We start from the raw sequence: 57,671 nt of genomic DNA on the forward strand, positions 1-57,671 counted from the left end.
AGAAAAAAAGACAAACCTTAAGTTATCAAGGTTTGCCTTTATCAGTATGCCAGCTGCAGGAATCGAACCTGTGACCTACGCGTTACGAGTGCGTTGCTCTACCGACTGAGCTAAGCTGGCGTTTAGTACAAAAGAAATTATAAGGAACTTTAGTAAAAAAGTAAAGTAAGATTATTCTTAAAATGCGATTACATGAAAAAAACTTGAAAATATGCTAAAATAAAGGAAGTAAGACAAGAGGATGACCGCTCTGTTTTTCATAATTCTCTGCTAACAGAATTTATGAGCTTAAGTTGAGCAAAATTCTCAAATACTAGTAAAACGGTATGCGGCTTGAAATAGGCCTCATTTTTCTCAGGAAAAATGACTACCAATGACTACTTTAGTATAAAAAAGGAGGCGTTTAAAACAGATGGCTACATTTGGCAAAATAGAGACGCACATTGATCCTTCCGAAGCAGGGAAAGATTTTCCCGTCAAGACACACGTAATGTTCACGATTCGTGGTAAATCCCAAACTGGGATCATCACTAAACAATTGAAAAACGCAGCTGTCGTTGAAATTGATGAGAAACAAGATAATGAACACTTGATGATTCATTCCAATGGCGTTGTCGTCATCAATTATAAGCAAATGAAAAAGATTTAATTTCAAACAAAGCAGGTATGTCAAAATGACATACCTGCTTTTACTTTATTATTTTGTTCCGAATAACCGGTCGCCAGCATCTCCTAGACCAGGGACGATGTAACCATCTTCGTTTAATCGTTCGTCTAAAGCTGCCGTGTAGATATCCACATCTGGGTGTGCTTCTTGCAACGCTTTGACGCCTTCAGGGGCTGCAACTAAACAAACAAATTTCATGTTCGATGCGCCACGTTTTTTCAATGAATCGATCGCCATGATCGCTGAACCGCCAGTTGCCAACATTGGGTCAACGATAAATAATTGACGACTGTCGATATCTTCTGGCATTTTGAAGAAATATTCATGTGGTTCCAATGTTTCTTCATCTCGGAACATTCCGATGTGTCCGACTTTTGCGGCTGGGATTAATTCTAAGATCCCATCTACCATTCCGATCCCCGCACGTAAAATTGGTACGATCGCTACTTTTTTCCCTGATAAGGTTTTTTGTGTAGATGTTTGGATCGGTGTTTCAATCTCGACATCTTCTAACGGCATATCACGAGAGACCTCATAAGCCATTAACATCGCGATTTCATTTACTACTTCGCGAAAAACCTTTGTCCCACAGTTTTTATCACGAATAATCGTTAATTTGTGTTGAATCAATGGATGATCAATTACTTGAAACTTGCCCATAATAAATTGCTCCTTTATTCTGCATTTCTCCTAATTATATGACAATTTCACGAAGAAAACTAGTCTAATGTTGTGCTTGAATTGGATGAGCTTCCGTTAATTCTAGAACCGCTTGACGAACTTCTGCCAATTTGGCTTCATCTCCATTAGAACGCAACGTTTCAATAATTAATTCAGCTACTCGTGCCGCATCCTGCTCTTTAAAATCACGACTAGTAATAGCCGCCGTTCCGATTCGGATTCCACTGGTTTCTTTAAAACTTTTTGATTCAAACGGAATCGAATTTTTATTGACAGTAATATGCACCGTATCTAACAACTCTTCTGCTTCACGTCCAGTGATGTCAAAACCAGTTACCTCTAGTAAAAGTAAATGATTGTCACTGCCGCCAGAGATGACCCGTGTTTCCGCTGTTTGATTAAAGACTTTCACCATCGCCTGAATGTTTTTCAAAACTTGTTCACTGTAGCCTTTAAATTCCGGTGCCAAAGCTTCTTTAAAAGCAACTGCTTTGGCCGCAATCACGTGTTCTAAAGGGCCGCCCTGTAGGCCAGGGAAAACAGCACTGTTGATTTTCTTCGCCAGCTCGGCATCATTGGTCAAAATTAAGCCCCCGCGAGGTCCGCGTAATGTTTTATGAGTCGTTGATGTCACCACGTCTGCATAAGGAACTGGATTCGGATGTAAACCGGTCGCGACTAAACCTGCGATATGTGCCATATCGACCATTAATTTTGCGCCAACTTCATCCGCGATTTCCCGAAAGCGCGCAAAATCGATAATTCGACTATAAGCACTGGCCCCAGCTACGATTAATTTAGGCTGATGTTTCCGCGCTAAAATACGAACTACTTCATAATCCAACGTTTCGGTGTGAGGATCCACCCCATAGCTGACAAAATTATATAATTTACCACTGACATTCACCGGTGAACCATGGGTTAAGTGTCCCCCAGCAGATAGATCCATTCCTAATACCGTATCACCCGGCTGAATCAATGAGAAATAAGCCGCTTGATTGGCTTGCGAACCTGAGTGTGCCTGAACATTTGCGTATTTTGCATCAAATAATACTTTTGCCCGATCGATTGCTAAATTTTCTACAACATCAATAAATTCACAACCACCATAATAACGACGACCAGGATAGCCTTCCGCATATTTATTTGTTAAGACACTCCCTTGAGCCATTCGTACCGCTTCTGACACAATATTCTCAGAAGCAATCAATTCAATATTTTGCTCCTGACGCTCCGCCTCATTCTCAATTGCTCCCCATAGTTCGGGATCTAGTGCTTTATAATCCATCCAAACGCCACCTTTCAACTTTATGTTTCTAGTATACGGAAGATTAACCAGATAATCGAATCTTTTGTTTACTTTTTTTCAAAAAAGTAAAAGACTCAGTTGAACAATCGAAAAAAGTTAACCCTCGTTCGTTTGGCTCTTACTGAAATAATTTTGCGCTGCGGCTTTTTTCAAACGATTCATATAAGCTAAGCCTAAATGATCCTCAGGAAAGACTTCCGCAAAAATGATATCAACTGTTTTGGCTTCATCCAACGCCCGCAAGCCACTGAATAATCCATGGGTGGCCGCTTCGATCGAATCATCCGCAAAAACAAAACGATCAGCCGAAGAATAACTCTTAGCGATTTTCGGACTTGCCAGTAGACCGACTTTTTTATTGTTTGTATCAGCCCAAGTCAAAGCAGCTTTCCAATCAGCAGGTTTGATCATTAAAACCGGTGTATCTGGTGAATAATGTTTGTACTTCATCCCCGGCGCTTTCGGTGTCTCGCTTTCCTTAACTAAATGTTTATCTAACGGAACTTCAATGCCTAAAACCGCTTCTAATGTTTCCTTAGTCACAGCGCCTGGCCGTAAAATCGTCGGTACTTCACTGCTTAAGTCTAAAACAGTTGATTCAACACCAATTTGCGTAGCACCGTCATCTAAAATCCCAGCTATTTTGTTTTTTAAATCATGATAAACATGCAGTGCTGTCGTTGGACTGGGTTTTCCCGATGTGTTGGCACTCGGCCCAACTAACGGCGCTCCGGTTTCTTCAATTAAAGATAATGTTTTTTTATTATCTGGCATTCGAAAAGCTGCTGTGGATAAGCCCCCTGTCACAACCGGGCTTAAACTGCCAGATTTGATCGAAAAAATCAAAGTTAGCGGTCCCGGCCAAAAATTTTTGATGATTTTTTCAGTCAGTGGATGGTAGCTTTCCACATAGTCTTTGGTCATCGAAAAATCTGCTACATGAACGATTAACGGATTGTCGCTAGGACGCCCCTTGACCGCAAAGACTTGTTTGACCGATTCCGGTAAAAGCGCATTAGCACCTAATCCGTAGACGGTCTCCGTTGGAAAGGCCACCAATTCCCCTTGGCGTAATAATTTCGCCGCTTGTTCAATTTCATCAGATTGAAAAATTTTTGTTTCCACAGCTTCTCCACAGCTCCTTTTCTATTTTTTCCTAGTTTAAAAACCTTTATCGACGACTTATCCTCAAATAGTGGACAACTCAATTGTCAAGTGTGTATAACCATGTTGATAACTTTTAGCTTTTTTAAATCCCGCCAATTCGCTGTTCTTTTATTACTTTCCTGATTAAAAATAATTTTTAGCGCACAACGACCATTCGATCATTTTTGGCCATATCTTGTTGAACTGTTACACGCTTTTCAGGAAAGGCCGTTTGAAAAATTTCCTGCACCGCTACTCCTTGCTGAAAACCAATTTCCAGTAGAATCATTCCCGTTGACTCCAGTAGTCTTTGACTTTGTTCGGCAATTTTTTGATAGATTGCTAAACCATGATTTTCGGCAAACAATGCTGTTTTCGGTTCATAGGTCCGTACACTTTCATCCATTAAATCCCATTCGTCTTCACTAATATAAGGGGGATTACTGATGATGATGTCTTGCTTTTCAGTAATTGCTGCCAGAACGTCGCTTTCTTTAAAGACGATCTCAGCGCCTAACATCTTTGCATTTTCTTGGGCAACATTCAATGCTGCATCAGAAATATCAACCGCTGTCACCTGCCATGCTGGTCGCGCCAACTTTAAACTGACTGCGATTGCACCAGTCCCGGTCCCGATATCGATTACTTTTTTGGGCTTGTAATCATTCAATTCTAAACATAGTGCCACTAACTCTTCTGTTTCTGGCCGGGGGATCAATGTCGCTTCGGTTACCTTGAAACGATGATCAAAAAAAGATTCATAGCCTAATAAATACTGCGGTGGAATGTTTTTCATTAGAGCTACTAAATCTTTCTCAATAATCGCTTGATCTGCCGATGGAATTTCTTCCCGCATCTTTAAGAGCCAGTGCGTCTTATCCCAACCCTTGCGAGCAAGGAAAAGATATTCAATCGCATACCCTTCTTTTCCAGCAGCTTCTAAAAAAGAAGAAGCCCCTGACAGGACTTCGACATAAGTTTTAGCCATTTTGCATTTCTTCCAATTTCTTGGTTTGATCGTACATAATCAAGGCATCAATGATCTCGTCTAGCTTACCCGCTAAGATTTGATCCAACTTTTGAATCGTAAGACCAATTCGATGATCCGTGACCCGATTTTGCGGAAAGTTATACGTCCGGATCCGTTCAGAACGATCCCCTGTACCAACGGCTGATTTACGGCTAGCGTCATATTCGCTTTGGGCCTCTTGTTGGATCTTATCATAAACCCGTGCACGTAAAATTTTCATCGCTTTTTCCCGGTTTTTAATCTGTGAACGTTCATCCTGCATCGCTACCACAATACCGGTTGGGATGTGGGTCAAACGTACTGCCGAGGCCGTCTTATTGACGTGCTGTCCACCCGCACCAGAGGCATGATAAATATCCGTCCGAATGTCTTTGTCTGCGAGATCGATTTCAACTTCTTCCGCTTCAGGCATCACGACCACGGTTGCAGTCGAAGTATGAATCCGTCCTTGTGATTCCGTTGATGGAACCCGTTGAACACGATGAGCGCCGCTTTCGTATTTTAATTTAGAATAAACATTGTCTCCCGTGATCATCATAATCACTTCTTTATAGCCACCGATACCAGTCACGTTGGCTTCCATCACTTCTGTTTTCCAGCCTTGACTCTCAGCATATTTTTGATACATATTGAAAAGATCACCGGCAAATAATGCCGCTTCATCGCCACCTGCGGCTCCGCGAATTTCCATGATGATGTTTTTATCATCATTTGGGTCTTTAGGTAGTAATAAGATTTTGATCTCATCTTCTAAAACATCTTTTTCTTTTTTTAAATCAGCTAATTCTTCTTTAGCCATCTCAGCCATTTCAGCATCTAAGTTTTCCCCTAATAATTCTTCGGTATCACTGATGCCCTCCACTACCTTTTTATAGCGGCGATAAGTCGCTACGGTCTCGCGCGTGTTGGCCTCTTCTTTTGATAACTGCATGAAACGCTGAGTATCACTGATGACTTCTGGGTCACTCAGCAGTTCCCCAAGCTCTTCATAACGATCTTCAATCGCTTGTAATTGATCGTACATGGATAAAATCTCCTCCTAGTTGATTAGTCATTATTAAAAAAATTACTCACTAATAGCTATTTTGTTAATTAGCAGAATGATCAATTTCCGGATGCAAATAATGTTTGCGACAGACTGGATAATAAGCCTCATTTCCGCCAATCTGAACTTGGTCCCCTTCATAGACCGGATGACCATCTATATAATGCAGATTCATCGTCGCTTTCTTATGACAGAACCAGCAAATCGTTTTTAATTCTTCTAATTTGTCCGCATAAAGCAGTAAATATTTTGAGCCTTCAAACATTTCATTGCGAAAATCATTTTTCAAACCAAACGCCATCACAGGAATGTCCAACTCATCAACGACTTGCGCCAATTGAACAACGTGTTCTTTGGTCAAAAACTGTGATTCATCAATCAACACACAGTAAGGTTTGTAATCGAGCTGTTTGATGAACGCAAAAATATTTGTCTCAGGAAAAATTGGTACGGCCGGTCGGCTCAAACCAATTCGGCTGGAGATCGTTCCCACGCCATCCCGCGTATCTATTCCGCTAGTCATTAAGACTACTGGTTTATTTTGTTCTTCATAATTATGGGCAACTTTCAGAATCTCAATTGTCTTTCCACTATTCATTGCACCGTATTTAAAAAAAAGCTGGGCCATTCTTGTCACCTTTCCCTTTTGTTCCTATCGTATTATAGCGGAAAAGTCCAATTATTTACAGTAATAATTTTCATTACATGCTCACCTTAGACGAATCATTTACTATTTTTGTCAAAGTCATAGGTTATCTTTTTAAGAATTTATCTCTTCAGTGCTATACTTTTAACAGTAATCATTTTATAAATTCTTATTTAGGAGGCGTTCTCATGGAACAACCGGCAACAAAGAAACGGCGGAGTTTTCCGTCGGCCTACACGGTCATTATTATCGTCCTGATTATGGTTCAAGCATTAACTTTTTTTATCCCTTCAGGTAAGTACAGTACCTTGAGCTATGACAGTGACAAAGATCAATTTGCCATCACCGATGCTCGTGATAAAACCGTCATGGCACCAGCGACACAACAGACTTTAGATAAGTATGATATCAATATCAAAGTCGAAAAATTTCGTGACGGAACGATCTATCGTCCTGCTGCGATCCCCAATTCATATCAACAGATCAAAAAGCCTGCTCGTGGTGTAACTGGAACAATTACGCAGTTTTTACGTTCACAGGTCCAAGGGATCACTGAGAGCGTCGATATCATGATCTTTATCTTGATCTTGGGCGGTGTGATTGGCATCGTCAATGCCACCGGAGCGATGGACGCCGGAATGATGCGCCTGTCAGAAAAACTCAAAGGTAAGCAAAAATGGCTGATCGTGATTGTAACCACTTTAATTGCTATCGGCGGAACCACCTTTGGATTGGCTGAAGAAACCATTGCGTTTTATCCTATCTTGATCCCAATCTTCTTATTGGCCGGTTATGATACCTTGACGGCGGTCGCCACGATTTATTTAGGAACTGCGATTGGGACCATGAGTTCTACAATCAATCCCTTTTCTACGGTTATTGCCTCAAATGCGGCTGGGATCAGTTTTACCGATGGGATGCCTTTACGGATTTTAATGTGGATTGCAGCCGTCGGTATCTCGATTCTCTACACCATTCGCTATGCCGAGAAAGTTCGCTTAAACCCTGCCGCTTCACTGGTAGCAGATCAAGCTGAAAGTGATCGGAAACGTTTCTTAGGTGGACAAGATCGGGAGAAAACGACTGAATTTACTAAGCGCCAAAAGTTTTCTTTGATCGTTTTTGCTTTAGGTTTTGTAGTTATGATCTACGGCGTACAACAACTGGGCTGGTATTTTACTGAAATTGCCGTCGTCTTTCTCGCCGTCACCTATGTATTAGCCGTCGTTTCTGGTTTAGGCGAAAAGAAATTTATCGACAGCTTTGTGACCGGTGCAGCAGATCTTTTAGGCGTCGCCTTAATCGTCGGGCTGGCCCGTTCCGTCGGGATCGTAATGGAGAACAGCTTTATCAGCGACACAATCATGAATTTCTTTAGTAATGCCATCAGCGGTATGAACAATGTCATCTTTATTTGGTTTATGTTCTTAGTCTATGTAATCTTAGGCTTTTTCATCCAATCATCGTCTGGATTAGCGGTATTATCCATGCCGATTATGGCGCCTTTAGCTGATGTCGTCGGCATCGACCGTGCATTGATCGTTGATGCCTACAACTGGGGTCAAGGTTTGATCGGTTTAGTCGCACCAACAGGTTTGATTTTAGTTTCATTATCAGTAGTAAATGTTGGGTTTGATAAGTGGATCAAGTTTGTCACCAAACTACTGATTACTATCATCATTTTAATCCTTGCATTCTTGGCAATTGGTGTCTTGCTCTCTTAAAAAGAAAAGCCTGAGTCTTAAACGGATTCAGGCTTTTTTGAGGATAAATACTTTTGATGCCATTTCGCATCGACTTGACGTGTGCCTAGCTTGAAGAAAATTTCCTCCGTGCCGGCTTCATTAGCGGTTTGATAATACCATTTTTTCCAACGTAGAAAATCTAGTTGAGCTTGCAGTTCAAGAATTTTCCGTTCCAACGCAGCTTCTTGTTCAATCATAAAGGTATAACGTTGCGGCAATGTTTGATCGCCCACCACACACCAGTCCATAAATTTGGCAATTTCTTTTACGGCAATTCCTGATTTTTTTAAACAATCGATCACTTCAATATACCCGAGATCATCCTCAGTGAACTCTCTGCGCCCCGCCTGATTCTTTTTTACAAAAGGCAGCAAGCCCGCCTTATCATAATACCTTAACGTATCTTGTGAGATTCCATATTTTTCAGAAATCTCGCCTATCAAAAATTTTTTCATTTTTTTCAACTTCCTTCTTGACCTAGAGTTAACTCCAAGTAGTAGAGTTAGTCTATCATAATTTTGAAAGCAGGCAATTCAAATGGAAAAATCTTTAGTTGTAATCACCGGTGCAAGTTCTGGCTTTGGAGCAGAGATTGCCAAAATCTTCAATCAAGCAGGCTTTCCCCTACTTTTATTGGGCCGCCGGATCGAAAAAATCAACGCTCTACCCTTGAATTTTGAGCGCGTCATGGTCGAAGCAGTCGACGTAACTGACTACAAAACGTTTGAAGCGAGTATCAAAAAAGCTGAGGCGGTGTATGGTCCTGTCGATTTATTAGTTAACAATGCTGGTGTCATGCTCTTGGGAAATGTTTTGGAGCAAGATCCGCTAGAGTGGCAAACGATGCTAAATACCAATATCATGGGTGTTCTAAACGGCATGCAAATCGTTTTACCCGGTATGAAGGAACGCAATCATGGAACTGTCATCAATATGTCATCTTTGGCCGGCAAGAAAACTTTCACCAATCACGCAGCCTATGTCGCTTCAAAATTCGGTGTCCACGGCTTAAGTGAAACGATTCGGGAGGAATTATCCGGCTCTAATGTCCGAATCTCTTTAGTCGCACCCGGTGCTGCGGAGACTGAATTATTGACCCACGTCACCGATCAAAATGCCTTAACGGATTATCAAGCTTGGAAGGAAAGTATGGGGGGCATCACACTAGATCCTGTCCACGTCGCTGAAAGTGTAAAATTCATTTATGACATGCCTCAAGCAGTCACTATTCGCGAAATCGATATTGCCGCCACTGCTCAAGATGCTTAAACCCCAAGCTTTCCTACTCCTACCAAAACGGTGGGAGTTTTTTTGCTAGAAGCATGCTATACTATTTCTATTGTTAAGAAATTTGAGCACATTATTTAAGGAGTTTCCCATGAATTTTGATCGACGGATAAATTTTTTTAGAAAAAGCTGGCGCAAAATCAATAATCGATTTTCTTCGATTCAGATTATCGTCTTTTATTATTTAGCCATGACAATCTTATCATTGGTTTTATTTTATCTACCGCTTTTTCGTGAACCGGGGTCCCACGTTCCTTTTCTCGATATGGTCTTTATGGCAATTTCCACGATTTCAGTTACGGGCTTGACGACCTTTGATATCAATTCCGTTTTCAATGATACTGGTGTCTTGATGTTGGAAGTTTTATTTCATATCGGTGGTTTAGGGATCATGATGATCACCACCTTCTTCTTTATCGTATCTAAACGGCGGATCACGTTAAAGCAACGGCAATTGATCATGACCGACATGAATCAGCCCCGGTTGAGCGGGATCGTTAACTTGATTCGTATTACCTTTACGATGCTATTAGCAATCGAAGTTGTTTTTGGTACGATCTTTTCCATCTACTTCTATTTAGCTGGCTATTACCATAAAGTTTCCGACGCCATTTTTTATGGCTTTTATCAAGCGATTTCAGCGGTAACCAATTCAGGCTTCGATGTGACGGGAGAATCAATTATTCCTTTTTCTCACGATGTCTTTTTCATCCTTACAATTATGCTGCTGATTTTTATCGGCGGAATTGGTTTTCCTGTGTTGATGGATTTCCATGGCTGGGTGCTCCATAAAAAAGCCAAAATCCGCTTGCCTTTTCGCTTTAGTTTATTTTCAAAGATCGCCTTGCTAGCGTTCTTCGTTCTCTTTATTGGTGGTGCGTTAGCCATTTGGTTATTAGAAAAGGATCATATTTTTGCTAAAATGAATTTCTTCGATCAGTGGTTGAATTCGACTTTTTATTCCATGACGACTCGTAATGCTGGTCTACAAATTCATGATTTAAATCTATTTCAAAATACGACCCTGATCATTTTCTCCTTGTTGATGTTTATCGGCAGCTCACCAAGCTCCGTCGGTGGTGGGATTCGAACCACGACGATTGCGATTATTGGCTTGTATTTATACTCTTTCTTGAAAAACGAGGATGACATCAATATTTTTGGTCGGAAAATCGCCCAAGAAGATGTTCGGAAATCAGTCGTTGTTTTCATGTTATCGGCGGGGATGTGTCTGTTCAGTATTCTATTCCTAACCGCTACCGAAGATCATTCCTTGATCGCAATCATTGTCGAAGTGACCTCGGCCTTTGGAACGACCGGGCTTTCATTGGGGATTACCCCTGACCTTTCCAGCACTGGAAAAATCATGATCGCCATATTAATGTTTATCGGTCGCGTTGGCATGCTATATACCTTGATGCTGTTCGTACCGAAGGAAACCCGTGACTTAGGCTATGAATTTCCTGAAGAAAAGATTATTATTGGCTAGGAGCAAAAGACTGCCCTAGCCTTTTGTGTGCTTTTAGTTGTACCGAGCGCATTAATCTTGTGAGCAAAGACACTTTTTTCCGACTTCCGGTAAAAGTGACTGGCGGGCTATCAACTAACTGTCCTGTTAAGCATTGGATTTTTTTAAGCAGTGAAACCTGAAACCTTAAGAAAAAGGAAAGCTGTTTAAACTTTTTTTTCAAATATGATAAGATGAATTAAATTTGTTTTTTAGACATGGAGGATGTGTAATGGGGTTACGAAGTCAACTGGCAATTACTGCCGGCAAGACCGCCCAATGGGTATTAAAAACGTTCTTTAAAGGTGGTTCCAGTTATCCTGGTCAACTGGCTTTGAAGTTAGATCCAAAAATTTTGGATACATTAGTGAAAGATTATCAAGTGGTCGTTGTGACTGGAACGAATGGCAAAACATTGACTACGGCGTTAACCGTCAATATTTTAAAACAAGAATTTGATTACGTATTGACGAATCCAACGGGGGCCAACATGGCACAAGGAATCGTTTCGACTTTTTTAAATGCCAAAGGAAAAAAAGGCGACAAAAAAATCGCCGTTTTAGAAATCGACGAAGCCAGCTTAAGTAAAGTAACGGAATACATCAAGCCGGAACTTTTCTTGTTCACTAATATTTTCCGCGACCAGATGGATCGTTACGGCGAAATCTACACAACTTATAAATTAATCGTTGACGGTGCGGCAAAATCACCAAGTGCTCCGATTTTGTGTAATGGGGACTCACCGATTTTCAATTCATTGGAGACGGTTAATCCAAGAAAGTATTATGGCTTTGATCATTTACCTGATCAAGACCAAGAGGCTCATTACAACACCGATGGCTTGCTTTGTCCAAAATGTCAGCACATTTTAAAATACAAAATGATCACGTATGCCAACCTTGGGAAATACTATTGTCCGAACTGTGGCTTCCACCGGCCTGAGCTGGATTATAAATTGACAGAAATGAAAGCTATGGACAATCAATCTTCAGAGTTTGTCATCGACGGGCAAGACTACAAGATCGAAGTCGGCGGTCTTTACAATGTTTATAATGCATTGGCGGCAACCGCTGTGGCGGAATATTACAATGTTTCAAAAGACAAAATCAAACGTGGTTTAGGCTATGATGAAAAAGTCTTCGGACGCCAAGAAGAGTTTGTCATCGATGGCAAGAAATGTACATTAGTCTTAGTCAAAAATCCCGTTGGCTTAAACCAAGTCATCGACATGATCGGTTTGGCACCTTATCCTTTCTCCTTAGTTTCCTTATTAAATGCGAACTATGCCGATGGAATCGACATCAGTTGGATCTGGGATGGCAATCATGAAGCCTTCGCACAAATGGCTATTCCGGCGGTGATTGCCGGTGGTGATCGTCATGAGGATATGGCTCTACGATTACGTGTGGCAGGTATTCCTGAAGATAAGTTAACCGAGACGGAAAGTTTGACGGACGTAATTGAACAGATCAAACTATTGCCGACAGAACACGTGTATATTTTAGCAACGTACACAGCTGTCCTGCAACTACGCAAAGAATTGGCCCAAAAAGGCTACATTAACGGAGGTATGGATCGTGGCTAAATACGAACTAAACTTAGCACATTTATACGGAAATTTATTAAACACTTACGGCGATAACGGCAATCTTCTAACCTTGAACTACTATGCCAAACAAATGGACATCGAAATTCATTCAGAGATCGTCAGTATCTATCAAGACTTTGATCCTGATAAATACGATTTTGTCTTTATTGGCGGCGGACAAGATTATGAACAAGTCATTGTCTCAAAAGATATCCAAACAAAAAAAGAAGCTCTAACCGAATACATCGAAAATGATGGTGTGATCCTATCGATCTGTGGCGGCTATCAATTATTAGGTCACTATTACATTGGAGCTAACGGCGAAAAAATCGAAGGTATTGGTGCTTTGGATCATTATACTTTGAGCCAAGACAACCATCGCTTTATCGGTGACATTGAGATCCACAATGAAGAATTTGGTGAAACCTATTACGGCTTTGAAAATCACAACGGTCGGACGTTCTTAGGGAAAGGCGAACGACCATTAGGTACAATCGTTAAAGGCAACGGCAATAACGGGGAAGATCATGGCGAAGGCGTGATTTACAAAAACGTCTATGGCTCTTACTTCCACGGTCCGATCTTAGCCCGTAATAAATCCTTGGCTATTCGTTTATTGCACACCGCTCTAAAAAATAAATATGGTGAAGATGTGGAATTGCCGCAGCTACCATAAAAAAATGACCGCCAACATTCAGTTGGTGGTCATTTTTTTGCATAGAGAAAAGTGGCCAGCTTAGTAAACTGACCACTTTAATATTCTTTTATTTTGTTCCTGGAGTGGAAGCGATGATTTTCATTTCACCTTCGACTTTCCATTCAGTAATTTGCGCTGGTAAAATACAGCTGGTGCCAGGTTTCATCTCGTAAGTTTGACCGTCAACGATCAAGTTACCATATCCTTCAACGACTGTTACTAAAGTGTAGTCGCCTTCCTTTTTAAGCGTAAGTTCACCCACAACGTCCCATTCATAAACATTGAAGAAATCTGTTTTCAAGTAAGTAATCACTGAAGACGTACCTTTTTTACTTTCAGAAATCTCAAGCTCAGGACTGATAGCTGGAACAGTCGTCACATCGATCGATTGTTGAATGTGTAATTCACGGGTGTTGCCTTGATCGTCTTTGCGATCATAATCATAGACCCGATAAGTTGTATCGGAACTTTGTTGCGTTTCTAAAATCATAATGCCTTTGCCAATCGCGTGAATCGTTCCACTTGGTACATAGAAGAAGTCGCCTTTTTTGACAGGAACACGCCGTAATAAATCATCCCAACGTTCGTCTTTGATCATTTCTGCCAACTCTTCACGCGTTTCAGCGTTGTGACCATAAACAATTTCTGAACCAGGTTTCGCATTGATGATATACCAACATTCCGTCTTTCCTAATTCCCCTTCATGTTTCAAGCCATAGCTATCATCTGGGTGAACTTGGACCGATAGATCATCTTCGGCATCTAAAATTTTCGTCAACAATGGGAAAACATCCCCTTCTGCGTTGCCAAATAATTCCCGATGTTCATTCCAAAGATCACTGACTTTCCAGCCTTTGTAAGGGCCATTTTCAACGATACTGACCCCATGAGGATGTCCACTGATCGCCCAGTCTTCCCCAATTTTATTGTTGGGAATATCAAACCCAAAAACGGTATGTAACTGATCGCCACCCCAAATTTTTTCTTGAAAAACTGGTTGTAAAAATAATGGTTCCATGCTTCTTGCTCCTTTTTTAATAGACTTATTCTTCAGTTGAAATGATAAGAGCCCCACCTGTTACTGACACGTTAAGCTCAAACATTCAACTACTCGCTATTTTTGATAATTCTTCACTCGCTCCTGTAAATAGCAGGCTAGAATTTCATCGCGATGAGCCACATAACTGGCCCGATGATCTTCTGGATGAACACGATTTGACAAAAAGATGAAAGCCGATTGCTTCACGACGTCCAACAGTAAAAAGGTCCCTGTATAGCCAGTATGAAAAAGCAAGGGTGCTTGATCAAGCGGGCTAAACTTCAGATCCCAACCAAGCGAGCGCTTCCCTTTGCCGGTAGGCGTCTGGTCATTCAACAATCTAAGAATTGTCTTGTCATGTAAATAAATAATATCGCGAACCCGCCCAAGATTCAAATACATTTTCGAAAATTTACTTAAATCTTTCAGATTCGTAAAAAGTCCGGCATTCCCTGCATGAGCAGCTAAAACTCGTGCTTTAGGATCATGGGTAACCCCCTGCAAAATCGTTCCATCAGACAGCTTTTGGGTAGGCACGATTTTATCATAAGGTGGTTGCGGTAAAAACAAACTATCCGTCATTGCTAGTGGCTGTAAAACTTCCTGTTTAAAAACATCAATCAAGTCTTTTTGATATAATTTTTCAATCAAAAAGCCTAGTAAAATCGTTCCCGCATCTGTATATTGCACTTTTTCTCCCAGAAAATCGCCGGGCTGCAAAGTTAGATAAGCGGCACGTAATTCCGCCGCATTCAACTGATCGCGTTTTGGGATATACGTTTGAATATCCGATGTATGGGTCAATAAGTGCCGTATAGTAATCCGTTCATTTTGAAACTCAGGTAATAACTCGTGGAGGGACTGATCCCAGTTGACTCTGCCCGCTTCTTGCAGTTTCAACATCACGGTCGTCGTACAGACCACTTTTGTTAAGGATGCTACATCAAAAAGTGCTTCTTCTTGCATCGGAAGTAACGTTGGGACAATCTGCCGGTGTCCTAAAACGTAGAGCTCCTCCTCATCTGCTTCCATAAACCACAGAAGAGCACCAGGAAATACTTCTTTTTGCATCTTTTCTTTTATTAAATGAAGGGTTTCAGGATACATACCCTACCTCCTCAAAGCATAATTTCTAAAAAAGTATAGCATAAAATAGAAGGTAAAAAATTTTTATCGGTTAAAATTTACTGCAACAAAAAAAAGCCGCGATTACTCACGACTTTTATATTACTATTTCAAGACAAACCACCATTCAATCCCTGCAATATCGTATAAAGTAATCAAGGATTGTTTTTTATCACAGAAAAAGGCCAGCTTTTCAGCAGTCAGATGATCAATCAATGCCAACAAATTCTCTTTTGAGACAATAAATTGTAGAAAATCGAGACCCAATACTTGATCGGTTGGTAAATCAATCGTCCCACCAGTAGCACTGGTCAGGCCAACATTAAATTCACCACGATTTAACAACAATTCTTCGCTGCTCTCATCATGTACTTCTAAACCTAAAATATCAGCGAGAAAGGCCTGCTGTTTGACTACATCACTGACGTTCAAATGAATTTTATCAAAATAAGCTTCATGCAATTTTTCCCGTTTGGTCGCTTTTTCAAGCAGGCTGGCAAAATCTAATTCAACTGGTTCAGCTGTCGAACGCTCGTTACTAGGAGCATAGAAAATTTCGATCTCATTTCCTTCAGGGTCTTCAAAAAGTAGCCCTTTTTCATCCTCTGCTTGTAAAGCAGATTTAAGCGGATAATTTTCTTTTTCTGCTCGGTAATAAACATTCGCTAATTCTTCGATATTTGGTACAACCAGCGAGAATCGTTGCATCTTTTTGATCTCACCATAGTGCTCGTCAGCCCGCGGGCTTTCTTCCAGCCAAAGCAACTCCCTTGCTGGGTCTTTGTATCCTAGAATCGCCAATTCATTTTCTTCCCGCAATAAATGCAAGCCAATGATATCGCGATAGAAATGGATCATTCCATCACGGTCACGCACACGAATGGCAATTGTTTTTAAATTAAGCTTCCCTAAATGAAAATTTTCCATCATTTTCTTCCCTCCGTCATTTCTATTTTAACGATGGCTGCTAAATCACGCAAGTAATATCCTTTCCAACTTTCTGAACTATAAAGATGCTTGATGGGGCGAAAATTGATAGTACAATGTTTGGTCAAAATTTTCTAAGTAAAAAAAGATTTTGAATACCTACTGTTTTCTGAAACATTTCTTAATCATTTACAGAAATTCTTTAGATTCAGATTCATAACGCTTGTCAGCAAGTAATAAATATATTAAAGTTGGAATCAATCTTATAAAGAAAAGGCTGTAGAAAAATATGAATGATTCAGTAACAACTAATGAATTTATGACGCTAGCTGAACAAGAACCGGTGAATGTTTTGGATTTAAGAGATCCTGAATTCGTGGATTCTTTCACTTCCTTAGAAGGCTCTAACGTCATCCGAATTCCACTAACACAATTACCTAGTAGTTTAAGTCAACTTGATCGAAGTAAAACGTATTACCTATTTACCCACTTTGGCGTTCGTTCGAAAACCATGGCGCATTTTTTAAGAAAACAAGGCTTTCAGGCCACTAACGTCATCGGTGGTACAGCTGCGTATGAAAAATCGCTCGCTAATCAACAAAATGAGCTTTCACTCATTGAACTGAGCAGATAAATTGTCTGTTTCTATTTTTTTTTGTACGATGCCATTGTAATTAATTTGAAAATTTAAGGAGTGTTAATTTTGGCAAATGTTCTAGTAGTGAACGCTCACCCGTTAGCCGCTGAAGACTCTCAAACTGTAACTGTTTTGGATACTTTTATTGAAGCTCACCAAGCAAGTCACCCTGAAGATGTTTTCACCATGCTTGATTTATATTATACCGATCTTCCTGAAATTGACGGCGATCTGTTATTAGCATGGAAATCGCTGCAAAATGGAACTGAGTTCACCGAATTAAGTGATGTTCAGCAAGAAAAAGTTCGTGTGTTTAATGAATTTACCGACCAATTTTTAGGTAGTGAAAAAATTGTGATCGCTAATGCATTATGGAATTTAAATATTCCAACAAAATTAAAAGCCTGGTTTGATACAATCAACGTTGCTGGTAAAACCTTTAGATATACAGCAGAAGGTCCGGTTGGATTGGTCACTGATAAAAAAGCGATCCATATTCAATCAAGCGGCGGTACATACAACGGTAATGATTATTCAGCACAATATGTCAAAGGAATCTTAAACTTTATCGGGATCACTGATTTTGATTCAATTTACATTGAAGGTGCAGATTATGATCCTGCTAAGGCACCTGAAATCATGGCTGCTGCAAAAGAAAAAGCAAAAATTTTAGCGGCTCAATTTTAATTACTGCTAAAAAGAAGATCCTGTCGATCATTCATCGACAGGATCTTCTTTTTCTTCATCTTGATACAGATTGGATACACCTTTGTACCAGTCAAAAACATGGATTCCAATTACTTTTGCAACGGCGTAAAAGGGAATTCCTAAAATTACGCCGGCAATTCCGAAAATTTTTCCCGCCGTCAATAACACAAACATGATTGTTACGGGATGTATTTCTAATTGATTGCCTAAAACCAACGGTGAAACGATCCGTCCTTCAATCGTCTGCTCGATTGCAAAGACGATGATCACTTTTACTAACATGATTGGACCAGTCACGATGGCAATAAAAACCACCGGTATCATCGCTAAAAAGGAACCTAGATACGGAATCAAGTTTAAAAAGCCCGCCAAAATTCCTAAAGTAATCGCATAATTTAAACCGACCACGGAAAAGCCGATAATAAACATAACTGCGACGGCAAAAGCGACTGTCAACTGTCCGCGAATATACGAGGCCAATTGTGAATTCATTTCCGTCATGACCCGCAACGTGGGTTTCCGAACTTTGGTAGGTAAAAATTTAATAAAATACGGTGCCAGCTGATCGCCATCTTTCAACAAGAAAAAGAGGATAATCGGAGCCGTAACTAACGCAATCACCACTGTCGCTAAAGTGGAAACGACACTTCCTAAGCCTTGCAATGTCACTCGAGAAATATTTTGTGCTGTTTCAGTTAATGATTCTAATAACTTCTGTAAACTATTATCAAGGTGCTGCTGAACTGGTTTGAAGGAAGGATCTTTGAAGATCTCACTGACTTTATCGCTAACCGTATCAAAATAGCTCGGTAAACTGGTAATCAGTGAGCCAACTTGTTCACGAATCTGGGGTATAATAACGACAATCCCCCAAATAATCAGCGCCACTACCGCAATAAAAAGCAATACAATGGCGAACGTTCTTTTCAACCCTTTGCTTTCTAAGAAGTTAACGACCGGATTCATTAAATAGTAAAGAATCCCCGCAATCACTATCGGTAACCCCACGATCGCAAAAAATTGTCCGATTGGTTCAAAAAGATAAGAGACCTTTGTAAAAACCAAAGTGATCAGCAGTAGCAATAATACAATGATTAACGCTACAACCACTTGGCTATTTAGAAACCATTTCCAAAACCAAGAAGTTCTCTGCGTCAATTTCTTTTTATCCATGCACTCACACTCCTACTGAAATCTAATTTCCATACCAACTTCTAATTTGGGAAGCTGCTCGGGAACAACATAGATCGCATTGGGAATCGCACCGACTTCCTTCTGGAAGAAAACGGTCGCATGCCCAATTTCATTCAGCGTTTGATTAACCAGTGGTCCTACACCGACTACTTGATAGTCTTGAGCACCAAAGCTGATTTTCCCACCGACTTTTAAATCGATCGGCTCTTGACTGATTTTTTTCTGAACAATCGAAACATCTAACAAGTCTGGTGTTACCGTTTCACCAAAAAGAACGAAAAGATTTTCATCGTTAATCGCCGCTTTCCCGATTTGGGTTATTTCTGTTACTGTCATAAGTCACGCTCTTTTCTCATTTATTTTTCAATTATATCACAAAGTTTACGCTATCCAAGTATGAATAAACTTGCTAAAATGAGACATACAATGAAGGAGGTTTTTCCATGATCCAAAAAATAATTCTTGGTACCTATACACGTCGGATCAGTCAAGGCATCTATCAAATCGAATTAGATACCGCGACCGAGACTCTGAATAATCTGACTTTACTGACCGAAGAGACTAGCCCGACTTATCTGACAAAAAGCCAGGATGATTTTCTCTACTCAGTCACTAGCCGTGAAGGTCAAGGCGGATTCTCCAGTTACGATCCTCAAAATAATTTTCTGAATGCGGTAACAGAAGAAGGCGCAGCGCCTTGTTACGTGGCTGTCGATGAAGCTCGTCAGTTAGTTTATGGCGCCAATTATCATAAAGGTGAACTAAATACGTATAAAATCCAACCAGACGGCTCGCTTGCAGCTGTGACTTCACTGTTCCATAAAGAACCCACAGGCCCCCACAAGAACCAAGACAAGGCCCATACCCACTATACCGACTTAACTCCTGATCAACGCTTAGTCGTTTGTGATTTAGGAACCGACCGAGTTTACACGTATGATGTAACAACAGCTGGTGAAGTGGAAGAAGTTGCGGTTTATATCGCCGAACCTGAGACTGGCCCTCGTCATTTAGTCTTCCATCCGAATAAAATGATTGCTTATTTATTCGGTGAATTAGATAGTAGCGTCAGTGTTTTAGCTTACGATGAAGCAGACGGCAGCTTTACCCAAAAACAAAAAGTTTCAACTTTACCAAAAGATTTTACTGGTGAAAATGGCGGTGCAGCCATTCGCATATCAAATGACGGCCGTTACCTTTATGCTTCCAATCGTGGACACAATTCGATTGCCGTCTACGCAATTGCAGAAGATGGCCTACAGATCGAGTTGATTCAATCAATCTCAACAGAAGGTGATTTCCCCAGAGACTTTGCTTTAAGTCCTGATAATAACTATGTCGTTGTCGCCAATCAAAACAGTGATAACTTGACTTTGTATCGTCGTGATAATGAAAATGGGCTATTAAGTATGCTTCAAAAAGATGTTTTCGCACCAGAAGCCGTTTGTGTCTACTTTGAATAATCTTGCTTGAATTTTTATGGAGGTTAAAAATAGATGAATAAAGAAGAAGTCATTGAACGCCTAAAAAAAGATTTGGATCTACCAAACTTTAAAGGCCGATTAGAGGAAAAAGAATACAGTGAAGCAGACTATCAAAAAATCAAAAATGATTTAAACGATTATTTTGAAAACTATGTCCGGAACATCGAGAATTAAACAAAAAGCAGCTGAATCAACTCATTCAGCTGCTTTTTGTTTTCCACACTACAGATACTATCAGCAAATACAAAGAAACACCGATCGGCAAATCGGTGCTAAAAGGAGTATTACCTAAATGCAATGAAAAAGAAAAGGTTGTTATTGGTATGAACTAATCATACCCTACCGGTCCACTACAGTATTTAAAATAACGTTATAATACAATTAAAAAACCTTTGTTCTCTTTTTGAAACGGGATTGATCCTTATTTCAATAACAAATTTGTGATTTTTTGAATCGTTTTATAAATCGTATCGGTCGCTTCATCTTGTTTTTGTTCCGCAGCATTGAAGGCTTCTTCATTGATTTGTGGCAGTAAGCTGTCGGTCATCTCTTGACAGCCGGCAACGTATTGAATATAGGCCTTTTCAAAACGTTTATGATTCCCCATAACTTTTGCTGGTGCTTTCAACATTGCAATTTTTTCTAAATTTAAGCGATAGAACTCCGTACCTTCTTTGAATAGTTCATGAATCTCAGATAAGTGTTCTTGGTCAAACTCCGCTAGTTTCTTTTCGTCTAACGCTGAGCGAAGCTCCTCATAACTTGGGTGTAAACGTTCCCCCATTTTTTCTGTATTTTGAACGATCTCATTGATCTCGCGCGCATAAAATCCTGTATTAGGTCGCATGCCTTCATTCCTACTTTCTATCATATGATACTCTCATTTTACCGATTTTCCTTCAATATGCAAAGCACCTCAATAAATATTAAGAAATGCCTTCATTTCTGTTTGAATTGATGATACCCTTTGAACTAATAAATTCTTTTTATGGGGGCTGCTATTTATGGAGACAGTCATTCGAAAATGGCGGTTAGAGGATGCGAAGGATTTAGCGGAATTGTTAAACAACAAAAAAATTCAAGACAACTTACGAGATGGTTTGCCTTTTCCTTATACTGAAGAAGATGGTTCAGCATTTATTCAAGACCTGCTTGCTGCGGACCCAACCAAAACATTTGCTTTTGCAATCGTGAATACTGCCGACCAAGCAATCGGCAGTGTCGGAGCTTTTCGCTGTGAAAATATCCATCAGCAGACTGCTGAGATAGGTTACTATTTGGCCGAGGACTATTGGGGACAAGGTTTCGTTACTAAAGCTGTGAAGCAGCTGACCCATTATCTTTTTGCCGAAACAAATATCATTCGAATTTTCGCTGAGCCTTTCTCAACGAATCAAAGTTCTTGTCGTGTGCTTGAAAAATGCGGTTTCCAACTCGAAGGAACTTTACGGAAAAACGCAGTGAAAAATGGTGAAGTAAAAGATATGCGGATGTATGCTTTGATCAAATAAAAAAACTTCGCATGACGATCAATTTCTGATCGCATGCGAAGTTTTATTTATTTTTTCATTGCTGCCCGTTGGAAGGCTTTAACGATCTCAACGATTGGGATAATCGCAAAGGATGCTCCAATTACGATTCCCCATTGATAAAGATCGAGATGAGCCACTCGGAAGATATCATTCAATCCTGGCACAATGATAATCACCATCATCAAAGCAAAGGACAATAAAATCGCCCAGTTGAAACTCTTATTACGGAACGGTCCAACTTTGAATAATGATTGATGAACAGACTTCACGTTAAAGGCATGGAACAATTGCATCAGACCTAATGTTGCAAAAGCCATCGTCAACGCATCGGAATGGATTTCTGTGTAAGTCGTGTGAACCGGCCATTGGATTGCTGACCAGTAAACAAATAATACTGTGGCAGCTTCTAAGATCCCTTGATAGATAATACTTGAGAAGACACCGCCAGAGAATAAGTTTGAGCTGCGGCCACGCGGCTTATGCTGCATCAAATCTTTTTCAGCTGGTTCCATCCCTAAGGCAATCGCTGGGAAGGTATCCGTTACTAAATTGATCCACAATAAGTGAATCGGTAATAACGTATCCCAACCAAGTAATGTCGCGATAAATAAGGTTAAGACTTCCCCTAGATTCGCAGCTAGTAAATATTGAACTGCTTTTTGAATGTTTGAGAAGACTTTCCGTCCCTCTTCAACCGCCACAACAATTGTCGCAAAATTATCATCAGCAAGCACCATATCAGAAGCTCCCTTAGAAACTTCCGTCCCTGTGATCCCCATACCGATCCCGATATCAGCTTGTTTCAAGGCTGGCGCATCATTAACACCATCGCCGGTCATAGCTACAACTTTTCCTTCTTTTTGCCAAGCTTTGACAATCCGAACTTTATGCTCTGGTGAGACCCGCGCATAAACCGAATAATCTTCAACTTTTTGGGCAAACTCCTCGTCAGACATTTCGTTTAACTGCGCACCCGTCAAAACTGAATCATCGTCGCCTTTTTCAATAATCCCTAAACGAGCAGCAATTGCTTCAGCCGTATCCTTATGGTCACCAGTGATCATGATTGGACGGACACCCGCTTCTTTAGCTACGCGTACAGCTTCGGCAGCTTCAGCTCGTTCGGGATCGATCATTCCGACTAAACCAGCAAAGATCAAATCATTTTCAATCACTTCTGATTCTAATTCTGTTGGCACTTGATCGACATACTTGTAAGCCATTCCCAAGACACGCAACGCCTGCTGCGCCATATCTTTATTATTGGCTAAAATATCTTGTTTTTCTTTTGCAGTCATCGGTAGAACTTGTCCATTTAATAAAATTTGAGAAGCCCGATCAAGTAAAACATCCGGTGCTCCTTTAACCGCAACTAAGATCTTTCCGTCACTTTCCTCGTGAAGCGTACTCATCAATTTACGATCCGAATCAAATGGCAATTCAGCGACCCGTGGTTCTGCTGCAACTTTTTCACGAACATCAAACTGATTGTTCAAGCCAAATTGGACCAATGCTGTTTCGGTTGGATCACCAATCAAGCTACCATCTTGAGCAATCTTTGTGTCATTGGCATAATTCATGACTTTCATCGCCATGCTGTCTACCGGAACTTCGCCGTTTGCATCATATTGATGATTATCAACATATAATTTTTCAACAGTCATTTGGTTTAGGGTTAAGGTACCAGTTTTATCTGATGCAATAATATCAGTTGAACCTAATGTTTCAACGGCTGGTAATTTACGGATTACTGAATTCCGTTTCGCCATGACTTGTGTGCCTAACGCTAAAATAATCGTAACGATCGCTGGCAATCCTTCTGGAATCGCGGCAACTGCCAATGAGATCGAAGTTAGTAACATATCGACCCAAGAGGTGTTGTTGAAGAAGATCCCAACGAAAAACATTACAACTGCAATAATAATAATCGCAAAGGTCAAGAACTTACTTAATTGATTCAAATTAGTTTTTAGCGGAGTTTCCGTTTCATCCGCTTGCGCTAACATTCCGGCAATTTTTCCGACTTCGGTGTTCATCCCAGTGTTAACGACCACACCTTTACCACGACCATAGGTCACATTACTATTTGAATAGGCCATATTGACACGATCACCAATTCCGACTTCGCCTTTGTCAATCACGATCAGTTCTTTTTCAACTGGAACAGATTCACCGGTTAAAGCTGCTTCTTCAATTTTCAATGAAGCAACTTCAATCAAACGCAAGTCGGCCGGTACTACATCGCCGGCTTCTAGCATCACGATATCGCCGGGCACAAGATCGGTCGATTTTACTGAGCTGATATGTCCTTCACGTAAGACATTTGCATTGGGAGTCGACATTTCCCGTAATGCTTCGATCGCTTCTTCCGCCTTCGATTCTTGCACTACCCCCATCACCGCATTGATGATTACGACCGCCAAAATAATAATAGAATCGACGACTTCATGTGAGACAACTGCAGAGATCACAGCCGCAAATAATAACACAATGATCATTAAATCTTTGAACTGTTCGATGAAACGAGCGAACATACTTTTCTTTTCGCCCTCTTCTAACTCATTCAAGCCATACTCAGCCAAACGTTTTTCCGCCTCAGCAGTGGTCAGTCCTTCCTCAGTCGTTTGGACTTCCGCTAAAACTTGTTCTGTTTCCTCTGAATAAAAAGGCTTTATCAGTTGTTGTTTTTTCTCCTCAGACATTTTCTTCCTCCTTCAATTAGTGTTCCTTTTGGAAGTAAAAAAATAGAGACTCCTGTATGCTAAAAAACATACATAAGTCTCACTATTTAAGACAACACCAGAAAAATATCTTTTCTTGCTGGTGGCGTTGCCACAGCTTACGCTGCTAGTTACTCCCTCATGAATACAAAACGAATTATATCATGAGAAAAGCGATAAATACAATCTTTTCTTCTGGGGTCAATTAATTTAAAAGGCTTTCATGCTGGGCTTTTGTCCAAAAGTCTTCGCTGTTGCCCTGTTCCATGCCCATAATGAACTTTTCACGAATATCGGGATAGGTCTGTGCCAAGTTGGTAACTAAATTTTTGATCTCTTCTCGCTTGGTCTTTTTATCCACAGGACAAGGATTAAAAATCACTGGCAGCTCTTCGCGTTTCACAAGTCGTATGATTTGTTTTTCTTCCAGATAAATCAGCGGCCGGATTAGAGTCACGTTTGTCTTGGATAAGTAACTTCTCGGCTCAAAACTGTTCATCCGTCCGTGAAACAAAAAGTTCATGAAATACGTTTCAATCGCATCATCCACATGATGACCTAACGCGACTTTTTGACAGCCAAGCTGACTGGCGTGATTGTATAAGATCCCTCGCCGCAGTTTCGCACAGAGGGAACAAGGAGATTTTTCCGCGCGAATATCAAAGACAACTTTGGCAATATTGGTCGGGACGACTTCTAATTCGTAGCCTAATTCTTCAACAAAATCCTTCATTGGCTGAATATCGCAGCCTTCAAAGCCCATGTCAAGCGTGATCGGTACTAGCTCAAAATCAAAGCCTAACCTTTTCTGCCGGCGAATTTTATCTAATAAATACAGTAGCGTAGTGCTGTCTTTTCCACCACTCATTCCGATGGCCACTTTATCACCCGGTTCAATCATTTGATGGGTCAAAATTGCTCGGCGCAGCGGATTGTAATAATTCTGATTATCTTTCTTTTTAAATGCCATCGTAACTAGCGACTCCTGTCTAATTAAAAAAATTTTCTTTTAAGCTAAATTGCTTGCCGGTGGTAATATCATATTGGATCATTTGATACTCTTGATAAATCTTTGCTTGCTCTTTCGTCAGTTTAGCCTCTTTTGACCACGTACCATTTTGGTAATACATGCCTTTTTCAAAAGCTGGCAAAACTTTTTGCAAGGACATCAATAGGTTTTGAAAACCGGTCATCGGAAGTCGCCCTTGTTGGAATAAATCTGCGGCAAAATAAACTGGACTGGTTACGGTACGCTGATTGTTTAATTGATGTTGATTGTCATACATCAAAAATTCTGTTTCATGCAAGCGATACCCTTGATTTTCCGCTTGGATCGCCTCGGAATAAATCCCTGGCAAATGATCCCCCCAGAAAACAACTAAGGTTCGTTGCGGCAACTTATCCAGTGCTTGCAAGAACTCTTTTAATGCTTCGCTACTATAAGCGATGTCTTGTAAATAACTACGTACTGCTGAACTATTATCGCCCTTAGCTAAATAAGGCAGCTCAGAATACTTGTTCTCATAAGGCATGTGAGTCTGCATGGTCACTAAATGCAAAAACTGCGGCTGGCTATTTTTTTTCAGCTGATCCATAATTTCCTGATAGGCCGCCTGATCCGAGATATACGGATTATTTTCAAGCGTAGCGGTATGCTTCATACTGTCTTCGTCTAAGAATTGATCAAAACCAAAAGTCTGATAAACATCTTTTCTTTTATACATCGACGTGTTGTACGGGTGGATCGCCGTTGTTTGATATCCCCGCTGTTGTAAAGTGGTTACTAATGAAGGAAAGGTCTGAAATTCTGGCACGAGCATCGTGTAGGGAGTCGTCATTTGGGCATTAAATAACTCCATCGAAAAGCCTGTCAATGCTTCAAATTCAATATTAGCCGTACCGCCGCCATAATTTTGCGACAACATTTGACCGCTAGTCGTCTGATCTGCGACTTCACGATAAGCTTGCAGCGGATCGCCCCCTAAAATATCCAAGCCCTTCAACCGACTCGGATCAGAAAAGCTTTCACTCATGACGTAAACAATATCGGGGTGTTCAGTCTCTTTGGGTTCCGTAGTAACTTGATATTTTTCAGTGATTTTCTTAACGTTGGCTGCCGAATACGCTTTAGGCTGTGCCATCGCCTCCACTGGCAAATTGTATAAGAAACCGCCCATAAATCCTGTATTATAGTAATTCATTTTCTGGCTGTAGGGAATCCACAAGGCGGTCTTATCGTAAGCTTTACGTAATAAATTATTCTGTTGGTTAAACCCGCCGATATAGATCAATAAGAGACTGGTTAATATAAAGATAACTCCGCGTAGTCCTTGCTGCCAATTTTTCAAGTGCAAACTTTTTTTCAAACTAAAAATGAGCAAAAGCAGGCCTAGCGCTAATAACGCTAAAAACAATAAAAAGATCCCTGTTCCCACCAAATCGCGGATCATTCCGAATTCGATTACCATTTTTAAATCATCTGGATAAATCGGCTCCATCCGATACTTCATCTTTAGAAAATTTGCAACTCCGACTCCAACGATCACTAAAAGATAAAATAAACTGCCCGATTTCAATGAGCCTAACAAACTACTCAACCAGCCATAAAAAATAAACAAGACGAGACAGCCTAAAAAGAATTTTTCTGTGTGCCAAGAAAAAGCAAACTTAAACGCTAAATCAAATGAAAAAGCATTTTGGGTTAATTGTAAAAAAAGATTTGAAACAATGATCAAACCTAATACGCCAAATCCGATTAACCATTGACGCCAAGGTAATTTATGAAATTTTTGCATAATCCTCTCCCATTCATGAACTCATAACATTTTAGCTAGAAAAGACAGGAATGTAAAGAAGCACAAAAAAGCCTAGCAAGGCGTATTCTCTGCTAGGCAAATATTTATTATTTCCAAAAATCATCGAAGATTGTAATTGGTAAATGACGTTTATGTTGAGTCTTATTCCACCAATTTTCAATCGTGGCTTGAGCTTTGGCATCGATCGGCTTACCTTCCAAGTAATCATCGATATCGTCATAAGTCACACCCAGAGCCACTTCATCGGCAATCAGTGGCTTGCCATCTTCTAAATCAGCCGTCGGAACTTTTAAATAGATCGCTTCTTCAGCCCCTAATTCCTTCAACAACATTTTCCCTTGGCGCTTATTCAAACGGAACAATGGTAAAATGTCGGCTCCCCCGTCCCCAAACTTCGTAAAGAAACCAGTGATATTTTCCGCTGCATGATCCGTCCCAATCACTGCTCCCTGATTATCTCCGGCGACGGCATATTGAGTGATCATTCGTTGGCGGGCTTTGATATTGCCCTTATTGAAATCGCTGATGGTCACCCCGGCTGCTTCTAAAGCGGCGACTTCCGCATCGACGGCTTCTTTAATATTGACACTTAAACTAACATCTGGCTGTATAAACGCTAATGCCTTTTGAGCATCTGATTCATCAGCTTGTGTGCCATACGGTAGGCGGACCGCAATAAATTGATACTGGTCATCACCCGTTTCAGCTCGCATCTCTGTCATCGCTAATTGCGCTAGTCGGCCGGCCAAGGAAGAATCTTGGCCGCCGCTGATTCCTAAGACGAAGGTTTTTAAGAAAGAATATTTTTTAAGGTAGGCCTTTAAAAAATCGATACTCTTTCGAATCTCTGCTTCGGGATCAATTGTTGGTTTGGTTCCTAACGCTTTAATAATTTCTGCTTGTAACGTCATGTCCCATTCACTCCTAATCTTCTTGTTGCAAGTACATCATAGATTCGCGAACTTGTTTCATGATTTTATTTTTGTGATTCCAGCACTCCGTTGACAAGTCGACGGGATATTTTTGTGGATTCAGATCGCGTTTATACTCTTCCCATAAAGAATCCAAGCTGTTTTTAGCCGTCTGTTTGACTGTTTCTAAATCAGGCAAATCATAGACCAACTGGCCATCAACAAAAATATCTTTTAAGATGGGACGCGCTTCAAAGTTCTTCACCGTTTTATTGACATACGTGTAGACCGGATGGAACATAAAAATCTCCGTTTCTTTTCGAGGATCTTCATCCCAAAGGGTCACATAATCGCCTTCTGACTTACCATCAGATTTGCGAGTGATTCGCCAAACTTGCTTTTTACCCGGTGTCGTAACTTTTTCTGCGTTGCTTGAAAGCTTGATCGTATCGACCATTTCACCTTGTTCATTTTCAATCGATACTAATTTAAACACAGCGCCCAATGCAGGCTGATCGTAGGCTGTAATCAATTTAGTTCCCACACCCCAAACATCGATCTTCGCATGCTGCATCTTTAAGTTTTGAATCGTGCCTTCATCTAAATCGTTTGATGCATAGATTTTAGCATCTGGATAACCGGCTTCATCCAATTGTTGACGAACTCGTTTAGAGATATAAGCCATATCCCCGCTGTCGATCCGCACGCCTAAGAAATTGATTTTATCTCCCATTTCTTTGGCTACCTTGATCGCATTTGGCACACCTGATTTGATCGTATCATACGTATCTACTAAGAAGACACAATCGCGGTGAGTCTCAGCGTATGCTTTAAAACCGTCATAATCATTTCCATAAGACTGGATCAAGGAATGGGCATGAGTTCCACTGTCAGGAATCCCAAAAATTTTACCAGCACGAACATTACTCGTGGCATCTGCTCCGCCAATATAGGCAGCTCGTGTCCCCCATAAAGCTGCATCCAATTCTTGTGCACGTCTTGTCCCAAATTCTAATAAAGGATCCGTACCGATAACTGATTTGATACGAGCTGCTTTAGTCGCAATCAGCGTTTGGAAGTTTACGATATTCAACAAGGTAGTTTCCACTAATTGGCACTGTAGTAGTGGGCCTTCTACTTGAATGATTGGTTCATTATTGAAGACCAATTCGCCTTCTTCCGTCGAACGAACCGTACAGGCAAACTTGAAATCACGTAAATAATCAATAAAAGCACTTGGATAATGTTCCACTTCAGCCAAATACGCAAGATCACTTTCGCTAAATTGTAAATTCTCCAAGTATTTTACCAAACGTTCCAAACCGGCAAAAATGGCATAACCATTATCAAATGGCATATTTCGGAAGTAACACTCAAATACTGCATGAAGATCCGCTCGACCCGTTTCCCAATAAGTTTTCATCATATTGATTTGATAAAGATCCGTATGGAGTGTCAAACTGTCATCTTCGTACAACTTTTTCATAATCATGCTCCTCGTTTGTTTTAGTAATTTAAACTATTTCATCCATTATAGCATAAGAACTCCGTAGGAACAGTCTTAGCTTCTCTCCTTCGCCGCTTTTTTTCTGACCAAACGACAAAAAAAGAGAAAGGCAGCGGCCCTTCTCTAATTAGTTATTAGGAACTTTATATTCTACCGAAATAATATCTTTGTAGGATTCTTTCGGTCTGATCCCTGCATCTAGAATCTGTTTTTTATATCCAACATCTACCACAACATCTTTCCGCTCCACTTTCAACAAGCGGTTGATGATTGTATCGACTTCTTTATGACTGATTTTACGATGACGATTCAATAGCAATAAGTTAATTGTATCGAAGCGATCAACATAAATAATTTTTGTGCGGTCATAGGCGTACAGTTTTAGTAACTTTACCGCCTCGCGCTGATCAAAAAAGTATCTGGTTATATTTGGATACAAGGTTTCTAAATTAACGTTGCTATTTAAAGGTGTCTCGATTAATTTCATCAGCAGTCTCCTATCTATTTGAATTTTTTAATTAAATAAAAAATAATCCTTCACTAATATTTTACCACAGAGAAAAAATTTTTAACCAACCTACCAAAAAAATTTAGCAAAATGTGCCATTTTGGAAGAAAAAAGTCATCGAAATCATTTCCGATGACTAATTTAAAGGCATTGATAAGCTTACATCATGCCGCCCATCATTGATGGGTCCATAGCAGGGGCAGCGGCTGCGCCACCTTCTACTGGTTTGTCAGCAACGACTGCTTCAGTTGTTAATAATAACGCTGAGACAGATGCTGCATTTTGTAAAGCAGAACGTGTAACTTTCGTTGGGTCTACGATACCAGCATCGATCATATTGACATATTCACCAGATGCTGCATTAAAACCAGTACCACGATCAGCATTTTTTAGTTTATCAATTACGACTGAACCTTCGAAACCAGCATTTTCCGCGATTTGACGAACTGGTTCTTCTAGAGCGCGAACGACAATCTTGATACCCGTAGCAACATCGCCTTCAGCAGCTAGTTCAGAAACTTTCTTGATAACGTTAACTAACGCAGTTCCACCACCAGAAACGATTCCTTCTTCAACGGCTGCACGAGTTGAGTTCAGAGCGTCTTCAATCCGTAGTTTTAATTCTTTTAATTCCGTTTCAGTTGCTGCACCGACTTTGACAACTGCCACTCCGCCGGCAAGTTTTGCTAAACGTTCTTGTAATTTTTCACGGTCAAAATCAGAGGTTGTTTCACCGATTTGACGTTTGATCATTTCAACGCGGTCTGTTAAAGCGGCTTTGTCGCCAGCTCCTTCAACGATTGTTGTATTGTCTTTATCAACCACAACTTTTCCAGCAGTTCCTAAGTTTTCGATTGTCGCTTCCTTCAAATCTAAACCAAGATCTTCTGTAATCACTGTTGCACCAGTCAAGATTGCAATATCTTCAAGCATCGCTTTGCGGCGATCACCAAAACCAGGAGCTTTTACGGCTACAACGTTGAATGTTCCACGGATTTTGTTCAATACTAAGGTTGGTAATGCTTCACCATCTACATCATCAGCAATGATCAACAATGAACGAGATTGTTGCAAGACTTGTTCTAATAATGGCAAGATGTCTTGAATGTTAGAAATCTTTTTATCCGTGATCAAGATATATGGATTTTCTAATACTGCTTCCATTTTATCGTTATCAGTTACCATATATTGAGAAAGGTAGCCACGATCAAATTGCATCCCTTCAACCACATCTAATTCAGTATCGATCCCTTTTGATTCTTCGATTGTGATAACGCCGTCGTTACCAACTTTTTCCATTGCTTCAGCGATTAATTTACCTACTTCTTCGCTACCTGATGAAACAGCCGCAACTTGTGCAATCGCATCTTTAGAATCAACAACTTTAGAAATGCTGTGTAGTTCTTCAACGGCTGCTTTCGTAGCAGCTTCGATTCCGCGACGGATGCCCATTGGGTTCGCACCAGCAGTAACGTTTTTTAGGCCTTCACGAACGATTGCTTGAGTAAGAACAGTTGCTGTCGTTGTTCCGTCACCAGCAATATCATTGGTTTTTGAAGCTACTTCAGAAACCAATTTTGCTCCCATATTTTCAAAATGATCTTCTAATTCGATATCTTTTGCAATCGTTACACCATCGTTTGTAATCAATGGAGAACCGTAAGATTTCTCTAATACAACATTACGTCCTTTTGGCCCTAATGTTACTTTAACTGTATCTGCTAATTTATCGACACCACGAAGCATTGCTGCACGTGCATCTTCAGAAAATTTAATATCTTTTGCCATGATTCATTCACCTCATTAATTTTTTATTCGACAATTGCCATAATATCTTTAGCTGCGATAATCAAATACTCGCTGCCTTCATACTTCACTTCTGTTCCAGAATATTTTTCAAACATTACCATATCACCAACAGCTACTGGCATTGGACTTTTTTGACCGTTTTCAAGTACATTGCCTTCACCTACAGCTACAACTTTAGCGGTTTGTGGTTTTTCTTTAGCGGCAGAAGCTAAGACTAGACCGCCAACTGTTTTTTCTTCTTCTTGAGTCACTTCAAGAATGACACGATCACCTAATGGTTTTAACACGATAAATCCCTCCAACTAGTAATGATTTCAAATTCATTAGCACTCGATAACCAAGAGTGCTAACCTACATTTCTTATCATACTCATTTTTGTTTCTTTTTGCAAGTCCTTCGTCTGCATTTTTAAATTTCCCTCCCATAAGCTTTGCTAAAATTTATGATATACTAAGGAACAATACCTATTAGAAAGGGAAACAAATGAACGAAAAAAAATATAGTTTCATTACGATCTTTACGTATGGATTTGTGCTATTTTCACCGATCATTTTTCTACAGGTTTTCCATGCAAATCCCTCGCAAATCATTCAACTGACAACACTGGCCTATTTTTTGGGAGCACTGTTGATGATTTTTTATCGTTCCAGATCACAGTTGTTCGGCTTGGAACGACAGCAAAAAAATAGGCTACTGACTATTTTGCTCGGTCTTTTCGGGATTCCCGCCTCTTTACTGCTGCAAATGGTTATTTTACAGATTGAGCAACGTATACTGGGACAATCAGTTGTATCACAAAATACGCAGAATATCGTTCAATTAATCAGAGATAATATGATTTTCATTTTAGCGACGACCATTGCCGGTCCAATCATGGAAGAATTTGTCTTTCGACGTGCAGTCTTCGGTGCCTTAGAAAAACGTTTTGGTTTTTGGTTCCCGGCGCTCTTAAGTTCCATCCTGTTTGCTTTAGCTCATAATGATGGTCACTACCTTTTGTACGCGGGTCTAGGCTTACTTTTTTGTAGTGTGTATCGTTATAGTGGTCGCATTTGGACTTCTATGATTACTCATGTCGGCATGAATCTATTAGTCATTCTCGCACAGTTAGGAATCCAATCCCATTGATTCGACACAAATCCTTTGCCTTTTTATCAAAAGCTCCTTAGACTGTCACTATAGTCTGCGGAGCTTTTTTTTACTAAAACAACACGTTTGACTTGATAATAAATGATTGAGGAGGATTTTTATGAAATTAGCGATTATTGGCGCCACTGGCAATGCTGGTTCTCTAATCTTAAAAGAAGCGCTCGACCGTGATTTGGCTGTCACCGCCATCGTTCGACATCCAGAAAAACTTAAAGTAAAAGTTCCCACGTTAGTTAAAGATTTATTCGACCTAACTAAAGAAGACTTGGCGGATTTCGATGTGCTAATCGATGCCTTTCGTCCACCGTTGGGAAAAGAAGAATTGCACCAAACTTCATTGCAGTACCTAAGCAACCTTTTAATTGGAACGGATACGCGTCTACTAGTTGTTGGTGGAACTTCTTCATTATTCATCAATGAAACACAACGAATGATCGAAGTCTCGGACCCCAAAGCAGATTATTATCCGACTGCTTATAATATGTACCAAGCTTTTTTAGAATTACGAACTACCGAAAAGCTAAACTGGACGTATTTAAGTCCCGCTGCTTATTTTAATCCTGATGGAAAACAGACAGGCCATTATCAAGTCAGTGATGAGCATTTACAAAAAAACGCTGAAGGTAAAAGTGAAATCAGTATGGCTGATTATGCCATCGCAATGATTGATGAGGTTGTCACACCGAAACATTTGAACCAACATTTCAGCGTGTACAGCTAACAAATCTTGCAAAAAAAGACAAGCTCGCATAAAAGCAAGCTTGTCTTTTTAGATTGCAAATAATTCTGTTGCACTGTCTGGATCAGTATCGAAAACTTGGAATTGATAATTCACGCCTAAATCATAACGCGTCAAGGTCTCCTCCATCGTCATGTGTGCTAATTCTTTCATATTGTTTTCTTTACTCAAATGGCCCAAATAAATCCGCTTCGTTCGATCACCCAGGATATCGGTCATAACTAACGCACCATCTTCATTTGACAAATGACCTTGGTCGCCTAGAATCCGCTGCTTCAAACTCCAAGGATACGCACCCATCCGCAGCATCTCTAAATCATGATTGCTTTCTACTAAATAAGCATCCGCATCCCGAATCGTTCCTCTAACCTGTTCGCTGGCATACCCCGTATCTGTCAACATCACAAAAGAATGTCCGTCTTTATAAAAACGATAAAACTGTGGCGCTGCCGCATCATGGGAGACACCAAAACTCTCAATGTCTAAATCCCCAAAAGTTAGAACTTTTCCCATTTCAAAGATATGTTTCTGCTCTACGTCAACTTTTCCAATCAAAGGAGCCATCGCTTCCCAAGTCTTTTCGTTGGCATAAACCGGTAATTTATATTTTCTGGCAAGAACGCCGACACCATGGATATGGTCGCGATGTTCATGGGTAACTAAAATCGCATCTAGATCCTCAGGTTTTCGATCGACCTCTGCTAACAGCGAAGTGATTTTCTTTCCACTCAATCCAGCATCTACCAAGATTCTTTTTTGCGGACTTTCTAAATACAAGGAATTCCCGGTACTACCGCTGGCTAAAATGCTGACATTGAAGGCATTATTCATTTCTAACATGAGCAATTGGTCCCCTCTTTTAAAACTGTTCTCAGTATACAACCCTTTTTAGGGATTTTCCACCTTTGGAACTAAATTATTCGTGATTACTTGATTGTTCAATGCATTGACTTTTTCAATCTGGGTCGTCTTGTCAGAGGCTTTGACCTTAACAAACCAAACCGGCACATAAACATTTTTTTCCCGCACTTCCAACGTTCGGAAATAACCAAGATAAATATTCGTAATCGTCGCTTTACTTGGAATATTATTGTTGATATACAGCGTGTTTAAGATTTCTTTTTCTGAGTAAAGCGTCATTTTTTCTCGTAGCGGTTCAATCTCCTTCAACCGCGTTTGAGTATATTTCGTGACTTTCTCCTGGTCACTATTTTTCTCAATATCTAAAGTGACCCGCGAGGTCTCATCGATAAAAGGAATCCCTTCATAAGACTGCGCACCAACAATTTTACCCAGCTCTTCGTCTTTTTTTGAAATATCCGGCAAATACGTATACTCTGCACCATTCATAATAAATGTTTTATCTTTCATTAAACGATTAAAGCTGCTAGTCGCCTTTTTCAAATTAAACGAGATCTCCCGATTCATGTAACTAGTCAAAATTTTATCTGAAATATTAAAATCATTCGTTAAGGGTTGAGCGCCGCTGTCGTTTACTAAAGCGGCAAAATTATCTTGTTCTGCGCTTAAATAGTACCCTTCACGGTGCTCATCAGAGACAGTATCTTTGACCTTCACCTCGTCATTTTCAAGACGCTGTAAAATATCCTCTCGTTGATTCGAGTTTGTAACCAAGCTCTGCTCATGCTGGTTATTCCAGTAAATACTAAATAAGAAAATATTTAAACCAATGAAGACGAGAAAAAAGATCCATTCGATTTTTCTAAAATCCAATTAGCTCGCCTCCGTTTCAAGATTTCCTTGCATCAACTGATCAGCAGGATACCAAATGTTATCGTATTTAATAAACCATTCTGGAGTCAAAGCAACTAATTTATTTACACCGTCAATATCTTGCCAAGTATAGCCGATGATAAAACTTTGGATTTTATCAAGATCGATTCCGACTGCAGCCAAATTATTTTCAATTTCTAAGGTGCTGGGCAATTCGACTTCCTCATCAGAAGGAATTGGTACCTGGACCGTATCCATACTGGTTTCGATGTGAACTTGTGGCGGCGCTGAATTAGCTGCGTGCTCTATTTTCACAATCATTTTCCCCTTCGATGACTGACTGAAGATTGGATAGCCTTCAACAAATATTCGATAATTGATCTGTCCATCATGATGGTCAAAATAACGCAAATTACCCACCGCGGTCCCTAAGCGACTGACATAATTAAAGCTTTGAGTGTATAAACTTTCTTTTGCCAAGTCTTCGGATAGTTCCCCATTAAAGGCAACCAAACGTTTTTGTTCATCCATCATCAACTCTTCGTGACCGCTGACAAACGAACGCATCCCACTGGCTTCTTCCTCACCTTTGGCTTGGTCTGGATTTTGGAAAAAAGCATTCCGAAAAAGCGAATACGCTTGGGTCGTCAAAATATAACTGTATTTCTTTAAGCAGACCCGATCCTTGGTTACTAACAACTGTGGAACTAAAGGATTCTCATCGGACATTGGTAAGTAGCGTCCTTCGTTTTTTTGATAAATCTCTGCAAGCCCTGTGAAATCTTCTGAAATCGTCGCTTCATAAACAGTCGGTTTCTTGTAATTCAAAAAACGAATTTTTTTCTGAGAAAAATCAACTTGGATCTTTGAAAAGGTAATGTCATTCGCATCCTCCAAAGAGTTCAAATTGATGGGCATATCAAAGACTTTGATGTATTCAGTCAGTGAAAAACCACCTTCATAATTCAATTCGATGCCGTTATCCAAGCTATAATAATCTTTGATTTCAGTTTCGATCTGCTGGTCTTCTAGCAGTTGACCATAGGTACTTTCCGTCAATCGAGCTTGGGTCGTTGCTAATAAATTCTCACTGTTCGTTTGAAACTTTCCCTCAGGCAAATTCCAAATACCGCGAATCGGCAAAAAAGCATCCGTAGCTTTGGCATAGTTTTGATCATTTTTCACTGCTTGTTTACTAGTATTAACATTCGCTGTTTTAGAGGTCGGACTAAGCCAAATGGCATAAGTCAAAATGAGGCTGAGTAAGATCAGAGCGATAAGTGCCATTCGTATGATTTTTTCTGAAATTTTCATTCCCAAATATCCTCCTCATAAGGTTCATAAGGCAAAGAAATATAAAAGGTAGAACCTTTACCTTCAACGCTTTCGACCCAGATCTGACCTTGATGAGCCTTCATGACTTCTTTGGAGATTGCCAGGCCTAGTCCTGTGCCGCCTTGTTTACGCGCCCGCGCCTTATCAACACGATAGAACCGCTCAAAGACTTTTTCCAAATCCTTCTTAGGAATTCCTAACCCTTCATCAGAGATACTCAAGACGACATTGTTATGAGTTTCTATCAAATGAACTTCGATTTTACCGCCATCTGGAGAATACTTGATCGCATTGTTCATGATATTATCAATCACTTGCATGATCTTATCCGTATCGATTTCGACCCATAAATCACGTTCAGTAAATTCGCGAACAATCCGATAATTTTTCTTTTGGCTGTTGACCATCATATCAAAACGATCCAACGCATAACCAACAAGTTCATTGAAATTAACTAACTCAAGTTCCATCTGCTGTACACCTGAGTCCATACGGGAAAGATTTAGTAGGTCATTGATCATTCGGATCATTCGATCAGTCTCACCTAATGTCACATGGATAAATTCCGGTGCAATATTCTTGTCTTGCCACGCGCCCTCTTCCAAGGCCTCTAAATAACTCCGAACACTTGTGAGCGGTGTCCGCAATTCATGGGAAACATTAGAAACGAATTGTCGACGTTCTTCGGCTGTTTTTTCCTGTTCAGTAACATCATGGATAACGACTACCAGACCACTGATAAAGCCAGATTCGCGCCGAATCATTGCAAAATCCGAACGTAAAGTCAGCTGATCTTCCGCGGAATCTGATTTAGAACGCTCAAGCAAAATCTCTTCTGGCGTCTCCAACAATTTTCTTAACGTGTATTCCTCATCCAAATCAAGCAAAGTTAAAATCGATTGACCAATCGCCTGTTCACTGGTGGTATCTAATAAGGACAGGGCCATTTCATTAATCGTAATAACTTTTCCACGACGGTCCGTTGCGATAACCCCATCGGTCATATGAGTCAAAACGCTATCCAAGCGGTTCCGCTCTGCTTCCATTGTATCTTGTGCATCCTCGACCCGATCGGATAATTTGTTGAAGGTCTCAGCCAATTGGCTCAGTTCATCATGGCCTTGAACATCTACTTTTTCGGAATAATCCCCTTGGGCGATTCGAATCGCCTGTTTTTGCATCTCTTTGATCGGTTTAGTAATGGAGCGGGCCACCAATAATGCCACCACGATTGAAATTAAACCAGCAATCAATGAGGCTGAGAAAAAGATCAAGGCGGTATTTCCTATTTCGGTATATTTTTGTTCAATGTCACTTTTAACATAAAGAGCCCCCAGCACAGCCGAATCGCCGGTCGGGGACTGAATAGGTTGGACATTGATATATACCCGTTTATTATTGTCATCGAGTGTTACATATTGTTTTGTTGAAAAATCATCAATATCATTGTACTCATTCTTTTTACCAACAATCGAATCTTTTTGACCCACATCGTTAGTAGCTACGATGATTCCCTTATCATCCACTACCCACATCTCAGTGATGTCGGCAGCAGTGTTGTTCTCAAGAATCCGCTGTAGCTGTTCTGCTTCATTCTCACTATCTTCAGCCATCGTTGCGCCAAGCGTCGTACTTAACAATGAGACACGCTGATTCATATCTTTCGTAAAGCTATCAATCGTTGATTTTTCAAGACCACGAATAAAGTAAGCACCAATAATCTCAATCGAAATCAGTAAAATCAAAATAAATGAAAAAGCAATCTTGAAATTAACCGATCGATAAAAACGGACTTTTTTTTCCATAGCTACTCCAATTACTCCTGTTCAGGGTTGCGCAGATAATATCCGACGCCCCGTCTAGTGACTAAATAAGTTGGATGACTTGGATTATCCTCGATTTTTTCCCGCAAGCGCCGAACCGTCACGTCAACTGTCCGCACATCTCCAAAATAATCATAGCCCCAAACCGTTTGCAGTAAATGTTCCCGAGTCATTACTTGACCGATATGTTTTGCTAAATAATGTAGCAATTCAAATTCACGATGGGTCAATTCGATCGTACTTCCATGCTTAGTTACCATATAAGCATCTGGATGAATCGTTAAATCACCAATCGTCAAATCCGTTTGCGTCGTTGGTTCTTCTTCCTTTGGTGCTTGTCCGCCGCGCCGCAGATTCGCCTTTACCCGAGCAATCAATTCACGATTAGAAAATGGCTTGGTCACATAATCATCTGCACCCAATTCCAACCCTAACACTTTATCGATCTCAGAATCTTTGGCAGTAACCATAATAATCGGCGTTTCATGGGTCTTGCGTACTTCACGAGCCACTTCCAAACCGTCTTTTTTAGGCAACATCAAATCTAATAAAATCAAATCTGGATTGATCTCTTCGACTTTTTCCAAAGCTTCTTCACCATCATACGCGGTAAAGACTTCATAGCCTTCTTTGGTTAAATTGAATTTCACGATGTCCGAAATCGGTTTTTCATCGTCAACTACTAAAATTTTTTTCACTAAGAGTCACCTCATACCTTTATAAGATTGTATGTACGCCTTCCCATTATACAATAATTTCAATAGTGTTTCATCTTTTCAAACAAGTGTCGGTTTAATTACAATAATTACTTAAGAAAAAAATACTATTCAAAATCAACATTTTTCAACCGCTACGAATTTAGCTCACGTTTCAATTACCAACTTTTTACTATCAAAAAAGCCCCTCAAGTCAGCATTCGTCTAACTTGAGGGGTAGATTTTCTAGTCTAGAACTTGGCAAACGACACCTAATGAGCCAGGTCCAGTGTGGACTGCTAAAGCTGGTGAAACTTTACCATAATAAATATTTTCTGCTGTCGGGAATAATTCCTGCAACCGTCGCAAGACCTTTTCAGCAGTTTCTGTTGCATCTGCTTGAGTAACAGCCAGATTAAAGCGACGATGCGTCCCAATCTGCTCTTTTACTAATTGTAGCGTCTTATCTATACTTTTGTTTAATCCTCGGACTTTAGCTACCGTATAATAGATCCCTTCGGAATTACAAGAGATAATTGGCTTTAATTTCAAAGCACTCCCTAATAAAGAAGAAACTAGACCGATGCGGCCGCCTTTTTGCAAATATTCCAACGTATCGACATTGAAAAAGATTTTTGTCTTCGGAATCTTACTCTCAACTTCCGAAATAATTTCCGTGAAAGCTTTTCCTTGTTTCACTAACTCTCCAGCATAAATTGCTAAAATACCCGCGCCGATTCCAACATTTTTAGTATCAATCGAGTAGAAAGTCAGCCCTTCATAATGCTCACCTAGTACGCGCAAGGCATTATAGGTACCGCTCAAACCACTAGAAATCGTCACGATGATTACATGGGTATATCCCTGAGCTTTGATCTCGTCAAATACTTTATGAATCAGTTCGCCGTCAGGTAAAGAAGTTGTCGGCAATTCTTTTTTAATCAATGGAAAAATTGTATCAGAATCAATATCGATCCCGTCCCGATACTCTCGATCACTAAAAATAATCCGCAACGGAACCATAAAAAATGGGCCATTATCTACTACTTCTTTAGGAACATCCGTCCCTGAATCAACTAAAACTGCAATTTTTTCACTCATTCGTTTCGCCTTCTTTCTTCTGATCCAACAGAATAATCTTTTCTGCTAACATTTTTTGCGTAAATGAGGCCACGGCACTCTCCATCGCTAAATAATAAAAATCATTATTGCTACGCATTAAATTTACTTCTTCTCCTAAAATAATTTTAGCAATATGCTTCAGCGCCTCTTCTTGGACTGTACAAAAATTATTGTAGGCATCTTTAGGTTCACTAATCGTCAACTGCATGCGAATTAATTCATTAATATCAGGAATTGAAAAAACTTGTTTTAACAATGTGATCGCAATCAGGTATGCCAGATGATTACGATTATATCTTTTCTTGACTGGTGCAGGAATTAATTTATGTTTAACGTAATTGTTGACCATCGCACTCGATAAAAGTTGAGACTTTCCATCTTCCATTAAGCGGGATAAGTAACGGTCAACCAGTGTGATCACTTGATCCATATACAATTCTAATTCAGGCAGTTCCTCCCACCGTGGTAAGCGGACTTCTTTCAAATCTTCTGCCCATGATTTAAGTGCTGTTTCTTCCATCACGTGCACCCCTTTCAATCATAGTTTATCAAAATTATTATGATTATACAACGTGGTTTTTAAGACTAGATAATTGAAGCTTTTTTCAGTATTTTTTTGCATTTTATTCTTGCTTTTTTATTTTCTCAGTGCTAACATATGAAAGTACTTTGTTTGGGCCGTTAGCTCAGTTGGTAGAGCAGCTGACTCTTAATCAGCGGGTCGCGGGTTCGAGCCCCTCACGGCCCATTGGGTGCCAAACCCACGTCACCAGTGCATTCTTGGCTACTTTGGTAGTTTAGAAAAGAATGTGCGTGGTGACATTTTTTTATACTTTTTTGGCGCTTGCTTAGCAATAGACGGCCCAAGATTGATTTTCCTACTTTTAAACTTTCAATTACAAAATTTAGCTATAAAAAAGTATTTCCCTCAATTGGTTAAAAAAAAATTCTGAGCCGATAATTTATTCCTAACACTTTTTTTCATTATAAAAAAGAGCCCGCACAGAAATAATTTCTGTGCGGGCTCTTTGACTTAAATAAACATCAAACGGCTAGTGCTTTTTCATTTTTTAAATGCTGCAATTTCTTCTTATAATAAGCGACCTCATCTTCAGAAGAATAAATATAGTGTCCTGCCGCGATTTCTCGTAAAGAACGCGCCTTGCCATCATGCGGTTCTGTTTGATATTTGATACGTCGACGTTGACGTTCATGGTCAGGATCAGGCATCGGAATTGCCGATAATAAACTTTCAGTATATGGATGTACGCCATAATTATAAATCTCATCACTGCTTCCGACTTCCAATAAGTGACCATTGTTCATTACACCGATTCGATCACTGATATGTTTCACCATTGAAAGATCGTGGGCAATAAAGAGATAGGTCAAGTTTTGTTTCTTTTGCAAATCCTGTAATAAATTCACTACTTGTGCTTGAATCGATACATCTAAAGCTGAGATAGGTTCATCGCAGATAATAAAGCGTGGACGTACCGCTAGAGCTCGCGCAATTCCGATCCGTTGCCGTTGTCCGCCAGAGAATTCATGGGGATAGCGCGTCCCGTGACTAGGATTTAAGCCGACCGTTTCAAGTAAATCATTAACGATTTTATCTCGTTCTTTTACTGTCGCCGCCAATCCATTGACATCGATTCCTTCAGCAATAATATCTTTAACTTTCATCCGAGGATTTAAAGAGGCATACGGATCTTGAAAAATCATTTGGACATCTCTCCGAAACTCGCTCAATTCCGCCTTTTTTTGAATCTTCGTCACATCTTTTCCATCAAAAAGAATCTCACCGGCTGTAGGTTGATTCAAACGAATGATCGAGCGTCCCGTCGTTGACTTTCCGCTACCAGATTCACCAACTAGACCGAACGTTTCTCCTTCGTTTATATAAAAACTTACATCATTTACGGCCCGGACTTCATTTTTACTATTCGTATTAAAATACTGTTTCAAATTTTTTACTTCTACTAGCTTTCTTTCCATTATAGTCCTCCCGTTTTTTTATGCGTAAGCGGAATATTGTGCTTTTTTTTGGCGGAAAATTTCCCAGCGACGTTGAATTTCAGCTGGCGGATTCACTTCAGGTGCTTGGGGTGCCAATAACCAAGTGGCCGCTTTATGCGTAGCAGAAAGTTCGAAAAATGGTGGTGCCATTTCAGCATCGATCTTCAAAGCAAACTCATTTCGCGGATAAAACGCATCCCCTTTAGGCGGATTCAATAAATCAGGCGGCGAACCCGGAATCGCATAAAGTCGATCGTTTTCGCTGTCCAAGGTGGGCATGGAACCTAACAATCCCCAAGTATAAGGATGCTGCGGATTATAAAAAATCTCCTCGGCCGTTCCGACTTCTACGATTTTCCCGGCATACATCACTGCTACCCGATCGGCGACATTAGCTACCACCCCGAGATCGTGGGTAATAAAAATAATCGAGGTGCCAATCTTTTCTTGGATTTCCTTCAGCAATTCTAGAATTTGGGCTTGAATGGTTACATCCAATGCGGTCGTTGGTTCATCGGCAATCAAAATCTCCGGATTACAGATCAAGGCGATTGCAATCACGATCCGTTGCCGCTGTCCGCCGGAAAATTGATGCGGGTAATTTTTCAAGCGCTTCTCAGCATCAGGAATGCCTACTAGCTTCAACAAATCAAGAGCTGCTTTTAAACTTTCTTTTTTAGAAACTTTTTTGTGTTTCCGCAAAGATTCAGCGACCTGCTTCCCAATCGTCATAGTTGGGTCAAGAGACGTCATCGGATCTTGAAAGATCATGGCAATCTCACGTCCTCTGATTTTTTGCATCTCTTTTTCGGATTTTTCAACAATATTTTGTCCTTTGAACAAAATTTCCCCGTCATCAATCGTGGCATTACTGGATAGTAAGCGCATGATCGTCCGCGTCGTAACCGATTTCCCGCTACCAGACTCACCGACGATTGCTAGTGTTTCGCCTTTATTTAAATCAAAATCGACTCCACGAATGGCCCGCACCTTACCGGCATAGGTGTCGAATGAAATATTTAAATTGTTAACTTCTAAAATTTTTTCCATAAATCGTCACTCTTTCATTTTTGGATCGAATGCGTCCCGCAGACCATCGGCTAACAGATTGAAACAAACCATGATCAGCGAAATCGTCACTGCTGGAATCCATAATAAGTACGGTAAATACAAGAAGGTTTTATAGCCGTCGTTTAATAATGTTCCCAGTGAAGCCGCCGGCGGAGTTAAACCAAGTCCGATAAAGCTTAAGAAAGCTTCAAAGAAAATCGCTGTCGGAATACTGAACATCATTTGGATGATAATCACACTAGAGATATTCGGGATAATGTGCTTAAAGGCGATCTTCCATTTAGGTTCTCCCAAGGTCATTCCCGCTAACACGTACTCTTGGTCCTTCAATTTCAGCGTCTGGGCTCGTACAATCCGCGCCATCGGAATCCAGTTAGTAATCGCCATTGCGGCAACAATCGAAAAGATCCCGGGCTCAAAGACAACGAGCATCAAAATCATGACGACTAAGTTGGGAATACCTGAAAGAATCTCTAAGAAACGCTGCATGGCGTTATCAACTTTGCCCCCGAGCATTCCGGAAATCAACCCATAAGCCACTCCGATCGTAATATCAAATAATGCCGCAATAAAAGCGATCAAAAGTGAGATCCGCGTCCCCATAAAGAGACGACTTAACACATCACGACCCAATCCATCCGTTCCTAATAGATAATTCACATTATTAGGTACCTCTGCTTGGGCATATTTATCGACTAATTCACCCGCTATCATCGTTTTCCCATTGAGTCCATTGATATTTAGACCTGGTACGCGTGGTGGCAAGTTAATATAATCAACGTTTTGTTTACTAGGATCTTGCGGTGAAATAAAAATCGTGACGATCGAAATAACGATGATGATCGCCAACAAGATCATTGAAACCACGGCCGCTTTATTTTTTTTCAAACGACGCCAAGAATCTTGTAAGAAATTTAGCGAAGGCGCCGCAATCTCCTCACGTTCCTCTTCGGTATTTTTTTGTAACGGCTGAAATTCATCTGCGGGAATGTCCACGATTGAAGGATATTTCATTTCCATTAACTTTTGCTCCCTTCTGATAGACGGATCCGAGGATCAACTAACCCATATAACAAGTCAACAACTAAAATAACGAAGACTAGCATGAATGAGTAAAGGATCGTCACTGCCATAATCGTTGGATAATCATTGGTCATGATTGATTTCACGAATTGTTCCCCAATACCAGGAATCGCAAAAATATTTTCAACGACTAATGATCCTGTCATCAAGGCCACCGCCAAGGGGCCTAGTAAAGTCATCAAGGGAATCAAACTATTTCGTAGGCCATGCTTGAAAGCAATCTCCCAACGACTCAGACCTTTTGCGCGGGCTAATTCAACATAGTCACTGTGGAGCACCTCTACCATCTCAGTCCGAATGAAACGAGCCGAATCGGCTAATGGTGACATCGCCAAGGCGATGGTTGGTAGTATCGTGTAGGCGAACCCTTCCCACTTAGCAATTGGCAAAACTTGGAGTTTCATAGCAAAGATATATTGTAGTAAAACTGCAAATACAAAGTTGGGAATCGAACGACCAAGGATCGCCACTAATGTTGAAGCGGTATCGGCCCATGAATTTTGTTTCATGGCAGCGATGGTTCCTAAAACGATTCCGATAAAAGTTCCAAAGATAATCGCCTGTACTCCTAATTGCAGTGAAGGGCCAATTCGTCCGGCCAATAATGCCGCAACGGCTTGATTTTTAAATTGGAAAGAAATTCCAAAATCTCCTTGAACTAGATTTGATAAATAAATTCCATATTGAACAATCACGGGTTTATCTAAACCAACTTGTTTATTCAACATCGCGACCGTTTCAGGACTTAATCGTTCTTGGTTGGTATAAGGTGTCCCTGGTAATAATTGCATCAAGAAGAAAGTAATAGTGGCAATCAACCATAGTGTAATCAACATAAAAAAGACACGCTTTAAAAAATATTTCAAATAACTGCCCATGAGGTGCCTCCTTTGACATCTAGGTTTATTTTGGTTTACAGTGTACGCTAACTAGATGAACATTCGTGTCATCCACAAGCGCTTAATTATTGGAGTGATTAAATGAAAAATAAAATTTTAGCCGTTGCTATCGGCAGTGGTTTACTGGTGCTGATCAGTCTTTATTCGCTGACCCAAGGTTCCTTGACCTCGCTGAACCTTTCAAATCGCTTTTTCTTAGTGGGGCTGCCCTTTCTGATTATCGGGATCTTGTTATGGATTTTTTCTTCAGGCTTTTTCGACCATTTCCACTATTCCATGCAGCAGACTTTTAGCAGAAAAAAAGACGCTAAAACTGCTTCACGTTCCTTAACGCAAGTTGGAACTGGCCGCTCTACTTTTTGGTTAATAATCGCCGCGATTTTGATCGCAGCCGCGGTTCTTTGTGGCATTTTTGCTACGATTTAAAAGGAAGTTGGAACGAGTTACGTTCCAACTTCTTTTTGTTGCTATTTTTCTATATAGGTCCATTTGTAATCCCAAGAAGCGCCGGCTGGGTGATGAACGATCCCTTTGACCTTCTCGTTGACTAAATGTGCTTCAGATAATTGATAAAGCGGTGCGATTCCTGATTCTTTAGACACTAGCTCATTTGCTTTTTGTAGATCCGCCCAGCGAGCTTCTTCATCACTGGCATCTTGGCTGCCAGAAGCTTTGACTGCTTTGTCGTATTCCTCATTACTCCAACGTCCGCGGTTATATGAGTTTCCTGTTACGAACAAATCAGTAAAGCTAGATGGATCCGCATAATCTGCTCCCCAACCACCCAGTAAAACATCAAAGTCGCCAGCATTTGAACGGTCTAAGCGAACAGAGAATGGTACCGGTGTTGGTTTCACGGTAATTCCGGGCAGTGTATCTTCCAAAACACCTTGAATATATTCAATTACCTTTTTCGATGAATCAGTATCAGAAGCCATCAATTCAAATGAAAGTGAGTCGATCTTCAATTCTTGTTTGGCTTTCTCCCAATATTCTTTAGCTTTCTTTTTATCGTATGGTGTTAAGTTTCCGGCTTCTTTTGCGAAATCTTCGTCGGTTTTCGGATTTTTTGACATACCGGATGGTACTAAACCTGTCGAAACAACCGATCCATCACCTAATACTTGATTGACTAAAGATTTGCGATTGATCGCATAAGAAATGGCTTTACGTAAATTTTCATTTTTGAATGGAGAATCTGCTTTGCGTTGATTGAATTCAAGATAGCTGGTCCGCGCTTCTTTAAAGGATTTATATGCTGAATCATTCGCATTTTGTTGCGCTAATTCACCAGATAAGATCACGTCATCTGCTTCGCCATCTTTAAAGAGATTCAATGAAGTTGAGGATTCTTTGACAACGTTGACTTTAACCGCTGATAATTTCACTTCGTCTTTATCCCAGTAAGTGTCATTCTTTTTATATTCCCATTCGGTATCTGTACCCGGTCCATCGAAACCAGCTAACGTGAAGGGACCATTGTAAACAGCCTTGTCACTCTTGGTTGCATATTCTTTTCCGTTTGCTTCTACTACTTTTTGATTTTGTGGGAAGAATGATGGAAAGGCCAATAAGTAATCAAAGTATGGTGTTGGTTTCGCTAGTTTAATTTCTAATTCATGATCATTAACTGCCTTAATTCCTAATTCTTCTGGAGCTTTTTTGCCCGCTGAAATATCAGCAGCATTTTCTACTGGTTCAAAAAGATAAGCATATTCTGAGGCGGTCTCTGGTTTGACTGTCCGCTGCCAGCCAAAGACATAATCTTTTGCTGTGACCGGATCACCATTTGACCATTTAGCATCTTCTCTTAATTTCACTGTATACGTTTTGCCGTCATCACTGACTTTCACTTTTTCACTGGCGCCAGCTGGTTGCGGCTTGTTGTCTTTATCCAGACGATAGATTCCTTCATACACATTATTTAGTGCCGTAAAACTGATTGTGTCAGTTGCTACAGACAAATCGGCGGTAGGCATTTCTTGCTGAACTACTAAATTGAAGGTGCCATTGTCTTTTGCGGATTTACTCGAACTACTCTCATTCGTCGAGGCCTTTCCGCCACCGTAACAACCTGCTAGCACCAGACCGCATACAGCGATGATTCCATAAGCTAATTTGTTCCTCATATCTTTTTCCCCTTTTTGATTCAATTTTCAGAATAATTATGAAACTCTGAAGATGTAGAGAAGTTTAATTATTTTTCTCTAAGAAATCAACTCATAAGCTCTAATAATTTTGGCGTTTTACAAGAAAATTCTAAGAAAACTTGTAAAATAGGCATTTTTGCTTAATGTTTTTTCTAAATTAAGAAAATTATCCGAATTTTTAGTTTTCTTTGTTAGTATTAACGCCTTCATGATAGATAATAAGACATCTCAACTAACCGATAATTCGTTTTCATTTTGTAAAGTAGAAACTCTCATTTGATTTTATAAAACCAAGATCCCTTTTAATTTAAAAATTTACTCATCTTTTTTTCATAAATCTATTGACAACGACAGTCATTTTTTATACGATAAGTACAACAATTTTTAAAAAATTCTGACAATAAACGGGTGGTTGCCATGATGAAATCAAATACAGCTTTCAACGCAACTTTATTATTATAGCTGGGACTTTCTGAAATTTATTTCATGAAGTCCCTATTCGCATTGCATCGGAGAAGAAAATGGTTCTTTTCCGATGGAGTGCTTTTTTTATACCCGCTTTTTGTATGAAGGAGGATGAAAAATGAGAAGAATTCAATTTTTAGATACAACATTAAGGGATGGTGAACAAACTCCCGGTGTAAATTTTAATACGAAAGAAAAAGTTCAAATTGCACTTCAATTAGAAAAATGGGGCATTGATGTCATCGAGGCAGGCTTTCCCATCGCTTCACCCGGTGATTTCGAAGCTGTTCAACAAATCGCTCAAAAAGTTGAAAAAATGACCGTGACTGGACTGGCTCGTTGCCAGAAAAAAGACATCGATCGAGCTTATGAAGCTTTGAAAGATGCCGTCGATCCACAAATCCATGTTTTCCTCGCAACTAGCGATGTCCATATGCAATATAAATTGAAAATGAATCGTGAAGAAGTTCTTGCTTCTATTAAAGAACATGTCAGTTATGCCCGTACACTATTTGAAAAAGTTCAGTTCTCACCAGAAGATGCTTCCCGTACAGAAAAAGCCTTCCTATTAGAAGCAGTCCAAACGGCGATCGATGCTGGAGCAACAATTATTAATGTCCCTGATACAGTCGGTTATTCGAATCCGACAGAATATGGTGCCATTTTCAAATCATTGATTGCAAACATTCAAAGTGAACAAGAAATCACTTTTTCTTCTCATTGTCATGATGATTTAGGAATGGCGACTGCCAATGCCTTAGCCGCCATCGAAAATGGTGCTAACCGCGTAGAAGGTGCCATAAATGGCATCGGGGAACGGGCTGGGAATACCGCTTTGGAGGAAGTTGCACTGGCCTTAGCGATTCGAAAAGACTTTTATCAATGCGAAGCCAACATTGTATTGAATGAAACGAAACGAACTAGTGAATTAGTTTCACGGCTGTCCGGTATTCCTGTCCCTAAAAATAAGGCCATCGTCGGGGATAATGCCTACGCCCATGAATCGGGAATTCATCAAGATGGTGTGTTAAAAAATCCAGAAACCTATGAAATCATTACGCCACAATTAGTGGGTGTCCAACAAAATTCTCTGCCACTAGGCAAATTATCTGGTCGTCATGCCTTCACTGCCAAACTAGAAGAGTTAGGCTATCAGCTTAATGATGCTGACAGCAAGGAAGCTTTCAAGCGTTTCAAAGCATTGGCAGATAAGAAAAAACAGATTACCGATAAAGACTTGGTCGCTTTGCTGGCTGATCAATATCGTGAAGAAACAGAGCAATACAAACTAGTCGATGTGCAAGTTCAATACAGTTCCAACGGTTATCAAGGGGCAATCGTCTCCATCATTAATGAGGAAAACAAAACAAAAGTTGCTTCGCGAATTGGCTCAGGTAGTATCCAGGCAATCTATAATACGATCGATGAATTGTTCCAACAAAAGCCCGCATTAAAGGAATACGAGATTCAAGCCTTAACCGGCGGCGAGGATGCTCAAGCTGAAGTTCGCGTCACACTCTATGATGAAACAAGCCAAACCGAGGTTCGTGGAATCGGTGTTGACTTTGACGTATTACAAGCGTCAGCAAAAGCTTATGTGCAGGCGAGTAATCATCTCGTCCAAAAAGATTAATAACTTACCTTTGAAAAAAAATACTCTACTATGAGATAGGAGCAGATTCATGAATAGTAAAATTGTTGTTTTAGCTGGTGATGGAATTGGACCAGAAATTATGGCGAGTGGCTTAAACGTTTTAGCTGCAGTAGAAAAACAATGTACACATACCTTTGAATTAGCGGAATTGCCTTTTGGGGGAGCGGGGATCGATGCGACCGGTGCTTCTTTACCAGAAAAAACCTTAGCTGCTTGTCAAGAAGCAGATGCGATCTTATTGGGAGCTATCGGCGGTCCTAAATGGGAAAAAATGTCGGACACGCCGGAAAAAGGACTATTGGCCTTACGGAAATCGTTAAATCTATTTGCAAATATTCGACCGGTATCTGTTTCATCTGCTTTGTTGCATCTATCACCACTAAAGCCCGAAATTCTTGAAGGAACCGATTTAATCATTGTTCGAGAATTAAGTAGCGGAATCTATTTTGGTGAGCCGCGGGAATTGCATGAAACAATGGCCTTCGACACGGCTCGTTATCAAAAGTCAGAAATCGAACGGATCCTCCACTCCGCTTTTAAAATCGCTCAAGGAAGAAGCAAGAAAGTCACTTCTGTTGATAAAGCGAACGTCTTGGCTTCCAGTAAATTATGGCGAGGGACTGCAGAAGAAATCGCCAAAGAATACCCTGATTGTCAGTTGGAACATCAATACGTTGATTCTGCAGCTATGAAACTGATTCAAAATCCTAAAGCTTTTGATGTCATCGTAACTGAAAATCTTTTTGGCGATATTTTAAGCGATGAGGCTTCAGTGTTACCTGGTTCATTAGGCGTCTTGCCAAGTGCCAGTCATAGCGCAGCTGGTCCTTCACTTTATGAACCAATCCATGGCTCAGCACCGGATATTGCTGGTCAAGGAATCGCTAATCCGATTTCCATGATTTTATCGGTCGCTATGATGCTACGCCAATCATTCCAAGAAGAGCAAGCGGCACAAGCAATTGAAAAAGCCTGCGACACTGTTTTAACTAACGGACTATTCACTCATGATCTAGGTGGACAAGCGACCACTGATGAATTTACTAACGCAGTGATTCAAGAACTAAATCATTTCGCTTCGTAGTTTAAAACGGATCTAGATTAATTTAGAAGAAGGAGTTCAAACCTATGGGAAAAACACTATTTGATAAACTTTGGGACCGCCATGTTGTTCACGGTGAAGAAGGCGCGCCTCAATTGCTTTATATTGATTTACATTTGATTCATGAAGTCACCTCTCCTCAAGCATTTGCCGGAATTCGTGAAGCCGGAAGAACCTTGCGTCATCCCGAACGGACTTTCGCAACGATGGATCATAATACACCAACTGTTGACATTTTCAACTTCACGGATCTCGTAGCTAAGAAGCAAATTGATACTTTGCGTGATAATTGTCAAGAATTCGGTGTACAGCTTTGTGATAATGGCAGTGAACGCCAAGGAATTGTGCATATGGTAGGGCCTGAGACTGGCCTGACACAGCCGGGGAAAACAATCGTCTGCGGTGATTCCCATACCGCTACTCATGGTGCTTTTGGCGCTTTAGCTTTTGGGATTGGTACTAGCGAAGTCGAACATGTTTTTGCGACCCAAACACTATGGCAAAATAAACCGAAAAATATGGGAATCAAAATTAGTGGTAAATTACCAAAGGGCGTCTATGCTAAAGATATTATCTTGGCACTAATCGCTAAATATGGAACCGATTTTGGGGTTGGTTATGGTGCAGAATTTTGTGGTGAAACGATCGAGCAGCTTTCGATGGAGGAACGCATGACTATTTGTAACATGGCAATCGAAGGTGGAGCTAAGATCGGTTTGATCGCGCCAGACGAAAAAACTTTTGAATACGTAGCCGGCCGAGAATTTGCCCCTAAAAATATGGACGCCGCGATCCATGACTGGAAAGAACTATATACCGATGAAGATGCTCAATACGATAAAGTACTAACATTGGACGTCAATGAACTAGTGCCCTTCGTTACTTGGGGCACCAACCCTGAAATGGGTGTCCCTTTTGACGGTACTTTCCCAGCAATCACTTCACCTGATCTCCAACAAGCTTATGACTATATGGAACTGCAGCCGGGGCAAACTCCAGCTGATATTCCGATCGGTTATGTCTTTATCGGCTCTTGTACCAATGGTCGCCTCTCAGATCTACAGGAAGCTGCCAAAATCGTGGCTGGGAAGAAGGTCCATGATCATGTGACGGCGATCGTTGTTCCAGGCTCACGCCCCGTTCGTAAAGCAGCAGAAAAACTCGGCTTAGATAAAATCTTTATTGAGGCTGGCTTTGAGTGGCGCGAGCCCGGCTGTTCAATGTGTCTAGGGATGAATCCGGATCGTGTACCTGCTGGTGTCCATTGTGCTTCAACCTCTAATCGAAATTTCCAAGGGCGCCAAGGAAAAGATGCCCGTACACATCTATGCAGTCCTGTCATGGCCGCATTGGCCGCGATCCATGGAAATTTTGTTGACAGCCGTAAAGCAGTCACTTCCAATTAATCGATGACTTTATTAGTAAAATGATCCAAATTATGAAAATAGATACTTTACTATCTATAAGGAGGTTAACTAATGGAAAAATTTACAATTTATACTGGAAAAGCAGTTCCCTTAATGAATGATAATATTGACACCGACCAGATCATTCCCAAAGGTTTCCTAAAACAAGTTGATAAGGCCGGATTTGGTAAACATCTTTTTGATGAATGGCGTTTTTTGGAGGACGGTTCACCGAATCCTGAATTTATTTTGAATGCTCCCGATCGGAAAACGGCAACAATTTTAATCTCGGGTGAAAACTTTGGCTCCGGCTCTTCCCGGGAACATGCTGCTTGGGCGATTCAAGATTATGGTTTTAAAGCCGTAATTGCTGGCAGTTATAGTGATATCTTTTATATGAATGCCTTAAAAAATGGCTTGCTACCGATTCGAGCAGATCAATCTGTTCGTCATTTTCTCAGTCAACTTCCGGCTGATCAGGCAATCACCATTGATCTGCCAAAACAAGAGATTGTCACTAACGATGCTTCTTTTGCTTTTCAAATTGATCCAACTTGGAAAGAAAAACTCGTCAATGGATTGGATGACATCAGCATCACCTTGCAATACGAAAATGAAATTACCGCTTATGAACAAAGCATGCCTTCCTATGAATAGCTCAAAACGCGTCCAGCAAAATTTTGCTGGACGCGTTCTTTTAGTTTACTACTTGTTCCTGAACATATTGTGCATAAAGCGGATGGCTAGCGATCAGTTCACTATGCGTTCCATGCCCAGTCACTTCACCTTTTTCAATGAAATAAATATGATCTGCATCAACAATCGTCGATAAACGGTGGGCAATTACTAAAGTTGTCCGCCCTTCCATCAATTGATCCAAAGCCCGTTGAACTTTTTCTTCTGATTGTGAATCTAAGCTGGCAGTTGCTTCATCCAGCATCAAAATCTTCGGATCGCGTAAGAAAGCTCGAGCAATCGCAATTCGTTGTTTTTGTCCACCAGATAATTTGACTCCGCGTTCACCTAATTCCGTTTCGAGCTGTTCAGGGAAATCCCGGACAAATTGATCTGCGTAGGCTAATTCTAACCCCCGCCACAATTCGTCTTCCGTCAACGTCCGATCCAAACCATATTGCAAATTTTCTCGGATACTGCCGGCAAAAACAGCACTGTCTTGCGAAACGTAACCAATTTGTGAGCGCCAATTTGTGAGCCCCACTTCATCGATTGTGTCAGATCCAATCTTAATTCTTCCACTTGTCGGTTGATAAAAACGCTCCAACAAAGCAAAGATAGTGGATTTACCACCGCCACTTGGTCCAGCAAAAGCTATCACCGTGTTGGGTTTTGCTTCAAAGGAGACATTTTTCAAAATCGGACGGTCGGAAACATACTGGAAGGAAAGATTTTCAGCTTTGATCGTTTTACCCGACACGTCAATCTCCTTTCCTGTTTCAATTGGTTCTAAGTCTGTTTTCAAAATTTGTTCGATCCGTTCAGTTGCTCCCATCGCTTTTTGGACTTGGGAGAAGAACATCGCAAAGCTGGCTGCTGGCATCATGATATTAAATAGATACAGTAGAAAAGCGACCAATTGACCACTAGTTAATGTCCCTGCTTGAACTCGGACTGCCCCATAACCCAAAATTCCAACGAATAAACCTAGCATAACTGTCGTAATAATTGGCTGCAACATAGCTTCGACTTTTGCATCTTTGATTCCTAAATTAAAAATCTTATTAATCAACGAGCCGCCGCTTTTTTTCTCAAACTTTTCTCCATTGCTGGATTTGATCAAACGAATCTCAGATAACTTTTCACTGGCTTCGGCATTAAAATCGGCCGTTGCAGCTTGCAATTGACGACCTAAACGTGACATCACGCGACCAATCGGCAGCATGATCAAAGCCATGATGGGTACCGCTAAAAACATCATAGCCGCCATCTTCCAGTCCATTACTAACAAAATGATCATTGAGCCGACTAGTTGAATCGCGCCAGTAATAAAGTTGGGAAATTGCGTGGCCACTAAATCTTTAATGACTGTCGTATCATTGACTAATCGTGAACTGCTCTCACCTGATTTATGATCATCGTAATAGTCAACCGGCAGCTGTAAAAGATGGCTCCATAATTTTTCCCGTAATGTCTTGACCGCACTTTCCCCCACGAAACGGAGTAAAAAACTTCCAATCGCGCCAAAAGCTAATTGGGCAACGAACGCTAAAACTAAAACGAGCAACATTTTTCTATCGATCTGGGCTAATTTGCTAGTATCGATCAAACCTTTCGTCAATTGCGGGACGATCAAACTCGCTCCACTAGTTAATAAACTTAAAAATAAGCCGATAATAAATAAGGCTTTTTTGGGATTGACACTCATGATCAATCGAATAAAATCTTTCATTTTATAGTTGCTTTTCGCTGTTGGGCGTTCTTCCGCCAAACTGATATCTCGATCCATCTTTGGTTCCTTCCCTCTCTAAAAATCTTCCCATTCCGTATCTTCTGGCTGTTCACTTTTATCTACTTCTACAAAGCAATCACGATTGTCCCAAAAATTTGGCCGAAAATCATGTTTAAAATTCCGGGAAAAATCGCGGGAAGCGTTGCGCATTTCACGTTTCATTCGATTGCGCATCCGATGTTGTTCTTCTCGTGACAGGTGTTGCCAATCTTCTTGCCAGTTTTCAGCAAATTGATCCCGCAATGCTTGCATTTGTCGCAGACGATCCATTGGATCAACGAAGCGCCCCGTTTGTTTTTGAAATTCTTCTTGCCAACCGGCAGCGATCTTTTGTAGGTATTCGCTGAATTTTTCTTGCTCTTGCTCATTCAATCCAGCAAAGAAAGTTTCACTCATATCTTCTCCTGCATAGCTGAATTTTTGAGCTTTCTGCTGACCATTTGCCGTTAGAAAAACTCGTTTGATTCGTTTATCGTGTTCCTCTTCCTTCCGGATCACATCGCCGCTTTTTTCCATCTTCTTCATTAATTCAGCCAAAGAACTTGGTCGAATATCTAAAATTTCAGCCAGTTGACTTTGAATCAAGCCATCTTCTTTTGCCAAAATCGCTAAAACCCGTTGTTGCCCATTCAATTTTTGCCGTTTGCTCATAAAAGCATTACTGGCAGAGCTAATAAAACGCAGTTGACGCATCAAGTCTTTAGTAAATTCACTCATCATCAAGATCTCCTCATTTTTAATCTTTTCCGTTACAGGCCCAGCTATTTTCCAACTCGTGAAAAATTACTGAAACAGGGTAACGATTCTCATTAGTCATTAAAGTTCGGTACCGAACTTTAATTCGTTTGCTATTATAGTTCGGTACCGAACCATTGTCAATAATTTTGATATATTTTTTTGGTTCGCAAACAAAAAAACGCTAGCGAAGTTCGCTAGCGTTCTCTGTTTAATGTTTATGCTGTTCTTCTTTGACTGGACAGCTAGTTCCGCAGTCCTCACAAGAATTTCCATTTTTAATTCGCCGATAGACAATCACACCGGCTCCACCAAAGATCAACACACTCAATATTATAGTTGCCATTCTTTCACCTCTTTGATTTCTTCAATCGTAATAGTTGGCGTTCGTTTGACTGGTTTTCTGACAACAAAATAAGTCATCACTGCCAAGACTAGAGCCGCTAAAACAAAGCCAATTCCAATTGTCCCCTTTTCAAAGATCACATGGCCGAATTGATAAACAATAAAACTTACCGCATAGGCTAATCCGCATTGATAGCCGATCGCACGCCAAGTCCACTTAATATCCGCCATTTCGCGATGAATCGCACCAATCGCAGCAAAACATGGGGCACAGAGTAAATTGAAAACTAAGAAAGAATAACCGGCAATTGGTGTGTAGGCTGCCTGCAATGATTTCCAGATTTCTACACCATCTTCAGCTACTTCCGCATGACGGTATAAAATTCCAAACGTTCCAATCACATTTTCTTTAGCGACTAAACCAGTGATTGCTGCGACAGCTCCCCGCCAATCGCCCCAACCTAATGGCGCAAACAATGGTGCAATCACCCCGCCTAAAGCCGCTAAAATACTATCGTTCTCATCGACTGCTTGGAATGTGAAATTGTAACTGAAAATAAACCAGATCACGATACTAGAAACAAAAATGATTGTTCCCGCACGTTTCACAAAAGCTTTACTATGATCATAGGTGTAACGAATCGTATTACCAATCCGCGGCATGTGATACAACGGCAACTCCATGATAAAGGGCGCTGGATCGCCGGCAAACAGTTTGGTTTTTTTCAAAGCAATTCCTGATAAGACAATCGCACCCATTCCCACAAAATAAGCCGAAGGGGCTACCCAGCTACTATTTGGGAAAAACGCTCCCGCAATCAATGCAATAATCGGTAATTTAGCTGAACAGGGCATAAAGGTCGTTAACATAGCGGTCATCCGGCGGTCTTTTTCATTTTCAATCGTCCGGCTAGCCATTACTCCCGGAACGCCACAACCTGTTGCGATCAACATGGGAATGAACGATTTGCCGGATAAACCGAACTTACGAAAAATTCGATCCATCACAAAAGCGATCCGTGACATATAGCCACAATCCTCCAACAAAGCCAAACACAGAAACAGCACCATCAATTGTGGCAAGAAGCCTAAAACGGCACCTACACCAGCAATGATCCCATCCAAAATCAAGTTCTGCATCCACTCAGCAACATTCCATGACTGAAGTGTCGAGCTGACGAAATTCGGTACGATATCGCCGAACAAATTCTCATTTACCCAATCAGTTCCCATTGCGCCAATCGTCTGGATCGCAATGAAGTAAATCAACCACATGACTAACGCAAAAATTGGCAATGCTAAGAAACGATTGGTAACGATCCGATCAATTTTATCTGAGATCGATAGCTTAAATTGATCTTCATCCACCACACATAAAGTTTTTAAATTAGTAATGAAGTTATAACGTTCGTT

General features: G+C 40.5%; 55 protein-coding genes and 2 tRNA genes (1 of these 57 running past the window's edge). 19 read left to right on the forward strand and 38 right to left on the reverse strand.

Annotated features, from left to right (window positions below; all coding sequences use genetic code 11):
- Positions 1-47: 47 nt before the first annotated feature.
- Positions 48-120 (reverse strand) — tRNA-Thr (locus EP1_RS02905).
- Between the two features lie 292 nt (positions 121-412).
- Between EP1_RS02905 and EP1_RS02910 the strand changes: the two genes are divergently transcribed.
- Positions 413-649, forward strand: a complete 237-nt coding sequence (locus EP1_RS02910) for a hypothetical protein (protein ID WP_067623189.1) — start codon at positions 413-415, stop codon at positions 647-649.
- Positions 650-697: 48 nt separating this feature from the next.
- On the opposite strand, the gene upp is transcribed toward EP1_RS02910, so the two are convergent.
- From upp to EP1_RS02940, 6 genes are all read right to left on the reverse strand, one after another.
- On the reverse strand, positions 698-1,327 hold the full coding sequence (upp, locus tag EP1_RS02915; protein ID WP_067623191.1) for a uracil phosphoribosyltransferase: 630 nt from the start codon (positions 1,325-1,327) through the stop codon (positions 698-700).
- Positions 1,328-1,391: 64 nt separating this feature from the next.
- On the reverse strand, positions 1,392-2,636 hold the full coding sequence (gene glyA, locus EP1_RS02920; RefSeq protein WP_067623193.1) for a serine hydroxymethyltransferase: 1,245 nt from the start codon (positions 2,634-2,636) through the stop codon (positions 1,392-1,394).
- Between the two features lie 117 nt (positions 2,637-2,753).
- Positions 2,754-3,782, reverse strand: coding sequence for an L-threonylcarbamoyladenylate synthase (locus EP1_RS02925; RefSeq protein ID WP_067623195.1), 1,029 nt, complete (start codon positions 3,780-3,782; stop codon positions 2,754-2,756).
- A gap of 178 nt (positions 3,783-3,960) precedes the next feature.
- Complete coding sequence (gene prmC / locus EP1_RS02930) at positions 3,961-4,791, reverse strand: peptide chain release factor N(5)-glutamine methyltransferase (protein WP_067623198.1); 831 nt, start codon at positions 4,789-4,791, stop codon at positions 3,961-3,963.
- Positions 4,784-5,857, reverse strand: a complete 1,074-nt coding sequence (gene prfA / locus EP1_RS02935) for a peptide chain release factor 1 (protein WP_067623200.1) — start codon at positions 5,855-5,857, stop codon at positions 4,784-4,786. The genes prmC and prfA overlap by 8 nt, the downstream gene beginning before the upstream one ends.
- A gap of 64 nt (positions 5,858-5,921) precedes the next feature.
- Positions 5,922-6,506 carry a thymidine kinase gene (locus EP1_RS02940; RefSeq protein ID WP_067623202.1) on the reverse strand — a complete coding sequence of 195 codons (585 nt, stop codon included), beginning with the start codon at positions 6,504-6,506 and terminating at the stop codon, positions 5,922-5,924.
- Positions 6,507-6,712: 206 nt separating this feature from the next.
- On the opposite strand from EP1_RS02940, the gene EP1_RS02945 reads away from it, so the two are divergent.
- Positions 6,713-8,248, forward strand: a complete 1,536-nt coding sequence (locus tag EP1_RS02945) for a YfcC family protein (protein WP_067623204.1) — start codon at positions 6,713-6,715, stop codon at positions 8,246-8,248.
- A gap of 17 nt (positions 8,249-8,265) precedes the next feature.
- On the opposite strand, the gene EP1_RS02950 is transcribed toward EP1_RS02945, so the two are convergent.
- Complete coding sequence (locus EP1_RS02950; protein WP_067623205.1) at positions 8,266-8,724, reverse strand: MerR family transcriptional regulator; 459 nt, start codon at positions 8,722-8,724, stop codon at positions 8,266-8,268.
- Positions 8,725-8,806: 82 nt separating this feature from the next.
- Here EP1_RS02950 and EP1_RS02955 point away from each other — a divergent pair, with 82 nt between their 5' ends.
- The 4 genes from EP1_RS02955 (at position 8,807) to EP1_RS02970 (ending at position 13,327) form a co-directional block, all read left to right on the forward strand.
- Entirely contained in the window at positions 8,807-9,538 is a 732-nt protein-coding gene (locus tag EP1_RS02955) for an SDR family oxidoreductase (protein ID WP_067623207.1), read from the forward strand.
- Positions 9,539-9,647: 109 nt separating this feature from the next.
- Positions 9,648-11,045 carry a TrkH family potassium uptake protein gene (locus tag EP1_RS02960; protein WP_067623208.1) on the forward strand — a complete coding sequence of 466 codons (1,398 nt, stop codon included), beginning with the start codon at positions 9,648-9,650 and terminating at the stop codon, positions 11,043-11,045.
- A 250-nt stretch (positions 11,046-11,295) separates the two neighbouring features.
- On the forward strand, positions 11,296-12,648 hold the full coding sequence (locus EP1_RS02965; protein ID WP_067623210.1) for a Mur ligase family protein: 1,353 nt from the start codon (positions 11,296-11,298) through the stop codon (positions 12,646-12,648).
- Positions 12,641-13,327, forward strand: coding sequence for a type 1 glutamine amidotransferase (locus EP1_RS02970; RefSeq protein ID WP_067623212.1), 687 nt, complete (start codon positions 12,641-12,643; stop codon positions 13,325-13,327). Before EP1_RS02965 ends, EP1_RS02970 begins: the two co-directional genes overlap by 8 nt.
- A gap of 88 nt (positions 13,328-13,415) precedes the next feature.
- Here EP1_RS02970 and manA read toward each other — a convergent pair whose 3' ends face one another.
- The 3 genes from manA to EP1_RS02985 form a co-directional block, all read right to left on the reverse strand.
- A complete protein-coding gene (gene manA, locus EP1_RS02975; protein WP_067623214.1) occupies positions 13,416-14,366 on the reverse strand; it encodes a mannose-6-phosphate isomerase, class I in 951 nt (316 codons plus the stop codon).
- Positions 14,367-14,462: 96 nt separating this feature from the next.
- Positions 14,463-15,494 (reverse strand): serine hydrolase domain-containing protein, encoded by a 1,032-nt coding sequence (locus EP1_RS02980; RefSeq protein WP_067623216.1) that lies wholly within the window; start codon positions 15,492-15,494, stop codon positions 14,463-14,465.
- Positions 15,495-15,617: 123 nt separating this feature from the next.
- Positions 15,618-16,439, reverse strand: coding sequence for a VOC family protein (locus tag EP1_RS02985; RefSeq protein WP_067623532.1), 822 nt, complete (start codon positions 16,437-16,439; stop codon positions 15,618-15,620).
- 289 nt (positions 16,440-16,728) lie between these two features.
- On the opposite strand from EP1_RS02985, the gene EP1_RS02990 reads away from it, so the two are divergent.
- Positions 16,729-17,073, forward strand: a complete 345-nt coding sequence (locus EP1_RS02990; RefSeq protein WP_067623218.1) for a rhodanese-like domain-containing protein — start codon at positions 16,729-16,731, stop codon at positions 17,071-17,073.
- A 69-nt stretch (positions 17,074-17,142) separates the two neighbouring features.
- Positions 17,143-17,763, forward strand: coding sequence for an FMN-dependent NADH-azoreductase (locus tag EP1_RS02995; protein WP_067623220.1), 621 nt, complete (start codon positions 17,143-17,145; stop codon positions 17,761-17,763).
- A 27-nt stretch (positions 17,764-17,790) separates the two neighbouring features.
- Here EP1_RS02995 and EP1_RS03000 read toward each other — a convergent pair whose 3' ends face one another.
- Positions 17,791-18,957, reverse strand: coding sequence for an AI-2E family transporter (locus tag EP1_RS03000; RefSeq protein ID WP_067623222.1), 1,167 nt, complete (start codon positions 18,955-18,957; stop codon positions 17,791-17,793).
- A gap of 12 nt (positions 18,958-18,969) precedes the next feature.
- Positions 18,970-19,314, reverse strand: a complete 345-nt coding sequence (locus EP1_RS03005) for a PTS glucitol/sorbitol transporter subunit IIA (RefSeq protein WP_067623225.1) — start codon at positions 19,312-19,314, stop codon at positions 18,970-18,972.
- A 107-nt stretch (positions 19,315-19,421) separates the two neighbouring features.
- On the opposite strand from EP1_RS03005, the gene EP1_RS03010 reads away from it, so the two are divergent.
- Both EP1_RS03010 and EP1_RS13490 read left to right on the forward strand, forming a co-directional pair.
- The gene (locus tag EP1_RS03010) at positions 19,422-20,441 is read left to right on the forward strand and encodes a lactonase family protein (RefSeq protein ID WP_067623228.1); all 1,020 of its coding nucleotides are present in this window, start codon (positions 19,422-19,424) and stop codon (positions 20,439-20,441) included.
- A 33-nt stretch (positions 20,442-20,474) separates the two neighbouring features.
- Positions 20,475-20,636 carry a hypothetical protein gene (locus EP1_RS13490; protein ID WP_167540738.1) on the forward strand — a complete coding sequence of 54 codons (162 nt, stop codon included), beginning with the start codon at positions 20,475-20,477 and terminating at the stop codon, positions 20,634-20,636.
- A 247-nt stretch (positions 20,637-20,883) separates the two neighbouring features.
- Here the strand turns inward: EP1_RS13490 and EP1_RS03015 are convergent, their stop codons facing one another.
- A complete protein-coding gene (locus tag EP1_RS03015; RefSeq protein ID WP_067623230.1) occupies positions 20,884-21,309 on the reverse strand; it encodes a hypothetical protein in 426 nt (141 codons plus the stop codon).
- A gap of 157 nt (positions 21,310-21,466) precedes the next feature.
- Here EP1_RS03015 and EP1_RS03020 point away from each other — a divergent pair, with 157 nt between their 5' ends.
- Entirely contained in the window at positions 21,467-21,973 is a 507-nt protein-coding gene (locus EP1_RS03020) for a GNAT family N-acetyltransferase (RefSeq protein ID WP_067623232.1), read from the forward strand.
- 47 nt (positions 21,974-22,020) lie between these two features.
- On the opposite strand, the gene EP1_RS03025 is transcribed toward EP1_RS03020, so the two are convergent.
- The 8 genes from EP1_RS03025 to groES form a co-directional block, all read right to left on the reverse strand.
- Positions 22,021-24,696 carry a cation-translocating P-type ATPase gene (locus EP1_RS03025; RefSeq protein WP_067623235.1) on the reverse strand — a complete coding sequence of 892 codons (2,676 nt, stop codon included), beginning with the start codon at positions 24,694-24,696 and terminating at the stop codon, positions 22,021-22,023.
- Between the two features lie 223 nt (positions 24,697-24,919).
- Complete coding sequence (locus EP1_RS03030) at positions 24,920-25,684, reverse strand: tRNA 2-thiocytidine biosynthesis TtcA family protein (RefSeq protein ID WP_067623237.1); 765 nt, start codon at positions 25,682-25,684, stop codon at positions 24,920-24,922.
- A gap of 19 nt (positions 25,685-25,703) precedes the next feature.
- Positions 25,704-27,509: an LTA synthase family protein gene (locus EP1_RS03035; RefSeq protein WP_067623240.1), complete on the reverse strand. Its 1,806-nt coding sequence runs from the start codon at positions 27,507-27,509 to the stop codon at positions 25,704-25,706.
- A gap of 107 nt (positions 27,510-27,616) precedes the next feature.
- Positions 27,617-28,441, reverse strand: a complete 825-nt coding sequence (gene nadE / locus EP1_RS03040; protein WP_067623242.1) for an NAD(+) synthase — start codon at positions 28,439-28,441, stop codon at positions 27,617-27,619.
- Between the two features lie 13 nt (positions 28,442-28,454).
- Positions 28,455-29,927 (reverse strand): nicotinate phosphoribosyltransferase, encoded by a 1,473-nt coding sequence (locus tag EP1_RS03045; RefSeq protein ID WP_067623245.1) that lies wholly within the window; start codon positions 29,925-29,927, stop codon positions 28,455-28,457.
- Positions 29,928-30,075: 148 nt separating this feature from the next.
- On the reverse strand, positions 30,076-30,435 hold the full coding sequence (locus EP1_RS03050) for a DUF1827 family protein (RefSeq protein ID WP_067623248.1): 360 nt from the start codon (positions 30,433-30,435) through the stop codon (positions 30,076-30,078).
- Positions 30,436-30,615: 180 nt separating this feature from the next.
- A complete protein-coding gene (gene groL / locus EP1_RS03055) occupies positions 30,616-32,244 on the reverse strand; it encodes a chaperonin GroEL (RefSeq protein WP_067623250.1) in 1,629 nt (542 codons plus the stop codon).
- Positions 32,245-32,267: 23 nt separating this feature from the next.
- Entirely contained in the window at positions 32,268-32,552 is a 285-nt protein-coding gene (groES, locus tag EP1_RS03060; protein WP_067623253.1) for a co-chaperone GroES, read from the reverse strand.
- Positions 32,553-32,748: 196 nt separating this feature from the next.
- Here groES and EP1_RS03065 point away from each other — a divergent pair, with 196 nt between their 5' ends.
- Positions 32,749-33,393 (forward strand): CPBP family intramembrane glutamic endopeptidase, encoded by a 645-nt coding sequence (locus EP1_RS03065; protein ID WP_067623258.1) that lies wholly within the window; start codon positions 32,749-32,751, stop codon positions 33,391-33,393.
- 121 nt (positions 33,394-33,514) lie between these two features.
- Entirely contained in the window at positions 33,515-34,135 is a 621-nt protein-coding gene (locus EP1_RS03070; protein WP_067623261.1) for an NAD(P)-dependent oxidoreductase, read from the forward strand.
- A 48-nt stretch (positions 34,136-34,183) separates the two neighbouring features.
- On the opposite strand, the gene walJ is transcribed toward EP1_RS03070, so the two are convergent.
- The 7 genes from walJ to EP1_RS03105 all read right to left on the reverse strand — a co-directional run bounded on the left by walJ (position 34,184) and on the right by EP1_RS03105 (position 41,382).
- On the reverse strand, positions 34,184-34,993 hold the full coding sequence (walJ, locus tag EP1_RS03075; RefSeq protein ID WP_067623264.1) for an exodeoxyribonuclease WalJ: 810 nt from the start codon (positions 34,991-34,993) through the stop codon (positions 34,184-34,186).
- A gap of 48 nt (positions 34,994-35,041) precedes the next feature.
- Positions 35,042-35,887, reverse strand: coding sequence for a two-component system regulatory protein YycI (locus EP1_RS03080; RefSeq protein ID WP_067623266.1), 846 nt, complete (start codon positions 35,885-35,887; stop codon positions 35,042-35,044).
- A complete protein-coding gene (locus EP1_RS03085) occupies positions 35,888-37,201 on the reverse strand; it encodes a YycH family regulatory protein (protein ID WP_067623267.1) in 1,314 nt (437 codons plus the stop codon).
- A complete protein-coding gene (walK, locus tag EP1_RS03090; protein ID WP_067623270.1) occupies positions 37,198-39,027 on the reverse strand; it encodes a cell wall metabolism sensor histidine kinase WalK in 1,830 nt (609 codons plus the stop codon). Before walK ends, EP1_RS03085 begins: the two co-directional genes overlap by 4 nt.
- 11 nt (positions 39,028-39,038) lie before the next feature.
- Positions 39,039-39,743 (reverse strand): response regulator YycF, encoded by a 705-nt coding sequence (gene yycF, locus EP1_RS03095; RefSeq protein WP_067623272.1) that lies wholly within the window; start codon positions 39,741-39,743, stop codon positions 39,039-39,041.
- Between the two features lie 243 nt (positions 39,744-39,986).
- Positions 39,987-40,841, reverse strand: coding sequence for a DegV family protein (locus EP1_RS03100; RefSeq protein WP_067623275.1), 855 nt, complete (start codon positions 40,839-40,841; stop codon positions 39,987-39,989).
- Positions 40,834-41,382, reverse strand: a complete 549-nt coding sequence (locus EP1_RS03105) for a DUF1836 domain-containing protein (RefSeq protein ID WP_067623278.1) — start codon at positions 41,380-41,382, stop codon at positions 40,834-40,836. The genes EP1_RS03100 and EP1_RS03105 overlap by 8 nt, the downstream gene beginning before the upstream one ends.
- 155 nt (positions 41,383-41,537) lie before the next feature.
- On the opposite strand from EP1_RS03105, the gene EP1_RS03110 reads away from it, so the two are divergent.
- Positions 41,538-41,610, forward strand: a tRNA-Lys gene (locus EP1_RS03110).
- A 296-nt stretch (positions 41,611-41,906) separates the two neighbouring features.
- On the opposite strand, the gene EP1_RS03115 is transcribed toward EP1_RS03110, so the two are convergent.
- Genes EP1_RS03115 through opp3b form a run of 4 tightly spaced genes read right to left on the reverse strand, consistent with a single transcriptional unit; the run spans position 41,907 to position 45,913 of the window.
- On the reverse strand, positions 41,907-42,860 hold the full coding sequence (locus EP1_RS03115; RefSeq protein WP_067623283.1) for an ABC transporter ATP-binding protein: 954 nt from the start codon (positions 42,858-42,860) through the stop codon (positions 41,907-41,909).
- Positions 42,861-42,878: 18 nt separating this feature from the next.
- Positions 42,879-43,931, reverse strand: a complete 1,053-nt coding sequence (locus EP1_RS03120) for an ABC transporter ATP-binding protein (protein ID WP_067623286.1) — start codon at positions 43,929-43,931, stop codon at positions 42,879-42,881.
- A gap of 6 nt (positions 43,932-43,937) precedes the next feature.
- Positions 43,938-44,972, reverse strand: coding sequence for an oligopeptide ABC transporter permease (gene opp3C / locus EP1_RS03125; RefSeq protein WP_067623288.1), 1,035 nt, complete (start codon positions 44,970-44,972; stop codon positions 43,938-43,940).
- Entirely contained in the window at positions 44,972-45,913 is a 942-nt protein-coding gene (opp3b, locus tag EP1_RS03130) for an oligopeptide ABC transporter permease (protein ID WP_067623290.1), read from the reverse strand. The genes opp3C and opp3b overlap by 1 nt, the downstream gene beginning before the upstream one ends.
- Before the next feature lie 102 nt (positions 45,914-46,015).
- On the opposite strand from opp3b, the gene EP1_RS03135 reads away from it, so the two are divergent.
- Positions 46,016-46,360 carry a DUF3899 domain-containing protein gene (locus tag EP1_RS03135; RefSeq protein WP_067623297.1) on the forward strand — a complete coding sequence of 115 codons (345 nt, stop codon included), beginning with the start codon at positions 46,016-46,018 and terminating at the stop codon, positions 46,358-46,360.
- 41 nt (positions 46,361-46,401) lie between these two features.
- Here EP1_RS03135 and EP1_RS03140 read toward each other — a convergent pair whose 3' ends face one another.
- Positions 46,402-48,063: a peptide ABC transporter substrate-binding protein gene (locus tag EP1_RS03140; protein ID WP_067623299.1), complete on the reverse strand. Its 1,662-nt coding sequence runs from the start codon at positions 48,061-48,063 to the stop codon at positions 46,402-46,404.
- A gap of 604 nt (positions 48,064-48,667) precedes the next feature.
- On the opposite strand from EP1_RS03140, the gene EP1_RS03145 reads away from it, so the two are divergent.
- From EP1_RS03145 to leuD, 4 genes are all read left to right on the forward strand, one after another.
- On the forward strand, positions 48,668-50,182 hold the full coding sequence (locus EP1_RS03145; protein ID WP_067623301.1) for a 2-isopropylmalate synthase: 1,515 nt from the start codon (positions 48,668-48,670) through the stop codon (positions 50,180-50,182).
- Between the two features lie 49 nt (positions 50,183-50,231).
- The gene (gene leuB / locus EP1_RS03150) at positions 50,232-51,287 is read left to right on the forward strand and encodes a 3-isopropylmalate dehydrogenase (protein WP_067623304.1); all 1,056 of its coding nucleotides are present in this window, start codon (positions 50,232-50,234) and stop codon (positions 51,285-51,287) included.
- Between the two features lie 44 nt (positions 51,288-51,331).
- On the forward strand, positions 51,332-52,711 hold the full coding sequence (leuC, locus tag EP1_RS03155; protein WP_067623307.1) for a 3-isopropylmalate dehydratase large subunit: 1,380 nt from the start codon (positions 51,332-51,334) through the stop codon (positions 52,709-52,711).
- 72 nt (positions 52,712-52,783) lie between these two features.
- Positions 52,784-53,368 (forward strand): 3-isopropylmalate dehydratase small subunit, encoded by a 585-nt coding sequence (gene leuD, locus EP1_RS03160; protein ID WP_067623310.1) that lies wholly within the window; start codon positions 52,784-52,786, stop codon positions 53,366-53,368.
- Positions 53,369-53,408: 40 nt separating this feature from the next.
- Here leuD and EP1_RS03165 read toward each other — a convergent pair whose 3' ends face one another.
- The 4 genes from EP1_RS03165 to feoB form a co-directional block, all read right to left on the reverse strand.
- Positions 53,409-55,175 carry an ABC transporter ATP-binding protein gene (locus EP1_RS03165; RefSeq protein ID WP_067623313.1) on the reverse strand — a complete coding sequence of 589 codons (1,767 nt, stop codon included), beginning with the start codon at positions 55,173-55,175 and terminating at the stop codon, positions 53,409-53,411.
- Between the two features lie 18 nt (positions 55,176-55,193).
- Positions 55,194-55,895 (reverse strand): MarR family winged helix-turn-helix transcriptional regulator, encoded by a 702-nt coding sequence (locus tag EP1_RS03170; RefSeq protein ID WP_067623316.1) that lies wholly within the window; start codon positions 55,893-55,895, stop codon positions 55,194-55,196.
- A 229-nt stretch (positions 55,896-56,124) separates the two neighbouring features.
- Positions 56,125-56,259, reverse strand: coding sequence for a FeoB-associated Cys-rich membrane protein (locus EP1_RS13415; protein WP_115872729.1), 135 nt, complete (start codon positions 56,257-56,259; stop codon positions 56,125-56,127).
- Positions 56,247-57,671, reverse strand: partial view of a ferrous iron transport protein B gene (gene feoB, locus EP1_RS03180; RefSeq protein WP_067623322.1) — the 3' portion only. It continues 738 nt past the right edge of the window; the window shows 1,425 of its 2,163 coding nt (coding positions 739-2,163); its start codon lies beyond the right edge, outside the window; it ends in the stop codon at positions 56,247-56,249. The genes EP1_RS13415 and feoB overlap by 13 nt, the downstream gene beginning before the upstream one ends.

Source organism: Enterococcus pseudoavium NBRC 100491 (assembly GCF_001544295.1).
GTDB classification, from domain to species: domain Bacteria; phylum Bacillota; class Bacilli; order Lactobacillales; family Enterococcaceae; genus Enterococcus_A; species Enterococcus_A pseudoavium.

Bases quoted from the DNA above. Each gene is read 5' to 3' on its own strand.
- EP1_RS02955 (WP_067623207.1), top strand. From the start codon at position 8,807: ATGGAAAAATCTTTAGTTGTAATCACCGGTGCAAGTTCTGGCTTTGGA.
- groL (WP_067623250.1), bottom strand. From the start codon at position 32,244: ATGGCAAAAGATATTAAATTTTCTGAAGATGCACGTGCAGCAATGCTT.
- EP1_RS02985 (WP_067623532.1), bottom strand. From the start codon at position 16,439: ATGGAAAATTTTCATTTAGGGAAGCTTAATTTAAAAACAATTGCCATT.
- EP1_RS02980 (WP_067623216.1), bottom strand. From the start codon at position 15,494: ATGTATCCTGAAACCCTTCATTTAATAAAAGAAAAGATGCAAAAAGAA.
- EP1_RS03020 (WP_067623232.1), top strand. From the start codon at position 21,467: ATGGAGACAGTCATTCGAAAATGGCGGTTAGAGGATGCGAAGGATTTA.
- EP1_RS03045 (WP_067623245.1), bottom strand. From the start codon at position 29,927: ATGAAAAAGTTGTACGAAGATGACAGTTTGACACTCCATACGGATCTT.
- EP1_RS03105 (WP_067623278.1), bottom strand. From the start codon at position 41,382: ATGGAAGAAACAGCACTTAAATCATGGGCAGAAGATTTGAAAGAAGTC.
- EP1_RS03000 (WP_067623222.1), bottom strand. From the start codon at position 18,957: ATGGATAAAAAGAAATTGACGCAGAGAACTTCTTGGTTTTGGAAATGG.
- prmC (WP_067623198.1), bottom strand. From the start codon at position 4,791: ATGGCTAAAACTTATGTCGAAGTCCTGTCAGGGGCTTCTTCTTTTTTA.
- EP1_RS03170 (WP_067623316.1), bottom strand. From the start codon at position 55,895: ATGAGTGAATTTACTAAAGACTTGATGCGTCAACTGCGTTTTATTAGC.
- EP1_RS02960 (WP_067623208.1), top strand. From the start codon at position 9,648: ATGAATTTTGATCGACGGATAAATTTTTTTAGAAAAAGCTGGCGCAAA.
- EP1_RS03070 (WP_067623261.1), top strand. From the start codon at position 33,515: ATGAAATTAGCGATTATTGGCGCCACTGGCAATGCTGGTTCTCTAATC.
- EP1_RS03145 (WP_067623301.1), top strand. From the start codon at position 48,668: ATGAGAAGAATTCAATTTTTAGATACAACATTAAGGGATGGTGAACAA.
- walK (WP_067623270.1), bottom strand. From the start codon at position 39,027: ATGGAAAAAAAAGTCCGTTTTTATCGATCGGTTAATTTCAAGATTGCT.
- EP1_RS02945 (WP_067623204.1), top strand. From the start codon at position 6,713: ATGGAACAACCGGCAACAAAGAAACGGCGGAGTTTTCCGTCGGCCTAC.
- EP1_RS03065 (WP_067623258.1), top strand. From the start codon at position 32,749: ATGAACGAAAAAAAATATAGTTTCATTACGATCTTTACGTATGGATTT.
- EP1_RS03085 (WP_067623267.1), bottom strand. From the start codon at position 37,201: ATGAAAATTTCAGAAAAAATCATACGAATGGCACTTATCGCTCTGATC.
- leuC (WP_067623307.1), top strand. From the start codon at position 51,332: ATGGGAAAAACACTATTTGATAAACTTTGGGACCGCCATGTTGTTCAC.
- EP1_RS03005 (WP_067623225.1), bottom strand. From the start codon at position 19,314: ATGACAGTAACAGAAATAACCCAAATCGGGAAAGCGGCGATTAACGAT.
- EP1_RS02910 (WP_067623189.1), top strand. From the start codon at position 413: ATGGCTACATTTGGCAAAATAGAGACGCACATTGATCCTTCCGAAGCA.
- EP1_RS02950 (WP_067623205.1), bottom strand. From the start codon at position 8,724: ATGAAAAAATTTTTGATAGGCGAGATTTCTGAAAAATATGGAATCTCA.
- prfA (WP_067623200.1), bottom strand. From the start codon at position 5,857: ATGTACGATCAATTACAAGCGATTGAAGATCGTTATGAAGAGCTTGGG.
- EP1_RS03100 (WP_067623275.1), bottom strand. From the start codon at position 40,841: ATGAGTGAAAAAATTGCAGTTTTAGTTGATTCAGGGACGGATGTTCCT.
- EP1_RS02990 (WP_067623218.1), top strand. From the start codon at position 16,729: ATGAATGATTCAGTAACAACTAATGAATTTATGACGCTAGCTGAACAA.
- glyA (WP_067623193.1), bottom strand. From the start codon at position 2,636: ATGGATTATAAAGCACTAGATCCCGAACTATGGGGAGCAATTGAGAAT.
- leuB (WP_067623304.1), top strand. From the start codon at position 50,232: ATGAATAGTAAAATTGTTGTTTTAGCTGGTGATGGAATTGGACCAGAA.
- leuD (WP_067623310.1), top strand. From the start codon at position 52,784: ATGGAAAAATTTACAATTTATACTGGAAAAGCAGTTCCCTTAATGAAT.
- EP1_RS03050 (WP_067623248.1), bottom strand. From the start codon at position 30,435: ATGAAATTAATCGAGACACCTTTAAATAGCAACGTTAATTTAGAAACC.
- EP1_RS03030 (WP_067623237.1), bottom strand. From the start codon at position 25,684: ATGGCATTTAAAAAGAAAGATAATCAGAATTATTACAATCCGCTGCGC.
- opp3C (WP_067623288.1), bottom strand. From the start codon at position 44,972: ATGGAAATGAAATATCCTTCAATCGTGGACATTCCCGCAGATGAATTT.
- EP1_RS03015 (WP_067623230.1), bottom strand. From the start codon at position 21,309: ATGCGACCTAATACAGGATTTTATGCGCGCGAGATCAATGAGATCGTT.
- EP1_RS02965 (WP_067623210.1), top strand. From the start codon at position 11,296: ATGGGGTTACGAAGTCAACTGGCAATTACTGCCGGCAAGACCGCCCAA.
- EP1_RS03010 (WP_067623228.1), top strand. From the start codon at position 19,422: ATGATCCAAAAAATAATTCTTGGTACCTATACACGTCGGATCAGTCAA.
- upp (WP_067623191.1), bottom strand. From the start codon at position 1,327: ATGGGCAAGTTTCAAGTAATTGATCATCCATTGATTCAACACAAATTA.
- manA (WP_067623214.1), bottom strand. From the start codon at position 14,366: ATGGAACCATTATTTTTACAACCAGTTTTTCAAGAAAAAATTTGGGGT.
- walJ (WP_067623264.1), bottom strand. From the start codon at position 34,993: ATGTTAGAAATGAATAATGCCTTCAATGTCAGCATTTTAGCCAGCGGT.
- EP1_RS13490 (WP_167540738.1), top strand. From the start codon at position 20,475: ATGAATAAAGAAGAAGTCATTGAACGCCTAAAAAAAGATTTGGATCTA.
- EP1_RS03115 (WP_067623283.1), bottom strand. From the start codon at position 42,860: ATGGAAAGAAAGCTAGTAGAAGTAAAAAATTTGAAACAGTATTTTAAT.
- EP1_RS03165 (WP_067623313.1), bottom strand. From the start codon at position 55,175: ATGGATCGAGATATCAGTTTGGCGGAAGAACGCCCAACAGCGAAAAGC.
- EP1_RS03120 (WP_067623286.1), bottom strand. From the start codon at position 43,931: ATGGAAAAAATTTTAGAAGTTAACAATTTAAATATTTCATTCGACACC.
- EP1_RS03140 (WP_067623299.1), bottom strand. From the start codon at position 48,063: ATGAGGAACAAATTAGCTTATGGAATCATCGCTGTATGCGGTCTGGTG.
- EP1_RS03025 (WP_067623235.1), bottom strand. From the start codon at position 24,696: ATGTCTGAGGAGAAAAAACAACAACTGATAAAGCCTTTTTATTCAGAG.
- opp3b (WP_067623290.1), bottom strand. From the start codon at position 45,913: ATGGGCAGTTATTTGAAATATTTTTTAAAGCGTGTCTTTTTTATGTTG.
- EP1_RS13415 (WP_115872729.1), bottom strand. From the start codon at position 56,259: ATGGCAACTATAATATTGAGTGTGTTGATCTTTGGTGGAGCCGGTGTG.
- EP1_RS02940 (WP_067623202.1), bottom strand. From the start codon at position 6,506: ATGGCCCAGCTTTTTTTTAAATACGGTGCAATGAATAGTGGAAAGACA.
- nadE (WP_067623242.1), bottom strand. From the start codon at position 28,441: ATGACGTTACAAGCAGAAATTATTAAAGCGTTAGGAACCAAACCAACA.
- EP1_RS03135 (WP_067623297.1), top strand. From the start codon at position 46,016: ATGAAAAATAAAATTTTAGCCGTTGCTATCGGCAGTGGTTTACTGGTG.
- EP1_RS03035 (WP_067623240.1), bottom strand. From the start codon at position 27,509: ATGCAAAAATTTCATAAATTACCTTGGCGTCAATGGTTAATCGGATTT.